Annotated in this window: 54 protein-coding genes (2 of these 54 cut by a window edge); 38 read left to right on the plus strand and 16 right to left on the minus strand. The window is 66.5% G+C overall.

From position 1 onward, the window contains the following. The 3 genes from AAHS21_RS22405 to AAHS21_RS22415 all read right to left on the minus strand — a co-directional run. Nucleotides 1-155: the 5' portion of a DUF1490 family protein gene (locus tag AAHS21_RS22405; protein WP_342929804.1), read on the minus strand. It extends 127 nt beyond the left edge of the window; 155 of the gene's 282 nt are visible here — the first part of the coding sequence; the start codon lies at nucleotides 153-155; its stop codon lies off the left edge, out of view. A gap of 149 nt (nucleotides 156-304) precedes the next feature. Beyond that, the gene (locus tag AAHS21_RS22410; RefSeq protein ID WP_342929744.1) at nucleotides 305-1,024 is read right to left on the minus strand and encodes a TIGR03089 family protein; all 720 of its coding nucleotides are present in this window, start codon (nucleotides 1,022-1,024) and stop codon (nucleotides 305-307) included. Beyond that, a complete protein-coding gene (locus AAHS21_RS22415; RefSeq protein WP_342929745.1) occupies nucleotides 1,012-2,475 on the minus strand; it encodes an LCP family protein in 1,464 nt (487 codons plus the stop codon). The genes AAHS21_RS22410 and AAHS21_RS22415 overlap by 13 nt, the downstream gene beginning before the upstream one ends. An 87-nt stretch (nucleotides 2,476-2,562) precedes the next feature. Between AAHS21_RS22415 and rfbD the strand changes: the two genes are divergently transcribed. From rfbD to AAHS21_RS22430, 3 genes are read left to right on the plus strand one after another with little or no spacing between them, the layout of a single operon-like run. Beyond that, on the plus strand, nucleotides 2,563-3,471 hold the full coding sequence (rfbD, locus tag AAHS21_RS22420; protein ID WP_342929746.1) for a dTDP-4-dehydrorhamnose reductase: 909 nt from the start codon (nucleotides 2,563-2,565) through the stop codon (nucleotides 3,469-3,471). Continuing rightward, nucleotides 3,464-4,360, plus strand: a complete 897-nt coding sequence (locus tag AAHS21_RS22425) for a glycosyltransferase family 2 protein (RefSeq protein WP_342929747.1) — start codon at nucleotides 3,464-3,466, stop codon at nucleotides 4,358-4,360. The genes rfbD and AAHS21_RS22425 overlap by 8 nt, the downstream gene beginning before the upstream one ends. Nucleotide 4,361: 1 nt before the next feature. Further along, nucleotides 4,362-5,441, plus strand: a complete 1,080-nt coding sequence (locus tag AAHS21_RS22430; RefSeq protein WP_342929748.1) for an NDP-sugar synthase — start codon at nucleotides 4,362-4,364, stop codon at nucleotides 5,439-5,441. On the opposite strand, the gene AAHS21_RS22435 is transcribed toward AAHS21_RS22430, so the two are convergent. Genes AAHS21_RS22435 through cofD form a run of 4 tightly spaced genes read right to left on the minus strand, consistent with a single transcriptional unit; the run spans nucleotide 5,423 to nucleotide 9,912 of the window. Beyond that, entirely contained in the window at nucleotides 5,423-5,977 is a 555-nt protein-coding gene (locus AAHS21_RS22435) for an NUDIX domain-containing protein (RefSeq protein ID WP_342929749.1), read from the minus strand. The two genes, AAHS21_RS22430 and AAHS21_RS22435, sit on opposite strands and share 19 nt — an antisense overlap. After that, complete coding sequence (locus AAHS21_RS22440) at nucleotides 5,974-7,563, minus strand: class I SAM-dependent methyltransferase (protein WP_342929750.1); 1,590 nt, start codon at nucleotides 7,561-7,563, stop codon at nucleotides 5,974-5,976. The genes AAHS21_RS22435 and AAHS21_RS22440 overlap by 4 nt, the downstream gene beginning before the upstream one ends. A 10-nt stretch (nucleotides 7,564-7,573) precedes the next feature. Further along, a complete protein-coding gene (locus AAHS21_RS22445) occupies nucleotides 7,574-8,926 on the minus strand; it encodes a coenzyme F420-0:L-glutamate ligase (RefSeq protein WP_342929751.1) in 1,353 nt (450 codons plus the stop codon). Beyond that, entirely contained in the window at nucleotides 8,923-9,912 is a 990-nt protein-coding gene (cofD, locus tag AAHS21_RS22450; RefSeq protein WP_342929752.1) for a 2-phospho-L-lactate transferase, read from the minus strand. The genes AAHS21_RS22445 and cofD overlap by 4 nt, the downstream gene beginning before the upstream one ends. 291 nt (nucleotides 9,913-10,203) lie before the next feature. Between cofD and AAHS21_RS22455 the strand changes: the two genes are divergently transcribed. Then, nucleotides 10,204-10,575, plus strand: coding sequence for a WhiB family transcriptional regulator (locus AAHS21_RS22455; protein ID WP_341477073.1), 372 nt, complete (start codon nucleotides 10,204-10,206; stop codon nucleotides 10,573-10,575). A gap of 17 nt (nucleotides 10,576-10,592) precedes the next feature. On the opposite strand, the gene AAHS21_RS22460 is transcribed toward AAHS21_RS22455, so the two are convergent. Next, nucleotides 10,593-11,015: a metallopeptidase family protein gene (locus AAHS21_RS22460; RefSeq protein WP_025737691.1), complete on the minus strand. Its 423-nt coding sequence runs from the start codon at nucleotides 11,013-11,015 to the stop codon at nucleotides 10,593-10,595. 173 nt (nucleotides 11,016-11,188) lie between these two features. On the opposite strand from AAHS21_RS22460, the gene AAHS21_RS22465 reads away from it, so the two are divergent. The 4 genes from AAHS21_RS22465 to manA all read left to right on the plus strand — a co-directional run bounded on the left by AAHS21_RS22465 (nucleotide 11,189) and on the right by manA (nucleotide 15,481). Further along, nucleotides 11,189-11,671, plus strand: coding sequence for a DUF3499 domain-containing protein (locus tag AAHS21_RS22465; protein ID WP_342929753.1), 483 nt, complete (start codon nucleotides 11,189-11,191; stop codon nucleotides 11,669-11,671). Nucleotides 11,672-11,739: 68 nt separating this feature from the next. Further along, nucleotides 11,740-13,137: a phosphomannomutase/phosphoglucomutase gene (locus AAHS21_RS22470; protein ID WP_342929754.1), complete on the plus strand. Its 1,398-nt coding sequence runs from the start codon at nucleotides 11,740-11,742 to the stop codon at nucleotides 13,135-13,137. After that, the gene (locus tag AAHS21_RS22475; RefSeq protein WP_342929755.1) at nucleotides 13,134-14,246 is read left to right on the plus strand and encodes a TobH protein; all 1,113 of its coding nucleotides are present in this window, start codon (nucleotides 13,134-13,136) and stop codon (nucleotides 14,244-14,246) included. Before AAHS21_RS22470 ends, AAHS21_RS22475 begins: the two co-directional genes overlap by 4 nt. Before the next feature lie 8 nt (nucleotides 14,247-14,254). Further along, nucleotides 14,255-15,481, plus strand: coding sequence for a mannose-6-phosphate isomerase, class I (manA, locus tag AAHS21_RS22480; RefSeq protein WP_342929756.1), 1,227 nt, complete (start codon nucleotides 14,255-14,257; stop codon nucleotides 15,479-15,481). Here the strand turns inward: manA and AAHS21_RS22485 are convergent. Then, on the minus strand, nucleotides 15,459-16,850 hold the full coding sequence (locus AAHS21_RS22485) for an oxidoreductase (protein ID WP_342929805.1): 1,392 nt from the start codon (nucleotides 16,848-16,850) through the stop codon (nucleotides 15,459-15,461). The two genes, manA and AAHS21_RS22485, sit on opposite strands and share 23 nt — an antisense overlap. A 95-nt stretch (nucleotides 16,851-16,945) precedes the next feature. Here AAHS21_RS22485 and AAHS21_RS22490 point away from each other — a divergent pair, with 95 nt between their 5' ends. The 21 genes from AAHS21_RS22490 to AAHS21_RS22590 all read left to right on the plus strand — a co-directional run bounded on the left by AAHS21_RS22490 (nucleotide 16,946) and on the right by AAHS21_RS22590 (nucleotide 40,424). Next, nucleotides 16,946-18,421 (plus strand): amino acid permease, encoded by a 1,476-nt coding sequence (locus AAHS21_RS22490; RefSeq protein WP_342929757.1) that lies wholly within the window; start codon nucleotides 16,946-16,948, stop codon nucleotides 18,419-18,421. Nucleotides 18,422-18,520: 99 nt separating this feature from the next. After that, nucleotides 18,521-19,756, plus strand: a complete 1,236-nt coding sequence (locus AAHS21_RS22495; RefSeq protein ID WP_342929758.1) for an alkane 1-monooxygenase — start codon at nucleotides 18,521-18,523, stop codon at nucleotides 19,754-19,756. Then, nucleotides 19,753-19,926: a rubredoxin gene (locus AAHS21_RS22500; protein WP_342929759.1), complete on the plus strand. Its 174-nt coding sequence runs from the start codon at nucleotides 19,753-19,755 to the stop codon at nucleotides 19,924-19,926. Before AAHS21_RS22495 ends, AAHS21_RS22500 begins: the two co-directional genes overlap by 4 nt. Then, a complete protein-coding gene (locus tag AAHS21_RS22505) occupies nucleotides 19,923-20,105 on the plus strand; it encodes a rubredoxin (RefSeq protein ID WP_342929760.1) in 183 nt (60 codons plus the stop codon). Before AAHS21_RS22500 ends, AAHS21_RS22505 begins: the two co-directional genes overlap by 4 nt. Next, on the plus strand, nucleotides 20,102-20,728 hold the full coding sequence (locus AAHS21_RS22510; RefSeq protein ID WP_342929761.1) for a TetR/AcrR family transcriptional regulator: 627 nt from the start codon (nucleotides 20,102-20,104) through the stop codon (nucleotides 20,726-20,728). The genes AAHS21_RS22505 and AAHS21_RS22510 overlap by 4 nt, the downstream gene beginning before the upstream one ends. 84 nt (nucleotides 20,729-20,812) lie before the next feature. After that, on the plus strand, nucleotides 20,813-22,270 hold the full coding sequence (gene ahcY / locus AAHS21_RS22515; RefSeq protein WP_096285272.1) for an adenosylhomocysteinase: 1,458 nt from the start codon (nucleotides 20,813-20,815) through the stop codon (nucleotides 22,268-22,270). Nucleotides 22,271-22,358: 88 nt separating this feature from the next. Then, entirely contained in the window at nucleotides 22,359-22,991 is a 633-nt protein-coding gene (locus tag AAHS21_RS22520; protein ID WP_342929762.1) for a dTMP kinase, read from the plus strand. 80 nt (nucleotides 22,992-23,071) lie between these two features. After that, nucleotides 23,072-23,758, plus strand: a complete 687-nt coding sequence (mtrA, locus tag AAHS21_RS22525; RefSeq protein WP_007168097.1) for a two-component system response regulator MtrA — start codon at nucleotides 23,072-23,074, stop codon at nucleotides 23,756-23,758. 49 nt (nucleotides 23,759-23,807) lie between these two features. Next, nucleotides 23,808-25,499: an MtrAB system histidine kinase MtrB gene (gene mtrB / locus AAHS21_RS22530; RefSeq protein WP_342929763.1), complete on the plus strand. Its 1,692-nt coding sequence runs from the start codon at nucleotides 23,808-23,810 to the stop codon at nucleotides 25,497-25,499. Next, a complete protein-coding gene (gene lpqB, locus AAHS21_RS22535) occupies nucleotides 25,499-27,253 on the plus strand; it encodes an MtrAB system accessory lipoprotein LpqB (RefSeq protein ID WP_342929764.1) in 1,755 nt (584 codons plus the stop codon). The genes mtrB and lpqB overlap by 1 nt, the downstream gene beginning before the upstream one ends. Before the next feature lie 553 nt (nucleotides 27,254-27,806). Continuing rightward, nucleotides 27,807-28,844 carry a helix-turn-helix transcriptional regulator gene (locus AAHS21_RS22540; protein WP_342929765.1) on the plus strand — a complete coding sequence of 346 codons (1,038 nt, stop codon included), beginning with the start codon at nucleotides 27,807-27,809 and terminating at the stop codon, nucleotides 28,842-28,844. 342 nt (nucleotides 28,845-29,186) lie between these two features. Continuing rightward, nucleotides 29,187-29,837 (plus strand): Crp/Fnr family transcriptional regulator, encoded by a 651-nt coding sequence (locus tag AAHS21_RS22545; RefSeq protein ID WP_342929766.1) that lies wholly within the window; start codon nucleotides 29,187-29,189, stop codon nucleotides 29,835-29,837. Then, a complete protein-coding gene (locus AAHS21_RS22550; protein ID WP_342929767.1) occupies nucleotides 29,830-30,855 on the plus strand; it encodes a nitronate monooxygenase in 1,026 nt (341 codons plus the stop codon). Before AAHS21_RS22545 ends, AAHS21_RS22550 begins: the two co-directional genes overlap by 8 nt. A gap of 28 nt (nucleotides 30,856-30,883) precedes the next feature. Further along, entirely contained in the window at nucleotides 30,884-31,516 is a 633-nt protein-coding gene (locus AAHS21_RS22555; protein WP_342929768.1) for a ComF family protein, read from the plus strand. 331 nt (nucleotides 31,517-31,847) lie between these two features. Further along, complete coding sequence (raiA, locus tag AAHS21_RS22560) at nucleotides 31,848-32,543, plus strand: ribosome-associated translation inhibitor RaiA (protein ID WP_342929769.1); 696 nt, start codon at nucleotides 31,848-31,850, stop codon at nucleotides 32,541-32,543. An 82-nt stretch (nucleotides 32,544-32,625) separates the two neighbouring features. Then, complete coding sequence (gene secA / locus AAHS21_RS22565) at nucleotides 32,626-35,475, plus strand: preprotein translocase subunit SecA (RefSeq protein WP_342929770.1); 2,850 nt, start codon at nucleotides 32,626-32,628, stop codon at nucleotides 35,473-35,475. A gap of 59 nt (nucleotides 35,476-35,534) precedes the next feature. Further along, entirely contained in the window at nucleotides 35,535-36,281 is a 747-nt protein-coding gene (locus tag AAHS21_RS22570; protein ID WP_342929771.1) for a hypothetical protein, read from the plus strand. 33 nt (nucleotides 36,282-36,314) lie between these two features. Further along, nucleotides 36,315-37,898, plus strand: a complete 1,584-nt coding sequence (locus AAHS21_RS22575; RefSeq protein ID WP_342929772.1) for an HD domain-containing phosphohydrolase — start codon at nucleotides 36,315-36,317, stop codon at nucleotides 37,896-37,898. 47 nt (nucleotides 37,899-37,945) lie between these two features. Next, the gene (mddA, locus tag AAHS21_RS22580; RefSeq protein WP_342929773.1) at nucleotides 37,946-38,701 is read left to right on the plus strand and encodes a methanethiol S-methyltransferase; all 756 of its coding nucleotides are present in this window, start codon (nucleotides 37,946-37,948) and stop codon (nucleotides 38,699-38,701) included. 78 nt (nucleotides 38,702-38,779) lie between these two features. Beyond that, nucleotides 38,780-39,262 carry a cation:proton antiporter regulatory subunit gene (locus tag AAHS21_RS22585; RefSeq protein ID WP_342929774.1) on the plus strand — a complete coding sequence of 161 codons (483 nt, stop codon included), beginning with the start codon at nucleotides 38,780-38,782 and terminating at the stop codon, nucleotides 39,260-39,262. 4 nt (nucleotides 39,263-39,266) lie between these two features. Beyond that, complete coding sequence (locus AAHS21_RS22590; protein WP_342929775.1) at nucleotides 39,267-40,424, plus strand: cation:proton antiporter; 1,158 nt, start codon at nucleotides 39,267-39,269, stop codon at nucleotides 40,422-40,424. 4 nt (nucleotides 40,425-40,428) lie between these two features. Here AAHS21_RS22590 and AAHS21_RS22595 read toward each other — a convergent pair whose 3' ends face one another. Further along, a complete protein-coding gene (locus AAHS21_RS22595; RefSeq protein ID WP_342929776.1) occupies nucleotides 40,429-40,977 on the minus strand; it encodes an Rv3235 family protein in 549 nt (182 codons plus the stop codon). A gap of 192 nt (nucleotides 40,978-41,169) precedes the next feature. Here AAHS21_RS22595 and AAHS21_RS22600 point away from each other — a divergent pair, with 192 nt between their 5' ends. From AAHS21_RS22600 to AAHS21_RS22620, 5 genes are all read left to right on the plus strand, one after another. Beyond that, entirely contained in the window at nucleotides 41,170-42,579 is a 1,410-nt protein-coding gene (locus AAHS21_RS22600; protein WP_342929806.1) for a wax ester/triacylglycerol synthase family O-acyltransferase, read from the plus strand. A 46-nt stretch (nucleotides 42,580-42,625) separates the two neighbouring features. Further along, nucleotides 42,626-43,492, plus strand: a complete 867-nt coding sequence (ppk2, locus tag AAHS21_RS22605; protein ID WP_342929777.1) for a polyphosphate kinase 2 — start codon at nucleotides 42,626-42,628, stop codon at nucleotides 43,490-43,492. Between the two features lie 2 nt (nucleotides 43,493-43,494). Beyond that, nucleotides 43,495-44,013, plus strand: coding sequence for a hypothetical protein (locus tag AAHS21_RS22610; RefSeq protein WP_342929778.1), 519 nt, complete (start codon nucleotides 43,495-43,497; stop codon nucleotides 44,011-44,013). Between the two features lie 87 nt (nucleotides 44,014-44,100). Continuing rightward, nucleotides 44,101-45,252 (plus strand): ferredoxin reductase, encoded by a 1,152-nt coding sequence (locus tag AAHS21_RS22615; RefSeq protein ID WP_342929779.1) that lies wholly within the window; start codon nucleotides 44,101-44,103, stop codon nucleotides 45,250-45,252. Between the two features lie 85 nt (nucleotides 45,253-45,337). After that, nucleotides 45,338-46,633, plus strand: a complete 1,296-nt coding sequence (locus AAHS21_RS22620; protein WP_342929780.1) for a fatty acid desaturase — start codon at nucleotides 45,338-45,340, stop codon at nucleotides 46,631-46,633. A 9-nt stretch (nucleotides 46,634-46,642) separates the two neighbouring features. Here AAHS21_RS22620 and AAHS21_RS22625 read toward each other — a convergent pair whose 3' ends face one another. Beyond that, nucleotides 46,643-47,248 carry a DUF5134 domain-containing protein gene (locus tag AAHS21_RS22625; RefSeq protein ID WP_342929781.1) on the minus strand — a complete coding sequence of 202 codons (606 nt, stop codon included), beginning with the start codon at nucleotides 47,246-47,248 and terminating at the stop codon, nucleotides 46,643-46,645. Nucleotides 47,249-47,559: 311 nt separating this feature from the next. Between AAHS21_RS22625 and AAHS21_RS22630 the strand changes: the two genes are divergently transcribed. Genes AAHS21_RS22630 through AAHS21_RS22640 form a run of 3 tightly spaced genes read left to right on the plus strand, consistent with a single transcriptional unit; the run spans nucleotide 47,560 to nucleotide 51,658 of the window. Then, nucleotides 47,560-49,077 (plus strand): hypothetical protein, encoded by a 1,518-nt coding sequence (locus AAHS21_RS22630; RefSeq protein ID WP_342929782.1) that lies wholly within the window; start codon nucleotides 47,560-47,562, stop codon nucleotides 49,075-49,077. 28 nt (nucleotides 49,078-49,105) lie between these two features. After that, complete coding sequence (locus AAHS21_RS22635; protein ID WP_342929783.1) at nucleotides 49,106-51,082, plus strand: hypothetical protein; 1,977 nt, start codon at nucleotides 49,106-49,108, stop codon at nucleotides 51,080-51,082. Nucleotides 51,083-51,121: 39 nt separating this feature from the next. Then, entirely contained in the window at nucleotides 51,122-51,658 is a 537-nt protein-coding gene (locus AAHS21_RS22640; RefSeq protein ID WP_342929784.1) for a hypothetical protein, read from the plus strand. A gap of 50 nt (nucleotides 51,659-51,708) precedes the next feature. Here the strand turns inward: AAHS21_RS22640 and AAHS21_RS22645 are convergent, their stop codons facing one another. Together AAHS21_RS22645 and AAHS21_RS22650 are read right to left on the minus strand one after the other, a co-directional pair. Further along, nucleotides 51,709-52,467 carry an ANTAR domain-containing protein gene (locus AAHS21_RS22645; RefSeq protein WP_342929785.1) on the minus strand — a complete coding sequence of 253 codons (759 nt, stop codon included), beginning with the start codon at nucleotides 52,465-52,467 and terminating at the stop codon, nucleotides 51,709-51,711. 68 nt (nucleotides 52,468-52,535) lie between these two features. After that, a complete protein-coding gene (locus tag AAHS21_RS22650) occupies nucleotides 52,536-53,273 on the minus strand; it encodes a VIT family protein (protein ID WP_342929786.1) in 738 nt (245 codons plus the stop codon). Nucleotides 53,274-53,484: 211 nt separating this feature from the next. Here AAHS21_RS22650 and AAHS21_RS22655 point away from each other — a divergent pair, with 211 nt between their 5' ends. Continuing rightward, the gene (locus tag AAHS21_RS22655; RefSeq protein WP_342929787.1) at nucleotides 53,485-53,976 is read left to right on the plus strand and encodes a DUF2231 domain-containing protein; all 492 of its coding nucleotides are present in this window, start codon (nucleotides 53,485-53,487) and stop codon (nucleotides 53,974-53,976) included. Nucleotides 53,977-53,983: 7 nt separating this feature from the next. Here AAHS21_RS22655 and AAHS21_RS22660 read toward each other — a convergent pair whose 3' ends face one another. The 3 genes from AAHS21_RS22660 to AAHS21_RS22670 all read right to left on the minus strand — a co-directional run. Continuing rightward, nucleotides 53,984-54,544, minus strand: coding sequence for a hypothetical protein (locus AAHS21_RS22660; RefSeq protein ID WP_342929788.1), 561 nt, complete (start codon nucleotides 54,542-54,544; stop codon nucleotides 53,984-53,986). Beyond that, a complete protein-coding gene (locus AAHS21_RS22665) occupies nucleotides 54,537-54,716 on the minus strand; it encodes a hypothetical protein (protein ID WP_342929789.1) in 180 nt (59 codons plus the stop codon). Before AAHS21_RS22665 ends, AAHS21_RS22660 begins: the two co-directional genes overlap by 8 nt. 121 nt (nucleotides 54,717-54,837) lie before the next feature. Next, nucleotides 54,838-57,671: the 3' portion of an RND family transporter gene (locus AAHS21_RS22670; RefSeq protein ID WP_342929790.1), read on the minus strand. The gene runs 148 nt beyond the window's last position; the window shows 2,834 of its 2,982 coding nt (coding positions 149-2,982); the start codon falls outside the window, past its right edge; it ends in the stop codon at nucleotides 54,838-54,840.

Here is a 57,671-nt window from a genome sequence, read left to right on the forward strand (position 1 = left end):
CGGGTGCCGCGCAATCCGAGCTCCGCGGTCGCCACGGCGGTCTGGTGCAGCGGCGCTTTAGCCACGGCTTTACGGACGACCTCGTAGGCGGTCACTCCGACCAGACCGGTGAACACCGTTCCGGCCGCCTTTGCCAGTAGCCCGTATACCGCCATCGCCTGATCCCTTCTCCCGCCACAGATGTTAATGACAACCATTATCAGATAGTAGTTCTGTCGGTGGCGCGAACAGCCCAGTTCTCGCGCCGTCCACTTCATGCTTCCACGAAATTTACATCAATGTATAGCGATATCAATATGTCCTGTCAGAGGACGCGGGTGACCTTTTCGGTCTCGACACGGCGCTGCATTGCCGACGGATCGGGGTTGGCCACCTGCACCAGCGAGGCGCCGACGGACATGATCGCCAGCAGGCCGTCGACCAACTCGGCGGGGCCCGGCCACGCGGCGGTGGAAAGCACCCGGTCCTTGGCCGTCAAACCCCTTGCCGCCGCCGAGCTTTCGCAGTCGGCCAGGACTTCTTCGACGGAGCGGCCGGCCAGCGCGGGGCCGGGATGGCGTTCGGCGACGATCTGGTCGCCATGCACCCGCACCGCGGTGGCGTAGTCGGTGACGCCGATCGGCAGATCGGGCGCGGGACGACCGAACGGATCCAGCGACAACACCGCGACCTCGCCACCGGGTTCGACCGCCTCGTCGGCCTCGTCGAGCCGTTCGATGGTGCACAGTGCCAGGTCGGCCGGCCCGTCGAGCACCGCCTCGGCGCCGATCCACCACACCCCGAACAGGACCGCCGCGGTCTGCCAATGCGCCGGCAATAGGATCGCCACCCGGCTGGCCGGGCCCGCCCCCAACTCATCGCGTAATAGGTTGCCGGTCTTGGCCGCCCAGTTGGCCAGGGTCACCGCGGACAACTCGATGCGCTCGCCGGAGGCGTCGTCGTAATAGGTGATGCGCGGGCCGACCGGCTCGGCGGCCAGCATCGGATCGAGGATCGCCCCGGATAGCGTGGTCAGTTGATGCACTCCGGCTTGTCACTGCCGGCCGTCAGGATCGGTGAGGGCGCGGGAACATTCGGATCGGTGGCCGATTGGTTCGTCACCCGTGCCGGGGCGGTCGTGCCGCCGGACAGGCCCGAGCCCGGTCCCGTGTAGTCGTTGGCCAGCACCACCCGGACCGATCCCGGCGCCAGCGACGCATCTGCGACGACGGGCAACCCGCCCAGCTCCTTGGAGACTTCCTGGGCTCCCATGTCGTCGGGCTTGTTGGCCCGCACCTGGCTGGATTTGACGTGGCCGCCGTCGTTGTTTCCCGCCGCACCGGTGGTGAATCCCTTGGAGCTCAACACATCTGACACCGCGGCCGCCAGTCCGTTGATGTCGGTGTCGTTGACGACGGTGGCGGTGGTCTTGGCGGGTGTGTAGGCGAGTTGTTCGGTTTTGCCCTGATCCTGGTCGTGCAACAGGCCGGCCACCCAGTCCTGAACCTGGTGTGGGTCCACCCGCACCACGCTCTGCATGCCGTCGTCGCTCCAGCCGGCCCCGTCGAGCACCGGGATCGTCGCGAAGGCGACGTTACCGCCGGCCAGCTTCTGCAGCTGCTGGACGAAATCCATGACATCCCAGCCCTGGGAGATCACCACCGAGCGCTGCACCGCGGCCTCCAGCTTTTTCAGCGTGCCGGGGCTGGACAACGTCTGGCCCGAGATCACCCGGTGGGCCAGCGACGCCATCACGACCTGCTGGCGTACCACCCGGTCGAGGTCACCGCGCGGCAGGTCGTGGCGCTGACGCACGAAGCTGAGCGCCTCTGCGCCGTCCAGCTTTTGCGGACCGGCCGGGAAGTCTGCACCCGAAAGTGGTTCGTATACAGCATCTTTGAGGCACACATTGACGCCGCCGAGCGCATCGGTGATCAAAGCGAAGCCCAGCAGCCCGATCTCGGCGTAGTGGTCGACGGTGACGCCGGTGAGGTCGGCGACGGTCTTGATCAAGGCCTCGCGGCCGGCCTCGGTTCCCTGAGTGGCGGCGTCCTCGGCCGAATCGCCGGCCTTGACCAGGTTGGTCCGCTTGGCTTCCCGGGTTTGGCCGTAGACGCCGTTGATCTTCGTCTTGCCCAGACCGGGCGCCACCACATAGGAGTCGCGCGGAATCGAGATCGCGGTGGCCGACTTACCGTTGTTCGGTATCCGGACCAGGATGATGGTGTCGGTGTTGGTGGCTTCCTCGTCACCGGCCTTCAGCGTCGCCAGCTCCTCGGCGGTCAACGGGTTGCCGTGCGCGTCGGTGCGGCTGTCCAGGCCGACCAGCAGGATGTCGATCGCGCCGTCGTCGCCGCCCTTGCCCAGCGAGGGGGCCGACATGTGAAAGATGCCGTCTTCGAATGCTCGGACGTTGTTCCACGCCACGCCAGTGCCGAGAACGACGACGACGGCTAGCACAGTGGCAACAACACGAACCACACGATGCACAGGCATCACACTAGGTTACTTGCGACACAGTCGCTTCCCGGGTAGCCAGCGGCGGCGTGGCCCGAGCTTTCCCGGACATGCCAGACTCGAACCATGTCGGGCAGGATCGTTGTCACCGGAGCCGGTGGCCAGCTGGGCGGGTGTTTGGCGGCCCGAGGCGTTGAGCAGGGGCGTAACGTCCTCGCGCTGACGTCCGCGCAGTGGGACATCACCGACCCGGCCGCCGCCGAGGCGATCGTGACAAGCGGAGATGTCGTGATCAATTGCGCTGCCTACACCGATGTCGATGGCGCCGAGAGCGACGAAGCGCGCGCGTACGCGGTCAATGAGGCCGCGCCGGCGCACATCGCGCGGGCCTGCGCGCGGGCCGGCGCCCGGCTGATCCACGTCTCGACCGACTTCGTTTTCGCCGGTGATTACGCCGATCCCCATCCGTTCGAACCCGGCGACGAGACCTCGCCGCGCGGCGTCTACGCATGCAGCAAGCGCGCCGGCGAGGTCGCCGTGCTGGCGGCGCTGCCGGAGGCCTCGCAGTGCGCTGTGGTCCGCACCGCCTGGGTGTACACCGGCGGCACCGGCAAGGACTTCGTCGCGATCATGCGCAAGCTCGCTGCCGGTGACGGGCCGATCAAGGTCGTCGACGACCAGGTCGGCTCGCCCACTTACGTCGCCGATTTGGCCGCCGCACTGCTCCAGATCGCCGACGACGGCGTGCCCGGGCCGATCCTGCACGCCGCCAACGAGGGCGCAGTCTCGCGATTCGGGCTGGCCCGCGCGGTGTTCGAGGAATGCGGCGCCGACCCCGAGCGGGTGAACCCGGTGAGCACCGCCGAATTTCCCCGTCCCGCACCCCGCCCGACCTACTCCGCGCTGTCGAGCCGGCAGTCGGCGGCGGCGGGCATGACGCCGCTGCGGCCCTGGCGCCCTGCGCTTGTCGCCGCGCTGGCCGCGTCGCGGGAGCCTGTCCCGGCCGAACGACCGATAACCTCTACGCGTGACTGACGTCCTGCCGGTCGTGACGGTGACCTACTCGCCGGGCCACCACCTCGAACGTTTTCTGGCTTCGCTGTCGCTGGCGACCGAGCGTCCGGTCAGCGTCCTGTTGGCCGACAACGGTTCCACCGACGGCGCCCCGCAGGCGGCGGTCGAGCGCTATCCCAACGTGCGGCTGTTCAGCACCGGAGGCAATCTCGGGTACGGCACCGCGGTCAACCGCGCGATCGAGCACCTGTCCGAACGCGGGGAGATCGACGAATGGGTGCTGGTGGCCAACCCCGACGTGCAGTGGGGCCCGAACAGCATCGACGCGCTGCTCGAGGCCGCTGCCCGCTGGCCTCAGGCCGGGGCGCTGGGCCCGCTGATCCACGACCCCGACGGCTCGGTGTATCCGTCGGCGCGCCATCTGCCCAGCCTGATCCGCGGCGGCATGCACGCGGTGATCGGGCCGTTCTGGAAGCGCAATCCGTGGACGGCGGCCTACCGCCAGGAGCGGCTCGAGCCCAGCGAACGGCCGGTGGGCTGGCTCTCGGGATCGTGTCTGCTGCTGCGCCGTTCGGCCTACGGCCAGATCGGCGGATTCGACGAGCGCTACTTCATGTATATGGAGGATGTCGACCTCGGCGATCGGCTCGGCAAGGCCGGCTGGCTCAACGTCTATGTGCCGTCCGCCGAAGTGCTGCACCACAAGGGCCATTCCACCGGGGACGATCCGGCCAGCCACCTCGCGGCGCATCACCGCAGCACCTATATCTTTCTGGCGGACCGGCACACCGGTTGGTGGCTGGCCCCGCTGCGCTGGGTGTTGCGGGCCTCGTTGGCGTTGCGCTCGGCTCTGATGGTGCGCAACTCGCGCCGGCAGCGTAGCGAGAAGTCCTCAGAAGGGCGGCGCTGAGTTGGCGATTTCTTCAGTGGATGCGGTGATTCTGGTCGGCGGCAAGGGCACTCGGCTTCGGCCGCTGACGCTCTCGGCGCCCAAGCCGATGCTGCCGACGGCCGGGGTGCCGTTTCTCACCCACATGTTGTCGCGCATCGCCGCGGCGGGCGTCGAGCACGTCATCCTGAGCACCTCCTATAAGGCCGGGGTGTTCGAAGCGGAGTTCGGCGACGGGTCCGCGCTCGGTCTGGAGATCGACTACGTCACCGAGGAGGAACCGCTGGGGACCGGCGGTGGCATCGCCAACATCGCGGACAAGTTGCGTTACGACACCGCGCTGATCTTCAACGGCGATGTGCTCTCCGGCGCCGACCTCGGCCAGCTGGTGGATTCGCACCGGGCCAACGAGGCCGACGTGACGCTGCACCTGGTGCGGGTAAGCGATCCGCGTGCCTTCGGTTGCGTGCCGACCGACGAGAACAACCGTGTCTTGGCCTTCCTGGAGAAGACCGAGGATCCGCCGACCGATCAGATCAACGCCGGCACCTATGTCTTCGAGCGCAACATCATCGACCGGATTCCGCGCGGGCGGCCGGTGTCGGTCGAGCGCGAGGTGTTCCCGGCGTTGTTGTCGGATCCCGACGTGAAGGTCTGCGGCTACGTCGACGCCACCTACTGGCGCGACATGGGCACCCCGGAGGACTTCGTGCGCGGATCGTCGGACCTGGTGCGCGGCATCGTCACGTCCCCCGCGCTGGGCGGCCATCACGGCGAGAAGCTGGTGCACGAAGGCGCGGCGGTGTCGCCCGGTGCGGTGCTGATCGGCGGCACGGTCGTCGGGCGCGGCGCCGAGATCGGTCCCGGCGTGCGGCTGGACGGCGCGGTGATCTTCGACGGCGTCAAGATCGAGGCGGGCAGCGTCGTCGAGCGCTCGATCGTCGGCTTCGGGGCTCGCATCGGTCCGCGCGCGCTGATCCGCGACGGGGTGATAGGCGACGGCGCCGACATCGGTGCGCGCTGCGAGCTGTTGCGCGGCGCCCGGGTCTGGCCCGGTGTCTCGATTCCCGACGGCGGGATCCGCTACTCCAGCGACGTCTGAGCCCGGCTCGTCGCGCGCGAAACCAGGTGTGCGAGCGCGTAATCCGTGCCGGGTGGCAGCGCGTCGGCCGGCCACCACCGCAAGTCGTCGGATTCGTCGCTGATCGCGATCCGCGCGTCCGACGGCGCGTGCGCGACGAATTGCAGGTCCAGATGCCGGGTCGGGATGCCCAACGAGCAGGTGACCGGGTGGACGTGAATCGCGGCCAGCTCCGGTGCGATGCGCAGATCGGGCACGCCGGACTCCTCGACGGCTTCGCGCAGGGCCGCGGTCACGATGTCGGCGTCGTCATCGTCGCAGTGGCCCCCGAGCTGAACCCAGCGGCCCAGCCGGGGATGCAGGGTCAGCAACACCTGGGTGCCGGTGTGGTCGAGCACGATCGCCGACGCCGTGACATGTCCGGCCTCGCACTCGCGGCGGCAGGCGTCGGGGCGACCGTGCACAAAGGCCAGCACTGCGTGCCGCAGCGACTCCTGCGTCGCGTCGGGTGCCCGCCAATCGGTCAGCACCGAGATGGCCGAATCGCGGATGTTCATCGGGCGCCGCGCCTGGTCCGGCGGTCGCGCAGCGTGTGCCATGCCGCTCGGCATTGCGCGACGACATCGGGTGACCAGCCGAGCCCGTCAATCAGCACATGACGGTCGACGGTGTCGAGTGCCTTCTCGATTTCGTCGGCCTTCAGCAGGAGGTCCACATCTGCGGCCAGGTCGGCGCCGGCCAGCGCCGGGGCGGGAATGGGCAGCTGCTCGGCTTCGGTCGGCTCGAGTTCCAAGATGCCTCCACCATAACTACGGCCCATGATCTCGGCGAAAGCGAACGTAGCGCTGTTGTGGAACACCGCCGCGAACGCCGCCGGGTCCGCCCGGTTTTCGGCGGGGCCCCGCAGCCGCACCCGATGTACGGTGTCGGTGCTCGTCGCCGCGGCGGCGTTGACGGCCAGCCGCGGGGCCAGGTGAATCTGGCGCAGCAGGAACAGATCGGGAACCCACAGCGACGGGGTTCGCCACCACGGCGCGCGAATCGAGCACTTATAGCCGAGGTGAACCCCGGCGGCCTCACCGGCGTCGATGTGCGTGATCAGCGCCGCATCGGCCGGCTGCTCCGGGGCGTCGAGCAGCCAGGTCCGCTGGCCGGACGCGATGTCGCTTGCCCGGCAATCGGTGTCGTAGACCAGGCCACACAGCTGGCTGCTGCGCGAGACGAGCGGGACGCAGTGTGCTTGCAGGCCCAGCTCGCGGGCCTGTGCATCGGTGAAGGTGAAGAAGCTGTTGCGGCCGGTCACGATGCCGACGTCGACGTCGGCGATGCGCCCGAGCCGCGTCATCGTGTCCGACCGGTTGAGCGTGCGCAGCAGCCGGATCGCGGCGGGGTCCAAGAAGTACTTGGTCCACTTCTCCTTCTCGTGCAGTAGCGCCGGTGCGGCTGGGCCCTCGAGGCTCGCGTGCGCGAGCGCGTCGGCGTCGGCGAGATCGATCGTCCGGATTCGCGCGGGCCCGGCACCGGCCACCCCGCAGAACAACACGACTTCCTGCAGGATGCCGTCGAAAACCAGCCGCTGAAATGTGACCAGAGTGATTTCGCGATATTGCGCGAGCAGAAATTCGCGCAATTGTGCGGCATAACCGACTTGCAGCAATTCGGCGGGCAATACCAAACCCACCCGCCCGCCGTCGCGCACCATGACCGTGCTCGCGACGACGAAAGGGACCCAGGCATTGGTCAGCCGGCTGGGGCGCAGCCCCGCACGCCGCATCAGCTCCAGTGCCGGCTCCCGTTGCCCGGACGCCCAATTGCCGAACCTGATGTAAGGCGGATTGCCCGCCACCCCGTCCCAGCCGGCCGCCTCGTTCCGGGCGATCCAGTGGAACAGATTCGCGGCGTCCACGGGAGCGAATTGTCGTGCCTTGAGCGCTTCTTCGGACACGAGTTCCACGCCCTGTACGTGCTCGCTGAGCGCGGCCAGCTCGCGCAGGATCCGGCCGTCGCCGCACGAGGGCTCGAGGATGCGGGGTCCGGCCTCGCGTACCCAGCGGGCCAGAAATCGTGCCACCGGCGCCGGCGTGTAATAGCCGCCGCGAACCTTGTCGGCCGATGCGGCCGCCTTGCCCGCGAACGTCTTCACCGGCTCAGTATCACTTGCGAATCAGCAGATCTCCGGGATTCACCGGGTCTCGCAACCCTTCGGGCTCCGCGGGGTAGCCGATCGCGATGCCGCCCATCGGCTCCCAATCGGCGGGCAGCTCCAGCTCGGCGCGGACCAAATCGGCGGCGAAGATCGTCGACCCGATCCAGCAGCTGCCCACCCCCCGAACGGCCAGCGCGACCAGCAATGCCTGCACGGCCGCGCCGACCGCGACGGTGAACATGGTGTGCTCGGCATCGGTGCGCTCATCGTCGGAATAGGTGTGGGCGCCCTCGGGCACCAGCATCGGGACGATGACCTCGGGTGCGTCGTAGAGGATTTGGCCGCGCGCCACCCGCCGATCGATCGCGTCGTCCGGCTTTCCGTCACCGGCCAGGTCGGTGCGCCACTTGTCCTTCATCCGATCGAGCAGCCGGGTCCGGGTTGCCGCGGTGCGCAGCCAGACGAACCGCACCGGACGAGTGTGGTGCGGGGCCGGCGCGGTCAGCGCCTCGGCGACGGCCGCCTCGATGAGCTCCGGTGGCACCGGCTCGGCGCTGAACCGGCGCACCGACCGGCGCGCCAACTGGGCTTCGCGCCGGCCCATCTCGACGGCTTCGGCGGTGCCGAGCCAGAACAGATCTTCGGGTCCGGGCCGCAGCAGCTGGCGCGCCGTGGTGCCGTCGTCGACGACGGTCAGCCCGCGCACGACGGCCACCGGCATCGCGGTCAGCTTGCCCTTGACCAGATCGGCCGCGGCGGCCACTTCGTCGGCCACCGCGATCTCGGTGACCACCAACTCGTTGCCGTGCTCGTCGATCGCACCCGAATAGCCGTGCAGCACAGCCAGTCCCGCTGCCCCGATCGCGGCGTCGATCTGACCGTTGCGCCAGGCGCGGCCCATCGTGTCGGTGATCACCACCGCGACGTCGACGCCGAGCCGCTCGCGCAGCGCGGCGCGCAGGGCCGCGGCACTGCCGTCGGGGTCGAGGGGCAACAGCGCGAGTTCGCTTCGGCCGACGTTGGATCCGTCGACGCCGGCGGCGGCCTGTACCAGCCCGAGTGAGTTCTCGGTGATCAGCGTTCGGCCCTTGCGGGCCAGCACCCGCACCGCCTCGTCGTCGACCAGTTTGCGCCGGAGCTCGTCACGCTCCTCGGGGTCCTCGGGCGCGCTCACCAGCCGGCCTTCGCACTTGGACACCACTTTGCTGGTGACCACGACGACGTCGCCGTCGCGCAGCCACGGGGCGGCGGCGGCGACCGCCGCACCGAGATCGTCGCCGGGGCGGAATTCGGGAAGCCCGGCCACCGGCAGGATCTCGATGGCCGCGGCGGTGCCGTGCTCTTTCGCTGCGGCCGTCACGCCGCCACGCCCGCAATATCCAGACCGGCCCGCACCATTTCAGCCGACGCCTTCGGATCACTCATTAATAGCGGCACCGCCCGCACCGCGACGCCGTCGATGTCCGCGTGATCACCCTCGTGCACCAGCCAGCAATCCAATATCCCGGTGGCGCCGCGCGCGCCGTAATATCTGCCGACCGCTTCGGCGGTGGACTCGACCCCGATCACCTCGAGGCAGGCATCAGCCATGCCGCGCAACGGTTTTCCACCGATGATCGGGGAGTAGCCGACGATCGGTGCGGGAGCCGCCCGCAATGCGCCGCGAATACCCGGCACGGCCAGGATCGCGCCGACGCTCACCACGGGATTGGACGGCGCCAGCATGATGATGTCGGCGTCGCCGATCGCGTCGAGGGCATCGGTTGTGGCACTGGCTGTTTCAGCCCCGACAAACGCGAAGCTGTGGGTGGTCACGTGGGCCCGGTAGCGCACCCACCACTCCTGGAAGTGGATCGCGCGCCGACTGTCGTCGGCCGGATCGGTGATCACCACATGGGTTTCACAACGATCGTCGCTGGCGGGCACCAACCGTGCGCCGGGTTGCCAGCGGTCGCACAACGCCGTGGTGATCTGCGAGAGCGGGTAGCCGGCGTTGAGCATCTGGGTGCGCACCAGATGCGTGCCCAAATCGCGGTCGCCGAGTTGAAACCAGTCCGGCTGCATGCCGTAACGGGCCAATTCCTCTTTGGCGTGCCAGGTTTCGTTGCGATGACCCCAGCCGCGCTCCGGGTCCACGCCTCCACCTAAGGTATACATGCAGGTGTCCAAATCCGGACAAACCCGAACCCCGTGGATCCAGGCATCGTCGCCAATGTTGACGACGGCGGTCAGCTCGTGGTCGGAAGTTTCTCCCCCGGTTGCGAACTGACCCAGCCCGAGTAATTGTTGAACACCCAGCAGGAACCGGGCGCCGCCGACCCCACCGACCAGAACGGTGACCTTCACACCGGACGACAGTACCGGCCGGGGACTTCGGCGAGCGTTTGTGATGGACACGCCGAAGGGCCGAAATAACAGAAACGCCGGAAACTGATCACGAGATGGTATGGAAATACGCCGAAACGCTTGACCCGGCAGATTAACCCGTGTCTAATCACATCAGTGTCATTTCCCGGTTGGCCGGCCGGTTCCGGTGTCGCAGACCGAGATTCGATCACTTGTTCGAATTGTCTGTTACATCAGAACAGCGGGACACAACCACTCTCTCAAAGACCAAGCTGAGGAGGCGTACGACGCATGTCTTACGAGCACCTATGGGGCGTCATGCCAAGCACTGAGCGCGCCACGATCAGCTCCGCGCCGGCGCCGATTACCCGACCCCACTTGACCGTGGTCCCTGATGCGCCAATCGCATTCGAGCCCGAGCCGTTGCCGGAGCCCGAACTGACTCCGGACCAATGGCAGGACCGCGCGCTGTGCGCGCAGACCGACCCGGAGGCCTTCTTCCCGGAGAAGGGCGGATCGACTCGCGAAGCCAAGAAGATCTGCCTGGGTTGCGAGGTACGTCATGAATGCCTGGAGTACGCGCTGGCACACGACGAGCGCTTCGGCATCTGGGGCGGCCTCTCCGAACGTGAGCGACGCCGCCTCAAACGCGGCATCATCTGACCGAGAACCCGCGTGGGTTATTCGTCGTCGATCGTCGGGTCGATGACAGTCGGTTCGACGTCGAGGTAGATGGCCACCTGCGCCACCAGAATCTCGTGCAGTAATTCGCCAAGTTCGACGGTGTCTTTAGCGCGTCGTTCGATGGGCTTGCGGAACAGGACAATTCGCGCTCGCGTCGAGTTTCCTCGAACGTCGACCCCGGCGGGGATCAAGCGGGCTAGTGCGATCGGTCCGTCGGCGACGACCTCGGGCGGCCACTGCACGCTGTCCGGATCCTTGGCGGCGATGCGCGGAATTTCGTCGACCGCCACGTCGAGTTCCGACACCCGTGATTGCCAGCGCCGCTCGATCGGTTCGTACGCCTCGAGCACCGCCATGTCGAATCGTTCGGCCCGGCTGCGCCACCCCGGCACCGTCGGCGGCAGCAAAGGGCCGCGCATATCGCGCCCGCGCCGAGTTGCCCGGTGCCCCGGCGTGCGGCCCGACGGCCGTCCGTTGCGCGGGAAACTGCGCGAATCACCCACGCGCCGATGGTAACGGTTGGACATCGTGGCCCGAACGGATGCGCGTGTCCGGCGCTTCGGCGGCGTTTGCGCACGATAGCCTTGCCGACGTGAACGTTCCCCGTCGCTGCTGCCGGCCAGGGTGCCCGCACTACGCCGTGGCGACCTTGACGTTCGTCTACTCGGACTCGACGGCCGTGGTGGGCCCGTTGGCGACTGCGCGCGAACCGCATTCGTGGGACCTGTGCGTCGGCCACGCCGGCCGCATCACGGCCCCCCGGGGGTGGGATCTCGTGCGCCACGCCGGGCCGCTGAATTCGGAGCCCACGAATCCCGATGAAGACGACCTGGTCGCGCTTGCCGACGCCGTGCGCGAACGCGGTGCGGGCCAGGCGTCCTTGCCGCACGCGGGCGGCACCGGCATGCCGTTGAACGGATTTCCCCCGCAGGCGGGAGGTACTCCCGCGTCTGCGCATCTGCACCACACCGGAGCCCAGGCCACCGCGCCCAGCAGCCATCTGCTCGCGACGCCGGAAAAACGGTCCGGTCGCCGCCGCGGGCATCTGCGGGTGTTGCCCGATCCGTCCGACTAGGGGACCGCTCGGGCCGATAGGCTGACGCTAAGAGGCAAATCAATCCACGGCGTCAAGGAGGCCCCTGCATGTCTCGGCCCGCCGCGACTGTCCACCGTGTCATCAAGGCTTATGACATCCGTGGGCTGGTCGGCGAAGAGATCGACGAGTCGCTGGTTGCCGATGTCGGGGCAGCCTTCGCCGCGCTGATGCGCGGCGAAGGCGCGCACCGCGTGGTGATCGGACACGACATGCGCGATAGCTCGCCGTCGCTCGCCGCTGCCTTCGCGGCCGGAGTGACCAACCAGGGCCTGGACGTGGTGCGGATCGGCTTGGCCTCGACCGACCAGCTGTATTACGCCTCGGGGTCACTCGATTGTCCGGGCGCGATGTTCACCGCCAGTCATAACCCCGCGGCCTACAACGGCATCAAGCTGTGCCGGGCCGGCGCTAAGCCCGTCGGTGCGGACACCGGGCTCAAAGTGATCACCGAAGACCTGATCGCCGGAGTCGCAGGCTATGACGGGGAGCCGGGGTCTATCACCGATCGCGATGTGCTCTCGGACTACGGCGAGTTCCTGCGGTCGCTGGTGGCGACCTCCGGATTGCGACCGCTGCGGGTGGCGGTCGACGCCGGTAACGGCATGGCCGGTCACACCGCACCGGCGGTGCTCGGCCCGATCGACTCGATCACGTTGTTGCCGTTGTACTTCGAGCTCGACGGGTCGTTTCCCAACCACGAGGCCAACCCGCTCGACCCGGCCAACCTGCTGGATCTGCAGTTCCACGTCCGCGAGACGGGTGCCGACATCGGGTTGGCCTTCGACGGCGACGCCGATCGGTGCTTCGTGGTCGACGAGCGCGGGATGCCGGTCTCTCCATCGACGGTGACGAGCCTGGTGGCCGCGCGGGAGCTCGGCCGCGAAATCGGCGCCACCGTCATCCACAACCTGATCACGTCGCGGGCGGTGCCCGAGCTGGTCGTCGAGCGCGGCGGTACACCGTTGCGCTCGCGCGTCGGACACTCCTATATCAAGGCGCTGATGGCCGAAACCGGTGCGATCTTCGGTGGCGAGCATTCCGCGCACTATTACTTCCGTGACTTCTGGGGCGCCGACTCGGGGATGCTGGCCGCGCTGTATGTACTGGCCGCTCTCGGTGAGCAGGACCGGCCGCTGTCCGAGCTGACCGCGGACTACCAGCGCTACGAGTCGTCCGGTGAGATCAATTTCAAGGTGGCCGACGCCGCACAGTGCGTGGACGCCGTGTTGAAGTCGTTCGGCAGCCGGATCCACTCCATCGACCACCTGGACGGGGTGACGGTGGATTTGGGCGACGGCAGCTGGTTCAACCTGCGCACCTCCAACACCGAGCCGCTGCTGCGGCTGAATGCGGAGGGCCGCACCACCGAGGCCGTCGAAGCGATGGTCGCCGAGATCAGCGCAGAAATCGCCGGACAGGTGCAGCGCCATGAGGGTGTGCCGTGAACGCCACCCGGGCGATCGATCTCGAAGACACCGACGGCCTGATCGCCGCCGACCGGCAGGGCCTGTTGCGGTCCGCCTCGTCGGCCGGTGCGCAGGTGCGGGCCATCGCCGCCGCGGTCGAGGAGGGCGAGCTGGACTCGCTGCGCAGCGGCGACCGGCCACGCAGCGTGATCTGGGTGGCCGGGCGGGGCACCGCCGAGACGGCCGGGGCGATGCTGGCCGCGACGCAGGGCGGCGCGGCGTCCGCGCCGATCGCGATCGTCGGCGAGGCCCCGCCGTGGATAGGCCCGCTCGACGTGCTGATCGTCGCCGGCGACGACCCCGGCGACCCGGCCCTGGTCGGAGCCGCCGCGACCGGGGTGCGCCGCGGTGCACGGGTTGCCATCGTCGCGCCGTACGAAGGTCCGCTGCGCGACTCCACCGCCGGGCGCGCCGCGGCGCTGGCGCCGCGGCTGTGGTTTCCCGACGAGTTCGGCCTGTGCCGGTACCTGGCCGCCGGCTTGGCGACGCTGCAAACCGTGGACCCCCGACTGGACATCGACCTGCCGGCGCTCGCCGACGAGCTGGACGCCGAAGCGCTGCGCAACAGCGCGAGCCGTGACCTGTTCACCAACCCGGCCAAGACCATTGCCGCGCGCTTGTCGCACCACCCGGTGGCACTGGCAGGTGACTGTCTCGCGACGCTGGCGCTGGCGCGACATGGCAGTTCGCAGCTGCTGCGGATCGCGCACCAGGTGGTCGCCGCCACCGGGCTGGCCGATGCGGTGGTGGCGCTGCGTGAGCCCGTCCATGTCGGTGATGGCGCGGCGCCGCTGGATGCGCTCTTTCACGACGAACAAATCGACGGGCCGCTGCCCGAGCGAATGCGGGTGCTGGCGTTCACGCTGGCCGGCGACCGGACGGTGGTGGCCGCTCGGGTGGCCGGGCTGGACGAGGTCTACCTGATCGCGGCCCACGACGTGCCCGAAGCTCCCGGCGGCGTGGGCGGGTCCGGCGGCCTGGTCGGGGCGGTGGCGCCGGGAGGCGCGACCCGCCCCGAACAGCAACTGGCAGTATTGGCCGTTCGGCTGGAGATGGCCGCTGTTTACTTGCGACTGGTGCGGGGATAGATAGAAAAGTGGAACTGCTTCGCGGTGCTGTACGGACGTACGCGTGGGGATCGCGTACGGCACTGGCCGAATTCACCGGGCGTCAGGTGCCCGCGGCTCACCCCGAGGCGGAACTCTGGTTCGGCGCGCACCCGGGGGATCCGGCCTTCCTGGAAACCGAGCAGGGTGAGCTGTCCTTGCTGGAGGCGGTGACCGCCGATCCGGAGGGCCAGCTGGGCTCCGCGTCGCGCGAACGGTTCGGGGACGTGCTGCCGTTCCTGGTCAAGGTGCTCGCCGCCGACGAACCGCTGTCGCTGCAGGCGCATCCGAGTGCCGAACAGGCAATCGAGGGTTACCTGCGTGAGGAAAAGTTGGGCATCCCGGTGGCCTCGCCGGTCCGCAACTACCGCGACACCTCGCACAAGCCCGAATTGTTGGTGGCCCTGCATTCATTCGAGGCGCTCGCCGGATTCCGTCAGGCTTCGGCCACCATCGAGTTGCTGCGGGCGCTGGCCGTCACCGACCTCGACCCCTATATCGAACTGCTGAACGACCAGTCCGACGCCGACGGGCTGCGCGCGCTGTTCACCACCTGGATCACCGCGCCTCAGCCCGACATCGATGTGCTGGTGTCCGCGGTGATCGACGGCGCCATTCAGTACGTCAGTTCCGGCGCAACGGAATTCGCGGCTGAGGCCAAAACGGTGCTCGAACTCGGCGAACGCTACCCCGGGGACGCCGGGGTGCTGGCGTCGTTGTTGCTCAACCGGATCAGCCTGGCCGCGGGCGATGCGCTCTATATCCCGGCCGGTAACCTGCACACCTACCTGCGCGGGTTCGCGATCGAGGTAATGGCCAACTCCGACAACGTGTTACGCGGCGGGCTGACCCCCAAGCACGTCGACGTGCCCGAGTTGCTGCGGGTGCTGGACTTCGCACCCACCGCCGAGGCGCAGCTGCGGCCGCATGTGCACCGAGAGGGCCTCGGGCTTATCTACGACACCCCGGCCGACGAGTTCGCGGTGGCGCTGCTGACCCTGGAGGGCGAACACCTCGGCCACGAAGTCGACGCGTCACCACACCATGACGGTCCGCAGATCCTGTTGTGCGCCGAGGGTTCCGCGGTGGTGCACGGAAAGTCCGGCTCGTTGTCGCTGGAGCGCGGGATGGCGGCGTGGGTCGCCGCCGACGACGGGCCGGTCGGGCTGGTCGCGCACCAGCCCGCCAAGTTGTTCAGGGCGACCGTAGGTTTGTGACGGGCCGCTCCCTGGCGGCCTGACGCGACTCGCGGCGCTCGCGCAGCCACAGCCGCAGGTTGTGCGCGATGGTCCGGCCGACGATCCGCGGCGGCGGAACCATATAGAGACTGTCGAGCAGTGAGAATCGGCGTAAAAACCATTCGGCGAGAACGGGTTCGGTCTCGGCGGCTCCGAGGAATTGGTCGAACAGCGCTCCCGACGGCCGCCACCACCAGGGGACCGGGGCACTGGTGCCGGCGTGGTGAAAAGCGAAGTCGCCGATCGCGTTCATCGTCCACACCGGATAGGTCGTCTTGGCGGTCGCCCGGTTGAGCTCGCCGGCCAGGTCGTCATCCGCGGTTTGCAAGGCCCGCCGCAGATGACCCGCCTGCAGCGACGTCATCGTCATGCCCTGCCCGAAGGTGGGATTGAAGCTCGCCACGGCGTCGCCGAACGCGATGATGCCGGCCGGAAATCGGTCCAGCTTGTCGTAGCGGCGCCATTTGCTGGCCGGGAAGGCGTGAAATGCCGGTGTGCCAACGGGTTTGGCCGCGGTGAGCGCGTCGGTGAAGTGCGCCGGGAGCAGCTTGATGGCCAGCGCGACCATCTCCGGGAACGTCGTCGGCGGTTTCGCGCCGGCCACGCCGAAGGTGGTCAGCACCCAGGTGCCGTCCTCGTAGCACAGCATGCCCATCCCCAACGACTGATCGTGGGAGGCGCCGGCCACCACCACCTTCTCCGGGATCAATCCCTCCGGGATGCGGAACTGGTGGCTGGCGTAGTTGATGCCGATGTCCAGGCTCTGCTCGATGGGCCGCTGATACCCCCACTGTGTCAACCACACCGGCAGCCGAGTGCCCCGACCTGCTGCATCGACCACCAGGTCGGCACGCACGAATTCCGGCTCGCCGCCGACCTCGTCCTTAGGGGGGTCCAGCACCACTCCGGTCACCCGCTGCCGCGCCGGGTCGAACCGCGGCTCGGCGACGGATCGGCGCACGATCGTGACGTTATCGATGTCGCGCACGCGGCTGCGCAACTGCCACTCGAGATGCGGCCGGCTGGGCACGTAGGCGGTGAATTCGTCGCGCAGCGTGTGGCCCGTCCCGAGGACATGGCCCGCCGCACCCAGGTGGATGCAGTCCGGTCGGTTTTCCAGCATCGGCACACCTGCGGCCACCATGTCCTTGAGCAGGCCCGGAAACAGGGAGTCGAGTTCGCTGGCCCCGCGCGCCATCAGCAGATGCAGATGCCGGTCCTGAGGAATCGTGGCGCGATGTGCCGGGGTGCTCGGCAGTTCGTCGCGCTCATAGACGCTGACCTGCGAATACCGGTCAGCAAGCACTCGGGCGGCGCACAAACCCGCGATGCTTGCGCCTATGACTATTGCGTGGTCTCGCGTGGTTGCGCAGTCCGGCATCCGGGGGGAGTACCCAGTACTGTGCGGTCCAATGGCTTCTGACGTTAACGAGAGGCAGGCAAATGTCCAACCGATGGCGTACTAAGTCAGTCGAACAGTCCATCGAGGACACCGACGAGCCAGATACTCGACTCCGCAAAGTCCTCACCTGGTGGGACCTGATGGTCTTCGGCGTCGCCGTGGTGATCGGCGCCGGCATCTTCACGGTCACCGCATCGACCGCCGGTGATATCACCGGCCCCGCGATTTGGATCTCGTTCCTGATCGCCGCGGCCACCTGCGCGCTGGCGGCGCTGTGCTACGCCGAATTCGCCTCGACGCTGCCCGTCGCGGGCAGCGCGTACACCTTCTCCTATGCCACCTTCGGCGAGTTCCTCGCGTGGATCATCGGCTGGAATCTGTTGCTGGAGTTGGCAATTGGTGCCGCCGTGGTGTCCAAGGGCTGGTCCAGTTATCTCGGCACCGTGTTCGGATTCGGCGGTGGCACAGTCGACGTGGGGTCGGTCAACATCGACTGGGGTGCGCTGCTGATCGTCGCGGTGGTGGCGACCCTGGTCGCGTCGGGCACCAAAGTGTCGTCCCGGGTTTCGGCGGTGATCACCGCCATCAAGGTGTCGGTGGTCATCTTCGTCGTGTTGGTCGGCCTCTTCTACATCAAGGGCTCCAACTACTCGCCGTTCATCCCCAAGCCGGAAAGCGGGCACGAGGCGAGCGGCATCAACCAGTCGGTGCTGTCGCTGCTCACCGGGGCGCACAGCAGCCACTACGGGTGGTACGGCGTGCTCGCCGGGGCTTCGATCGTGTTCTTCGCATTCATCGGCTTCGACATCGTCGCGACGATGGCCGAGGAGACCAAACAGCCGCAGCGCGACGTGCCGCGCGGGATCCTGGCGTCGCTGGCTGTCGTCACCGTCCTGTATGTCGCCGTCTCGGTCGTGTTGTCCGGCATGGTTTCCTACACCCAGCTCAAGACCGTCCCCGGCGGCAAGCCGGCAAACCTGGCCACCGCATTCACTGCGAACGGAATCGGGTGGGCGAGCAAGATCATCGCCATCGGGGCACTGGCCGGGTTGACGACCGTCGTGATGGTGCTGGTGCTCGGGCAGTGCCGGGTCCTGTTCGCGATGGCGCGCGACGGCTTGGTGCCGCGGTCGCTGGCCAAGACCGGCTCGCGCGGGACGCCGGTCCGGATCACCGTGCTGGTCGCACTGGTGGTCGCGGCGACGGCGTCGGTTTTCCCAATCAGCAAGCTCGAGGAGATGGTCAACGTCGGGACGCTGTTCGCGTTCGTCCTGGTTTCGGCCGGGGTCATCGTTCTGCGCCGCACCCGCCCCGATCTGGAGCGGGGGTTCCGCGCGCCGTGGGTGCCACTGTTGCCGATCGCCTCGATCTGCGCGTGTATCTGGCTGATGCTCAACCTCACCGCCCTGACCTGGGTCCGGTTCGGCGTGTGGTTAGTGGTGGGAACCGCGATCTATCTCGGCTACGGATACCGCCACTCCATGCAGGGCCGTAGGCAGGCCGTCCAGAAGACGTAGCGGATGCTTTACAAAGCGACGTCCTTTGTCTAGACAGAGGACGTAAGACGCGGTATTGTCCAATCTCAACGTGGTGTGACTCACAAGGAGGTTTGGCATATGACCACCCAGATCCAGGCGGCCGACGAACTCGGCGCGACCGAGTGGCGCGACAAGAAGCGCTACCTGTGGCTGATGGGCCTGATCCCGCCGACGGCGTTGTTCGTGATGCTGCCGATCGTCTGGGGACTGAACCAATTCGGTTGGCACGGCGCCGCCCAGGTGCCGATGTGGATCGGGCCGATCCTGCTCTACATCCTGCTGCCGATCCTGGACCTGCGGTTCGGGCCCGACGGGCAGAACCCGCCCGACGAGGTGATGGAGCGGCTGGAGAACGACAAGTACTACCGCTACTGCACCTACATCTACATCCCGTTCCAGTACCTCAGCGTCGTGCTGGGCGCCTACCTGTTCACCGCGTCGGACCTGCACTGGCTGGGCTTCGACGGCGGTCTGGGCTGGGTCGGCAAGATCGGCCTCGCACTGTCGGTCGGCGTGCTCGGCGGCGTCGGCATCAACACCGCGCACGAGATGGGGCATAAGAAGGACTCGCTGGAGCGCTGGCTGTCCAAGGTCACCCTGGCGCAGACCGCTTACGGCCACTTTTACATCGAGCACAACCGCGGTCACCACGTGCGCGTCTCCACGCCGGAGGACCCGGCCTCGGCCCGCTTCGGTGAGACCTTCTGGGAGTTCCTGCCCCGCAGCGTGTTCGGCAGCCTGCGCTCGTCGGTTCATCTCGAGGCCCAGCGCATCCGCCGGCTCGGCCGCAGCCCCTGGGACCCCAGGACGTATGCGTCCAACGACGTGCTCAACGCCTGGGCGATGTCGGTGGTGCTGTTCGGCGCGCTGATCGCGGTCTTCGGCGCCGGCGTGATCCCGTTCATCGTCATCCAGGCGGTCTTCGGCTTCTCGCTGCTGGAAACCGTCAACTACCTGGAGCACTACGGCCTGCTGCGGCAGCAGAACGCCAACGGCCGCTACGAGCGCTGCGCGCCGGTGCACAGCTGGAACTCCGACCACATCGTCACCAACTTGTTCCTCTACCACCTGCAGCGGCACAGCGATCACCACGCCAACCCGACGCGGCGGTATCAGACATTGCGCAGCATGGCGGACGCGCCCAACCTGCCGAGCGGATACGCGTCGATGATCGCGCTGACCTACTTCCCGCCGGTGTGGCGCAAGGTGATGGACCACCGGGTGCTGGCGCATTACGACGGTGACATCACCAAGGTCAACGTCCACCCGCGGATGCGCGAGCGGGTGCTGGCGAAATATGGCGTGCCGGCATGACCGCCTACCGCTGCCCGGGCTGCGACTACATCTACGACGAAACGAAAGGCGCTCCACGGGAAGGCTTTCGGCCGGGCACGCCGTTCAGCGAGATCCCCGACGACTGGTGCTGCCCCGATTGTGCGGTGCTCGAGAAGGTCGACTTCGAAGCAATAGGAGTGAACCAATGAATGACTACAAGCTTTTCGTCTGCGTGCAGTGCGGATTCGAGTACGACGAGGCCAAGGGCTGGCCGGAAGACGGCATCGCTCCGGGCACCCGGTGGGACGAGATTCCGGACGACTGGAGCTGCCCGGATTGCGGCGCGGCCAAATCCGACTTCGAGATGGTGGAGGTCGCGCGTCCGTGAGCACTATTGTCGCGCCTGTGAAGCGGATTCCTTATGCCGAGGCGTCGCGCGATCTGCTGCGCAACTCGGTGTTGGACGCGATGCGCGACTTACTGCTGACGCGAGACTGGTCCGCGATCACGCTCTCCGACGTGGCCCGCGGCGCCGGGATCAGCCGGCAGACCATCTACAACGAGTTCGGTTCGCGGCAAGGCCTGGCGCAGGGATACGCCCTGCGCCTAGCCGACCGCCTGGTCGACGCCGTCCATGCGGCGATCGACGCCAACGTCGGTCGCATCTACGAAGCCTTCCTGGAGGGCTTCCGAGCCTTCTTCGCCGAATCGGCGGCCGACCCGCTGGTGATCTCCCTGCTGACCGGTGTCGCGAAACCCGACCTGCTGCAGATCATCACCACCGACAGCGGTCCGATCATCACGCGGGCATCGGACAGGTTGACCCTGGCCTTCACCCACAGCTGGGTGGCCACCAGCGACGAGGACGCCGGTGTGCTGGGGCGCGCCATCGTGCGGCTGGCGCTGAGTTACGTGTCGATGCCTCCGGAGGCAGATCATGATGTCGCCGCGGACTTGGCCCGGCTGATGACGCCTTTTGCCGAGCGTCACGGCGTCATCAACGTCCCCTGACCTGGCCACCTTTCGGCGGCCTACTACAGTGGCTGGCGAGCGTATACCCAAGCTAACTAATCCACTTTGAGGAACAGACACGCCATGACTCTGACGCCCGACGTTGTAAACGGCATCGACTTCAAGATCGCCGATCTGTCGCTCGCGGAATTCGGCCGCAAAGAGCTTGACCTGGCCGAATACGAGATGCCCGGCCTGATGTCGCTGCGTCGCGAGTACGCCGAGGTGCAGCCGCTGAAGGGTGCGCGCATCTCCGGCTCGCTGCACATGACCGTGCAGACCGCGGTGCTGATCGAGACGCTGACCTCGCTGGGCGCCGAGGTCCGCTGGGCCTCCTGCAACATCTTCTCCACCCAGGACCACGCGGCCGCGGCCGTCGTCGTCGGCCCGCACGGCACCCCGGAGGAGCCCAAGGGTGTGCCGGTGTTCGCCTGGAAGGGCGAGTCGCTGGAGGAGTACTGGTGGTGTGCCGAGCAGATGCTCACCTGGCCCGGCGAGCCGGCGAACATGATCCTGGACGACGGCGGCGACGCCACCATGCTGGTGCTGCGCGGCGCTCAGTACGAGAAGGCCGGCGTGGTGCCGCCTGCCGAAGAGGACGACTCAGCGGAGTGGAAGGTCTTCCTGAACCTGCTGCGTACCCGATTCGAGACCGACAAGGGCAAGTGGACCAAGATCGCCGAGTCGGTCAAGGGTGTCACGGAGGAGACCACCACCGGCGTGCTGCGCCTCTACCAGTTCGCCGCGGCCGGCGATCTGGCCTTCCCGGCGATCAACGTCAACGACTCGGTCACCAAGTCCAAGTTCGACAACAAGTACGGCACCCGGCACTCGCTGCTCGACGGCATCAACCGTGGCACCGACGCGCTGATCGGCGGCAAGAACGTGCTGATCTGCGGCTTCGGCGACGTGGGTAAGGGCTGCGCCGAGGCCGCCAAGGGCCAGGGCGCGCGGGTGTCGGTCACCGAGATCGACCCGATCAACGCCCTGCAGGCGCTGATGGAGGGCTACGACGTGGTGACCGTCGAGGACGCCATCGCCGACGCCGACATCGTCGTCACCGCGACCGGCAACAAGGACATCATCTCGCTGGACCACATGAAGGCGATGAAGGACCACGCCATCCTGGGCAACATCGGCCACTTCGACAACGAGATCGACATGGCCGCGCTGGAGCGCTCCGGGGCGCACAAGCTGAACATCAAGCCGCAGGTCGACCTGTGGACGTTCAAGGACTCCGGCAAGGCGATCATCGTGCTGTCCGAGGGCCGGCTGCTGAACCTCGGTAACGCCACCGGGCACCCGTCGTTCGTGATGAGCAACAGCTTCGCCAACCAGACGATCGCGCAGATCGAGCTGTGGACCAAGAACGACGAGTACGACAACGAGGTCTACCGGCTGCCCAAGCACCTCGACGAGAAGGTGGCCCGCATCCACGTCGAAGCGCTCGGCGGTCAACTGACCAAGCTGACCAAGGACCAGGCCGAGTACTTGGGTGTCGACGTCGAGGGCCCGTTCAAGCCGGACCACTACCGCTACTGAGCCGTTTCCCCCTCGCCGAGTGTCACGCCAGCGTGACGTTGGACGCCGAGCTTCACGCGAGCGTGACGCCCGCGGCGCTGGATAGCGCATGCTGATCGCGATCGAGGGCGTCGACGGCTCCGGCAAGCGGACGCTCACCGAAGGGCTGCGCAAGGCCTTCGAAGCCGCCGGCAAGTCGGTGGCCACGATGGCCTTCCCGCGGTACGGCCGGTCGGTGACCGCCGACATCGCGGCCGAAGCGCTGCACGGCGAGCACGGTGACCTCGCGGCGTCGGTCTATGCGATGGCGATGCTGTTCGCGCTGGACCGTGCCGGCGCGGTCGACGACCTCGAGGAGCTGCATCGCGGCCACGACGTGCTGATTCTCGACCGCTACGTCGCCTCCAACGCGGCTTACAGCGCCGCGCGCCTGCACCAGGACGCCTCCGGAGACGCGGCGTCCTGGGTCTACGCGCTGGAATTCCAGCGGCTCGGGCTGCCCGCGCCGGACTGGCAGGTGCTGCTCAACGTGTCGACCGAGCTGGCCGGACAGCGGGCTCGCAGCCGGGCCGAGTCCGATCCCGGCCGCGCGCGCGACAGCTACGAGCGCGACGACGGGCTGCAGCAGCGCACCCGTGCGGTGTACGCCGGGCTGGCCGACGCGGGCTGGGGCGGGCGATGGCTGGTGGTCGACGCGGACGTCGATCCGGCGCGCCTGGCGGCCGATTTGGGCGTCAATTAGCACAAATTTGTCACGATTTGCCCGTATCGAACGCGAAACGCCCGTGTGGCGCCCGAGTTTTGTCCCGATCTGGTGACACCATGGACTCCATGAGGCAAAGGATTTTGGTCGTCGACGACGACGCTTCGCTCGCGGAGATGCTGACCATCGTTCTTCGTGGGGAGGGCTTCGACACTGCGGTCATCGGTGATGGCACGCAGGCTCTGACCGCGGTGCGCGAGCTGCGGCCCGACCTGGTGCTGCTTGACCTGATGTTGCCCGGTATGAACGGCATCGACGTGTGCCGGGTGTTGCGCGCCGATTCCGGCGTTCCGATTGTGATGCTGACCGCCAAGACCGACACCGTGGATGTGGTGCTCGGCCTCGAGTCGGGCGCCGACGACTACATCATGAAGCCGTTCAAGCCCAAGGAGCTGGTGGCCCGGGTGCGGGCGCGGCTGCGGCGCAACGACGACGAGCCGGCCGAGATGCTCTCGATCGCCGACGTCGAGATCGACGTGCCGGCGCACAAGGTCACCCGCAACGGCGAGCAGATCTCGCTGACCCCGCTGGAGTTCGACCTGCTGGTCGCGCTGGCACGCAAACCGCGCCAGGTGTTTACTCGTGATGTACTGCTCGAACAGGTGTGGGGCTATCGGCACCCGGCGGATACCCGCTTGGTGAACGTGCACGTCCAGCGCCTGCGGGCCAAGGTCGAGAAAGACCCCGAGAACCCGACTGTGGTGTTGACCGTTCGAGGAGTGGGTTACAAGGCCGGACCTCCGTGATCCGCGGCGGCGCCGGTGTAAGACGTCACGATGCTGAGGAGCGCCGTCATTGATCTGGGGCTCGCGGCGACGTATCCACGGTCACCGCTGGGGACGCACCGGTCCCATGACTCGGGGCATGAGTGCGTTGAGTCGAGCCGTCGGTATTGCCTGGCGCCGTTCGCTGCAGCTGCGAGTCGTGGCGTTGACGCTCGGGCTGTCGCTGGCGGTGATCCTGGCACTCGGCTTCGTGCTCACCAGCCAGGTCACCAATCGCGTTCTTGACGTCAAGGTCAAGGCGGGCATCGAGCAGATCGAGCGGGCCCGCGGCACGGTCGGCGGGATCGTCAACGGCGAGGAGACGCGCTCGCTGGACAGCAGCCTGCAGCTGGCCCGCAACACGTTGACGTCGAAAACCGATCCGGCGTCCGGTCCCGGCCTGGCCGGGGCGTTCGATGCGGTGCTGATCGTGCCGGGCGACGGCCCGCGTGCGGCTACCTCCGCCGGACCCGTCGACCAGGTGCCGGCCTCGTTGCGTGGCTTCGTCAAGGCGGGGCAGGCGGCCTATCAGTACGCCACGGTGCACACCGAAGGCTTCTCGGGACCGGCGCTGATCGTCGGTACGCCGGCATCCTCGCAGGTGGCCAACCTGGAGCTGTACCTGATCTTCCCGCTGGCCAGCGAGCAGGCCACGATCAGGCTGGTGCGCGGCACGATGATCACCGGTGGCGCGGTGCTGTTGGTGCTGCTGGCCGGAATCGCGCTGCTGGTATCGCGCCAGGTGGTGGTGCCGGTGCGCTCGGCGTCGCGGATCGCCGAACGTTTCTCCGAGGGGCATCTCTCCGAACGCATGCCGGTGCGCGGTGAGGACGACATGGCGCGACTGGCGGTGTCATTCAACGACATGGCCGAAAGCCTGTCGCGGCAGATCACCCAGCTCGAGGAGTTCGGCAACCTGCAGCGCCGGTTCACCTCCGATGTCAGCCACGAACTTCGTACGCCGCTGACCACGGTGCGAATGGCCGCCGACTTGATCTATGACCACAGCTCCGAGCTGGACCCCACCCTGCAACGCTCCACCGAGCTGATGGTCAACGAGCTCGATCGCTTCGAGACCCTGCTCAACGACCTGCTGGAAATCTCCCGGCACGACGCCGGTGTGGCCGAATTGTCGGTGGAGGCAGTCGATTTGCGCACCACGGTGCAAAGCGCACTGGGCAACGTCGGACACCTTTCCGAGGACGCCGGCATCGAGCTGCTGGTGGACATGCCGTCCGAAGAGGTGATCGCCGAAGTCGATCCGCGGCGGGTGGAGCGGATCCTGCGCAACCTGATCGCCAACGCCATCGACCATGCCGAGCACAAACCGGTGCGCATCCGGATGGGCGTCGACGAAGACACCGTCGCGGTCACCGTCCGCGACTATGGGGTGGGGCTGCGGCCCGGCGAGGAGAAGCTGGTGTTCAGCAGGTTCTGGCGCTCGGACCCGTCGCGGGTGCGGCGCTCCGGCGGAACCGGGCTGGGTCTAGCGATCAGCGTCGAGGACGCACGCCTGCACCAGGGCCGGCTGGAGGCGTGGGGCGAGCCCGGTCAGGGCGCCTGCTTCCGGCTGACGCTTCCGCTGGTCCGCGGCCACAAGGTCACCACCAGCCCGTTGCCGATGAAGCCGATCCCGCAGCCGGCGCCGCCGGCCGGGGACCCGGTGCCACCGGCGGGCAAAGAACGTCCGCGCCAACATGAGCACGCCGAAAGGGGCGTGTGATGCGGCGCCTGCTCGTCGCACTGCTGGTGCTGTTGCTGGCAGGCTGTGCGGGGGTGCCCAGTACGTCGGCGCCGCAGGCCATCGGCACCGTCGAGCGACCGGCCCCGTCGAATCTGCCCAAGCCGACCCCCGGCATGGATCCCGACGTGTTGCTGCGCGAATTCCTCAAGGCCACGGCCGATCCGGCGAACCGGCATCTGGCGGCGCGGCAGTTTCTCACCCAGTCGGCATCCAATGCCTGGGACGACGCCGGTAGCGCATTGTTGATCGACCATGTCGTGTTCGTCGAAACCCGTGGTGCAGAACGTGTTTCGGCGACAATGCGGGCCGATATCCTGGGCTCGCTGTCCGACGTCGGGGTGTTCGAGACGGCCGAGGGCGTGCTGCCCGACCCCGGGCCGATCGAGCTGGTCAAGACATCCGGTGGCTGGCGAATCGACAAGCTGCCCAACGGTGTTTTCCTGGACTGGCAACAGTTTCAAGCTACCTACAAACGCAACACGCTCTATTTCGCCGACCCGACCGGTAAGACGGTGGTGCCCGATCCGCGCTATGTCGCGGTCGCCGATCACGATCAGCTGCCGACCGAACTCATCTCCAAGCTGCTGGCCGGGCCTCGGCCCGAGATGGCGCACACGGTTCGCAACCTGCTCGCACCGCCGCTGCGCCTGCGCGGGCCGGTGACCCGCGCCGACGGCGGCAAGAACGGGGTCGGGCGAGGCTACGGCGGTGCGCGCATCGATCTGCAGAAGCTGTCCACCACCGATCCGCACAGTAGGCAATTGCTTGCCGCACAGATCATTTGGACTCTGGCCAGAGCCGACATCAGAGGTCCGTATGTGATCAATGCCGACGGCGCGCCGCTGGATGACAGGTTCGCCGACGGATGGACGACCTCCGACGTCGCCGCGACCGACCCGGGTGTGGCCGACGGTGCCGGCGCGGGGCTGCACGCCCTGATCAACGGATCGCTGGTCGGCCTGGACGGGCAGCGGACCACCACAGTGAACGGCGCGTTCGGGCGGATGGGCGATCAGACGCTCGCGGCGCTGTCCCGCAGCGGCCGGCAGGTGGCGTCCGTCGTGACGCTGCACCGCGGTGCCCCGGACATGGCGGAGTCACTGTGGATCGGCGATCTCGGTGGCGAGGCGGTGCAATCCGCCGACGGACACAGCCTGACCCGCCCCAGCTGGGCGCTGGACGACGCGGTCTGGGTGGTGGTGGACGGCAACAACGTGCTGCGGGCCATCCAGGAGCCGGCCTCCGGGCAACCCGCGCGCCTGCCGGTGGATTCCGGGGCGGTGGCCAGCAAGTTCCCCGGCCCGATCAGCGACTTGCAACTGTCTCGCGACGGCACGCGGGCCGCGATGGTGATCGGCGGCATGGTTATTCTCGCCGGTGTGGAGCAGACCCAGGCCGGGCAATATGCGCTGACCTATCCCCGGCGATTGGGTTTCGGGTTGGGCAATTCGGTGGTGTCCCTGTACTGGCGCACCGGTGATGACATGGTGGTGACCCGCAACGATCTTGCCCATCCGGTCTCGTATGTGAACCTCGACGGCGTGAACTCCGACGCCCCCGCCCACGGTTTGCAGATTCCGCTGACCGCGATCGCGGCCAACCCGTCGACCGTCTACGTCGCGGCACCCCAAGGCGTGCTGCAGTATTCGGCGTCCGCGGCCGAAAGTCAGCAGAGTTGGTCGGAGGTGCCGGGGTTGATGACCGGTGGTGCTGCTCCGGTGCTGCCGGGGTAACGCTGGATCTTCGTCGCGATCTGTAGGGCGACGTCGCCGCGGCTGCGCGTGCACGGCCGAACGCAAAGTGCGTTTCGAACAGTGGCAACGGTAGTTGTCGTGACGCCAGAGCCTTCCATTCGGCCGGGTCGTCGGGGATCATGCCCAAGTGCACGTCAGTTAGGCCGTTCAATGTTGTTGCCGCAAAAAATGTTTGGGTTCGCGATCACGATGCGTTGCGCTTGCAGATCGTCTCGGTGGCGACAGTGCACGATGTCACCATCCGGCCGAGCTCCTATCGTTGCAGGCTGATCATCTGAAAAGCACTGAACAGGAACAGATTCAGCGTGGATCATGAGCTCGCTTCCGATTTTGCCGACACGCTCGCTTGCCACGTTACCCATGCTTGACCGTGGGCATGCGTCCACAACGGGGCTAGCCTAAATGCGCACTGGTTTATCCGGATCGCGCACGGCCACCGGCACGGCATGGTGCGACGTCGGTCGACGACGATAGCTTGTTGGCACGCGGATGTGGAAGGGACATCAGTGGATTGGTGCGGGGAGGCGACCGAATGACGGAATCACCGACAGGGGAAGCTTCGGATGCGCATATCTGGAAGCCGGTAAAGAATTTCGACGACTTCACCGGCGTGTGCTGCGGCCGGCTCCACATGCAGCTGTTGACCGATCCCGACGGCTTCTCCATGTGTCATCGAGTGGGTCGCATCGGTGCGGCGACTATTTCCGAAATCGCGGTCGGATCCGAGATGTCGCTGGACGCCGGCGACCTGTGTGGGGCCTATCGAATCGTCGTGCTGCGCGCCGGGCGCGCCAGGGGCGAATACCGGGGTCTGGCGCCCTCGGGTGGGCCCAGTGCGCCGACTATCTACCCCCCGCAGGGTCACGCTGCGTGGAAGTGGAGGGCCGGAACCAGATTCATCTGCGTCAAACTCGATCGTTCGGCCGTCGACGATGCGCTCAGCGACGCACTCGGCTGGCAGGTGATGTCCCAGCCCGAATTCGCACCCGTCATGCCTATCGAGTCGGCCGCGACGCGAAGCTGGATCAACATGGTGGCGCTTTTCAAGGACCAGATTTTCCGGGCCGACAGCGTGCTCAATCAGCCGCTGGTCGGATTGCCGTTCGTCGACAGCCTGGTCCGCGGCTTCCTGCTTGCCGCCGACCATCCGCACCGCGAGACGCTTGCCAAAGAGGTGCGGCTGTTCGCGCCGCGGGCGATTCGTTCGGCGATCGAAATCATCGAAGAAGAAGCGCATTTGCCATTGACGCTGACCTCGATCGCCACCCGCACCCACATCAGCGTCCGCACGCTGCAGCAGGGATTCCAGCGCCACCTGGACACCTCGCCGATGGCCTATCTGCGCGAGGTCCGGCTGCGGCGCGCACACCATGCGCTGCTGAGGTCGGACCCGTCGCAGGTGACCGTTGCTTCGGTCGCCTACCGTTGGGGCTTCACCAATCTCGGCAGGTTCGCCGCCGCCCACTCCGCCCGCTACCGCGAGACGCCGACGGAGACCCTGCGCCGCAGGGCCTTTCAGCGCTTCGCCGCCGAGGAACGGGCCCACCTCCGAACGGCCCGGCGCTGTTAGGGCTCGCCTCGTTTCACCGACGGGACAGCGGAAGCTACGCAATCTGTCCAGCGGTCCGCGTCCAGTGGCTACTCCGGCTGCGTTGTCCTGCTTAGTGTTAACAGTATGAACGGCCCTCCTGCAATCGCCCTGACGCCCATCCTGCTGATGGTGGCGGTGTTGTGGTGGGAGACAACGAGCCCCGTCGTGCTGACGTTCACAAAGCACCGGCACGACGGAAAGGCGCCGGGCACAGCGACCTCAACTACCAGTGAGCACGCCATCGCACCGCGACGACCGGAGCATCAGGATGCACACCGGGCGCTGGTCACGTCCGGGATATTCAGCAGGACCAGTCCCGAAGTGGCCACGGCCTTGTGCGCGCAGCTGCATCTGCGGCGCTTCTCGCCCGGGCAGGTGATGGGTGCTCAAAGCGACTTCGGGGGATACGTTTATGTGATCGTCTCCGGAAAGGTCAAGGTCTCCTATCGGAGATCCGGCGGCGAAGAGTTCGTGCTCAAGATTTTAGGCCCATCGGAAATGTTCGGTGCCATAACACTTTTCGATCCAGATCCACAAGACATGAGTGTGACAACGCTCACCGAGGTTCTGGCGGTGCCGATTGCCCGCGATCGGCTCCTGACGTGGATGGTCGAGCGCCCGGAAGTGTGCGATCAGGTGCTGCGACTGTTCGCGCGGTGGGTGAAGGCGATGACTAACTCGCTGGTCGATTTCGGATTGGCGGATGCGCAGGGTCGCGTCGCGAACCGATTGTTATTGCTACGGCACCGATTTGGCCAACAGGACGGTGATGTCGTGCGCGTGGTGCACAACCTCACCGCCGACGACTTCTCGCGGCTTGCCGGCGTCGATCCGGAGACGATCGACGCGACGTTGCGTGGATTCGAGGCCAACGGCTGGATCCGTCTGGAAGGTGGCAGCATCGTCATTGTCGACGGATATGCCCTCAGTCAGGTGCGGCAGGTAAGTATGGGGGAGGTACGTGATGTTTGATCGATTTTCATTGGGGGATCTGACTGTTCGAGTGCTCGGCGCGCCGATGGCCGGCGGCCCGTCGACGCCGGCGCTGGCGGCGGCCGTATCCAACGGCGGCGGCCTGGGCTTTCTTGCCGGGGGCCTGTGCTCCGCCGACGAATTGGCCGACTCGATCCTTGCCGCACGCCGACTTAGCTCGGGTCCTCTGGGAGTGAATCTTTTTGTGCCACAGGCCAGGGTCGCCACCGTCGAGGAACTGGGCGCGTTCGCGGCGGCGCTGGCGGAGGAAGCCGAACACTACGGCGTGGCGCTGGGTGAACCGCGCGATGCCGATGACGAGTACGCGGCAAAGCTCGACGTGGTGTGCGATCTGCGACCGGAAGTGGTGTCCTTCACTTTCGGTCCGCCGAGCGACGCGGCGTGCATCCGACTCTGCGATGCCGGCATTCTCACCCTCGCCACCGTGACCACGGTACGAGAAGCATTGATCGCCAACAGCTTTGGCGTGAGTGCTCTGGTAGCCCAAGGGCCCGATGCCGGTGGGCATCGGGCCACGTTCGACCCGATCGCCGCGCCGGCCGCCGATCCTCTCGACGATCTGATCTCGGCCCTGGTCGCCTGTTTCGACTGCCCCGTCGTCGCGGCCGGCGGACTGGCGACTCCGGCCGCCGTGCGCCGGGCACAGGATGCCGGCGCCGCCGCGGTGCAGATCGGCACCGCTTTCTTGCTGGCCGACGAGGCCGGAACCAATCCCGTGCACCGTGCTGCCTTGCGCGATCCGCAGTTCACCCAAACCGTGGTGACGCGGGCGTTCACCGGGCGATATGCCCGCGCGTTGCGCAACGGATTCATCGACAGACACGACGCCCACTCCGTATTCGGGTTTCCCCAGGCCGCCATGATCACCGGCCCCATCCAGGCGGCCGCGGTGAAGCTGGGCGACCCGCACGGCGTCGGCATGTGGACGGGTGCGGGGTTCCGCGACGCGCGAACCGGTTCAGCCACCGACATCGTGCAAGAGCTGGCGGGCTGTTGATGTCACCCCTGCCGATGAGACTGGGGCCGTGCTTGATTTGATCCTGCCGCTGGAGTGCGGCGGCTGCCGGACCGCGTCGACCCGCTGGTGTGACGCGTGCGCCAGGGAGCTCGTCGTCAAGCCCGACGAACCGCACCTGATCAGCCCCCGCGTCGACCCGCAGGTACCGGTGTTTGCACTCGGGCGCTACGCCGGTGCCCGTCGCCAGGCGATTCTGGCGATGAAGGAGCAGGGCCGCCGCGATCTCGTCCCGCCGTTGGCCCAGGCGCTGGCGGTGGGTGTTCACCGGTTGCTGACCTGGGGCATCGTCGAGACCCCGTTGGCCGTCGTGCCCGCACCGACTCGGCGTGCGGCCGCTCGACGGCGCGGCGGCGACCCCGTCGCACGTCTGGCGCACGCCGCCGTGGCCCGGCATCCGGACGCCACCGTCGTCGCGGCGTTGCGGATGAATGCGCTGACCCGCGACTCGGTCGGTCTCGGCACGGCCGAGCGCGAGCGCAACGTCGCCGGCCGGGTCCTGCTACGAGGCCGGCCGCCGCGCACCGAGGTGCTACTGGTCGACGACATCGTCACCACCGGCGCGACCGCGGGTGAGTCGGTCCGGGTCTTGTCGGCGGCCGGGGTGCGGGTGGCGGCGGTGCTGGCGATCGCAGTCGCCTGAAGCGGCGAATCTCGGCGTAAACCAGTGAAATTGCCAAGAAGACGTGAAGAACTCGCTACGGGTTCATCAAATCGGTGGCACGGCGAGGCGAACACGAGCTAACGTCGAGAACAACCTTCAACAACTCTTCGGGACTTACCGGGCCCGACTCACCGGTTGCGAATTCCCAGCTTGAGACGGCACGTGCGGAGGGGGTGAGTATTCGACACCTTGCGACGGCGGGCTGCCTGCGGCGGTGACTTTCGCACACCGTTTCCACCCCGTCGAAGCTTCTTCTAGAAAGCCGGCACGCAGGGCGCGTGGACGTGAAGAGAGAAATGAGTTGTCACGTATGTCAAGGCTCACCGTGGATTCCACTCAGCTTCTGGACGAACCACCGGTACGGATCGACGCGCAGGAACCGACGACCACTGCCGAGGTGGTGTTCAAGGGGCGCAATGTCGAGATTCCCGATCACTTCCGTGTCTACGTCTCGCAGAAACTCGCCCGCCTCGAACGATTCGACAAGACCATCTACCTCTTCGACGTCGAGCTCAAGCACGAACGCAACCGTCGCCAACGTAAGTCCTGTCAGCGCGTGGAGATCACCGCGCGGGGCCGTGGGCCGGTAGTCCGCGGTGAGGCTTGTGCCGACAGCTTCTATTCCGCGCTCGAGTCCGCGGTGGTCCGGCTGGAAAGCCGGCTGCGCCGCGGCAAGGACCGCCGCAAGGTGCACTACGGCGAAAAGACCCCGGTTTCGCTGGCCGAGGCCACCGCGGTGGCCCCGCCGGAGAGCACCTTCCGCAACAACAATGCGCCCGCCCAGCCGCATCAACACGACACCGGCGACGAGGATCGCGACCATCAGCCGGGTCGCGTGGTGCGTACCAAGGAACACGAGGCCACGCCAATGTCGGTCGACGACGCGCTCTACGAGATGGAGCTCGTCGGACACGACTTCTTCTTGTTCTACGACAAGCAGACCGAGCGGCCGTCGGTCGTCTATCGCCGTCACGCCTATGACTACGGACTGATCAGGCTCTCCTGAGGATCGGCGGCCATCAGCAGGTCGTCACCTACGATGGGAGTCGCCTTACTAACGAAGACTCCTACCCACAGGGGACCTAGCTGTGCTGTCGAAGCTGCTGCGCCTTGGTGAAGGTCGCATGGTCAAGCGTCTCAAGCGCGTGGCCGACTATGTCAACACGTTGTCTGACGACGTCGAGAAACTCACCGATGCGGAGCTGAGGGCCAAGACCGACGAGTTCCGTAAGCGGCTCGATGACGGCGAGACCCTCGATGAGCTGCTGCCCGAGGCCTTCGCGGTGGCCCGCGAGGCCGCCTGGCGGGTGCTGGATCAGCGTCCGTTCGACGTGCAGGTGATGGGCGCCGCCGCGCTGCACCTGGGCAATGTCGCGGAGATGAAAACCGGTGAAGGCAAGACGCTGACCTGTGTGTTGCCGGCCTACCTCAACGCGCTGGCCGGCAACGGCGTGCACATCGTCACCGTCAACGACTACCTGGCCAAACGCGACAGTGAGTGGATGGGCCGGGTGCACCGCTTCCTCGGCCTTCAGGTCGGGGTGATCCTGGCCAACATGACCCCCGACGAGCGCCGGGTGGCGTATGCCGCCGACATCACCTACGGCACCAACAACGAGTTCGGCTTCGACTACCTGCGCGACAATATGGCGCACTCGGTGGACGACATGGTGCAGCGCGGACACACCTTCGCGATCGTCGACGAGGTGGACTCCATCCTGATCGACGAGGCCCGCACGCCGTTGATCATTTCCGGGCCCGCCGACGGTGCCTCCAACTGGTACCTCGAGTTCGCCCGGTTGGCCCCGCTGATGGAAAAGGACACCCATTACGAGGTGGACCTGCGCAAGCGGACCGTCGGTGTGCACGAACTCGGGGTGGAGTTCGTCGAGGACCAGCTGGGCATCGACAACCTCTACGAGGCCGCGAACTCGCCGCTGGTCAGCTACCTGAACAACGCACTGAAGGCCAAGGAGCTGTTCAACCGCGACAAGGACTACATCGTCCGCGACGGCGAGGTCCTGATCGTCGACGAATTCACCGGGCGTGTGCTGATCGGTCGTCGCTACAACGAAGGCATGCACCAAGCCATCGAGGCCAAGGAGCACGTCGAGATCAAGGCCGAGAATCAGACGCTCGCCACGATCACGCTGCAGAACTACTTCCGGCTCTACGACAAGCTGGCCGGCATGACCGGTACCGCCCAGACCGAGGCGGCCGAGCTGCACGAGATCTACAAGCTCGGCGTCGTCCCGATTCCGACCAACAAGCCGATGGTCCGAACCGACCAGTCCGACCTGATCTACAAAACCGAAGAGGCCAAGTACATCGCGGTCGTCGACGACGTCTCCGAGCGCTACGAGAAGGGCCAGCCGGTTCTGATCGGTACCACCAGCGTCGAGCGCTCGGAGTACCTGTCGCGGCAGTTCGCCAAGCGCCGCATCCCGCACAACGTGCTCAACGCGAAGTTTCACGAGCAGGAAGCCGGCATCATCGCGGTGGCCGGTCGCCGCGGCGGCATCACCGTGGCCACCAACATGGCCGGTCGCGGTACCGACATCGTGCTGGGCGGCAACGTCGACTTCCTTACCGACCAGCGGCTGCGCGCCCGGGGTCTGGACCCGGTGGAGACGCCCGACGAGTACGAGGCGGCCTGGCACGAGGAACTGCCCAAGGTCAAAGAAGAAGCCAGTGCCGAGGCCGAGGAAGTGATCGAGGCCGGCGGACTGTACGTGCTGGGCACCGAACGCCACGAGTCGCGCCGCATCGACAACCAGCTGCGCGGTCGCTCCGGACGGCAGGGCGACCCGGGTGAGTCGCGCTTCTACCTGTCACTGGGTGACGAGTTGATGCGCCGGTTCAATGGCGCCGCGCTCGAGGCGATGCTCAACCGGCTGAACCTGCCCGACGATGTGCCGATCGAGGCCAAGATGGTCACCCGCGCTATCAAGAGCGCCCAGACTCAGGTCGAGCAGCAGAACTTTGAGGTCCGCAAGAACGTCCTGAAGTACGACGAGGTGATGAACCAGCAGCGCAAGGTGATCTACGCCGAGCGCAAGCGCATTCTCGAGGGCGAGAACCTGCAGGAGCAGGCGTTCGAGATGGTCCGCGATGTCATTACCGCCTACGTGGACGGCGCGACAACCGAAGGCTATGCCGAGGATTGGGACCTTGACGCGTTGTGGTCGGCGCTCAAGACGCTGTATCCGGTCGGGATCGAGCACGAATCGCTCACCCGTCGCGACGCGGACTCCGAGCACGACGATCTCACCCGCGAGGAGCTGCTCGAGGCGCTCGTCAAAGACGCCGAACGGGCTTATGCCGCAAGAGAAGCCGAGCTGGAAGAGATCGCCGGCGACGCAGCGATGCGACAGCTGGAGCGCAACGTGTTGCTCAACGTGATCGACCGCAAGTGGCGTGAGCACCTCTACGAGATGGACTATCTCAAGGAGGGCATCGGGCTGCGGGCGATGGCGCAGCGCGATCCGCTGGTCGAGTACCAGCGCGAGGGCTACGACATGTTCATGGCGATGCTGGACGGCATGAAAGAGGAGTCGGTCGGCTTCTTGTTCAACGTCAGCGTCGAAGCGGTTCCCGCTCCGCAGGTCGCGCCGGTGGAAACGCCGGAAGGCCTGGCGGAGTTCGCGACTGCCGCCGCGGCCACCGAACAGCAGCAGGGCGAACCCGCCGCCGCGCCCGCCGCGGTGCGCGAGCCGGCGCCAAGCACCTTGCGCGCCAAGGGTATTGATACCGAGGCGCCCGCTCTGACCTATTCCGGCCCGGCAGAAGACGGTTCGGCCGAAGTGCAGCGCAACGGCGGTGGCGCGCAGAAGACTCCGGCCGGCGTGCCCGCCGGGGCCAGCAGGCGCGAGCGCCGCGCGGCTGCCCGTCAGCAGGGCCGGGGCGCCAAGCCGCCGAAGTCGGTCAAGAAGCGCTAGACGCGATTTGAGGCATAAGCCTCATGCGCGGGCCTCGCGGTGCCGCGCAGCATCGGTGCATGAGTACGTTGCACACTCCCGCCGACGCTGCTTCGGCCGTCCTGCACAACGCCACGCTGCCCCCCGGCGACGACGAAAGATTCGCCGGTTTCGGGGTTTTGGGGCTTCCCTTCGCCAGCGGACATTACCTCGCGCTGCGTTGCATACCCACGTCGTCGTTCGCGCCGGCCTACCGGTCGGTGTGGCATCGCGACGCCGCGGGAGTATGGACGTTTTACGCGACAAGCTCCGGCGAACTCAGCTGCTCCCGCTTCTTCAGCTCGGCCACACCGAATGATGCGGTGCAGTGCGAAATCGACGTCGCCTGGGTGACGCCGTGGTCGCTCTACATCCGGATTGCCGGCTTGCTCGAGTGGCAGCTCGATTTCGGGACCAGCGCGTCGACCCGGCTGATGAGCGCGATCGCCCCGCGTTTGCCCGCATGGGCGTGGACCAGCCAACGGGCCCTCGGCGCTCTCGGGCGAGTCGCCGGACCGCTGATGGGCACCGGACGGGTGCGGCTATCCGGCAACGCGCCGAACGGCCAGCGATTCATGATCGCTCCCAAGCGATTCTGGGCCGTCCGCGAGTCGCGCGCGGTATGGCGCGGCGAGGACCTCGGCGTGGTGACCCCGTTGCCGCGGCAGGCCCGCTTGGCCGACTTCTGGGGTCCGCAGCGTGGGCTGTTCGTAACCGGGGGCGGCCGCCTGGAGGCGTTCGACCCGACTCGTCACCGCGCCGTGCAGCGCACTATTTCGATTTGCTGAAACTTGCACGTGACCGAAGGGGACAATGGGCCGATGGCGTCGCACCCAGCCGAGCCGGCGCCGGCGGGCGAGGCGCCCAGCCGGGCCGAATTGCTCGCGGCGCTATCCGTGGCGATCGACCTCGGGTTGGGACAGCCCGCCGAGCACATGCTGCGTGCGGCAATGATCGCGACCCGGCTCGCGGATCGACTGGGATTGACCGACGCGCAACGGGATTGCGTTTACTACACGACACTTGTGATGTGGATCGGATGTCACGCCGATTCCCATGAATACGCGCGCTGGTTCGGCGATGACATTGCGGTACGGCATGACTCGTATCTGGTCGACTGGTCAGGCCTACCGTATTGGCGTTTCCTGCTGGGCAACATCGGTCGCGGTCAGCCGTTGACGCAGCGCCTGACCATCATGGCAACCCTGTTCGCCAATGCGCGCGGTCAGTTATCCCGGCTCATTCACTCGCACTGCACCTCCGCGGCGCTGCTGGCGGATCGCATCGGCCTGGGCCCCGGTGTTCAGGCATCGCTCGCATTCGCTTTCGAGCGCTACGACGGCGGCGGCCTGCCCGCCGGCGCACACGGCGACGAGATTCCGGTCCAGATGCGCGTCGCCCAGCTCGCCGAGATGGTCGAGGTGCACCACCGCACCTACGGTGTCGAGGGCGCCGTGGCGATGGCTCGCGGTCGCCGCGGTGGCCAGTTCGACCCGAAGGTCGTCGACACGTTCATCCACAATGCCGACGCGATCCTGGCCGGCCCGGCCCCCGGCGATGCATGGGCCGCGGCGGTGCGTGAGGCCCCCGATCGTCACCAACGGCTCGACGACAACGGGCTGGACGCACTACTTGTCGCGTTCGGCGACTTCGTCGACCTCAAATGTCCATTCACGCTTGGACATTCGCGTGCGGTGGCCGGACTCGCCGGCGATGCGGCAACAGCGGCCGGCGTCGACGCCGGCTCGGCGGCCCTGACGCGACGTGCGGGCCATGTTCACGACCTGGGCCGCATCGGTGTGTCGAATCAAATCTGGTCCAAGCCAGGGTCTTTGACCGCGGGCGAATTCGAGCGGGTGCGACTGCATCCCTATCTCACCGCACGGATCCTCAACCAGGTTCGCGGCCTGGGGCGGCTGGCCGAGGTCGCCGGAAACCACCATGAATGTCTGAACGGATCGGGATATCCACGCGGACTTGCCGGTACCGCGCTAAGCCTGCCCGACCGTATTCTGGCAGCGGCGGTCAGTTACCAATCCGCTTGTGAGCCAAGACCATACCGCGACGAGCTGTCGCCGGGCGCGGCGAGTCGGCGGATGCACGAGCGGGTGAGCGCCGGTGAGCTCGACCCCGTCGCGGTCGAAGCGGTGCTGCATGCTGCGGGCCGCCCCACCCAACGGCCCAAGCCGCGTCCGGACGGTCTCACCCCGCGCGAGATCGAGGTGCTTCGCCTGGTCGCTCTCGGCGCGTCGAACAAGGAGATCGCGGCGGCGTTGGTGATCACCGAGAAGACCGCCCGCAATCATGTGGAGCGAACGTACGCGAAGATCGGCGTCTCAAATCGCATCGGCGCCAGCATGTATGCCCTGCAACAGGGATTGTCCGCACCGGCCGCCCAAAATTGAGGCAATCGCCCCATTCCCTCGCCCGGATTTCGGCGGACAATCTATACATGAGTCGATATTTGACAATCTGTTACGGCGCAGTGGCTTATCTGCTGTTCCTGGTGTCGTTCACGTACGCGATCGGATTCGTCGGCAACATCCTGGTGCCCCGCAGCGTCGACCATGCGCTCTCGGCCCCGGTCGGCCTGGCGGTGCTGATTGACGTAGTCCTGCTCGGTGTTTTCGCAATTCAGCACAGCGTGATGGCCAGACCCGCGTTCAAGAGATGGTGGATCCGATTTGTGCCCAGGTCGATCGAACGCAGCACCTACGTGATCCTGGCGAGTGCCGCGCTGTTACTGCTCTACTGGCAGTGGCGCACGCTGCCCGACGTCGTGTGGGACGTGAGTCTGCCGGCGGCACGGGTGGTTTTGTGGGCGTTGTTCTGGTTCGGCTGGGCGACGGTGTTCTTCTCGTCCTTCATGGTCAGCCACTTCGACCTGTTCGGCCTGCGGCAGGTGTATCTGGCCTGGCGCGGAAAACCGTACCGCGAATTGGACTTTCGTGTTCGGTACCTGTACCGGCTGGTGCGTCACCCGCTGATGCTGGGTTTCCTGATCGCATTCTGGGCGACTCCCACGATGACGTTCGGGCACCTGCTGTTCAGCGGCGCCACCACGGGTTACATCCTGATCGCCCTGCGGCTGGAGGAACACGACCTGGTCGAGTCGCTGGGCGAACCGTACCGTGCCTACCGCCGCGAGGTGCCGGCGCTGGTGCCGGGGGCCCGGCGGCACCCGCACGCGGCGGCCGGCCAGCACTAGCCCTGCTGAATATGAACTCCGCCTGTATCGCGGCAAACCGTGCGGGATCAAGCCGCGGATTCCCGGTATGTTGCCGATATGGATGTCAAGGAGGTGTTGCTGCCCGGCGTCGGTCTGCGATACGAGTTCGTCAGCCATAAGGGCGACCGGATCGGCATCATCGCGCGGCGCGGCGGCGACTTCGACGTCGTCCTGTACGGCTCCGACGATCCGGACCAGGCCCGGCCGGTGTTTCACCTCACCGACGAAGAGGCCGACACCGTGGCCCTGATTCTGGGCGCGCCCCGCATTGCCGAGCGGTTCACCGAGCTCACCCGCGAAGTGCCCGGGCTGGAGGCGGGTCAGGTCCATATCGAGCCGGGCAGCCCGTTCGTCGACAAACCGCTGGGCGACACCCATGCTCGCACCCGCACCGGTGCGTCGATTGTCGCCATCGTGCGCGACGAGGATGTACTCGCCTCGCCGGGTCCGGCCGAAATGCTGCGGGAGCGAGACGTTTTGATCGTCATCGGCACCGAAGAGGGTATCGCCGCCGTCGAGCACATCGTCGACAAGGGCTGAGCCAGTGCAGGTTTCGGGGGCGCTGCTGTTTCAGCTAGGCGCCCTCCTCGCCGCGCTCGCGGTGTTGGGGGCCATCTCGCGGCGGTTCGCGCTGTCGCCGATCCCGGTCTATTTGATGGCGGGTCTGTCGCTGGGCAAAGGTGGCATCTGGCCGGTGGCCGCCGCCGGTGAGTTCATCATGACGGGTGCGCCCATCGGCGTCGTCCTGTTGCTGCTCACCCTCGGACTGGAGTTTTCCGCGACGGAATTCGCCGCCAGCCTGCGTCACCACCTGCCCTCGGCCGGGGTCGACGCGGTCCTCAACGCCACCCCGGGAGCGGTGGCGGGGTGGCTGTTGGGGCTTGACGGCATCGCGATCCTGGCGCTGGCCGGCGTCACCTATATCTCGTCCTCCGGTGTGATCGCGCGCCTGCTGGAGGACCTGCACCGGCTTGGTAACCGCGAAACGCCGGCCGTGCTGTCGGTGCTGGTGCTCGAGGACTTCGCGATGGCCGCCTACCTGCCGCTGTTCGCGGTGCTGGCGTCCGGCGGTACCGGACTGGAGGCGGTCGCGGGGATGGCCGTCGCGATCGGTGCGCTCTTCGTGGCGTTCTTCGCGTCCTATTACTGGGGCCATCACGTGGGCCGGCTGGTGGCCAATGCCGACTCCGAGCAGCTGTTGCTGCGGGTGCTGGGTGCGACGCTGATGGTGGCGGCGCTGGCCGAATCGCTGCACGCCTCGGCGGCCGTCGGCGCTTTCCTGGTCGGGCTCACCCTGACCGGTGACACCGCGAAACGGGCGCGCAAGGTGCTGGGACCGTTGCGCGACCTTTTCGCCGCGATCTTCTTCGTGGCGATCGGTCTGCAGGTGGACCCGCACGAGCTGGTTCCGGTGCTGCCGGTCGCGCTGGCGCTGGCCGCCGTCACCGCGGCCACCAAGGTGGCCACCGGGATCTTCGCCGCCCGGCGCGACGGCGTGGCGCGGCGCGGGCAGTTGCGCGCCGGCACCGCACTGGTCGCGCGGGGCGAGTTCTCGCTGATCATCATCGGCTTGGTCGGCGCGGCGATCCCGACGGTGGCCGCGCTGGCGACGGCGTATGTATTCGTGATGGCGATCCTGGGTCCGGTGCTGGCCCGGTTCTCGGGCGGCCCGTCGCGCCAGGGGGCCGGATCGCCGGCCTAGCCGATCAACCGAGGTGTAGGGCCACCACCTGCCACCGGATTCCGGTGCTGGTGGGCAGCATCTGGACCCGAGCGGCGATGGCGTGGATGCGGTCGCCGCGGCTGTAGGAGCCGAACACCTCGGCGGCGGTCTCCGCATCCCGGTGCCTGACCGGCTGCAGCCGCATCCGGCGCAGCACCGCGGCGCCCTGGCGCGCGCCGCGCGACTGGCTCACCGACAGCACGGAGTCGACGAGGCCGGGCACCAGCAGCGGCTGAAGCTGGGTGACCGGCCGCCGGTGATCGATGACCTCCAGCACCCGGCGCAGCGCCGCATCGGCGAAGGCCGCCGCCTGACGCATGGTCGCCGACCAGACCGGAGCCGTCGGCTCGGGTTGCCTGACCGGCCGCCCGCTGTACGGCCGGTGCGGCCCGCCGCCGCTTCGGCGTGCTACGGCCGGCTGTCGGCAGCCGGTGACGTTGCGCGGCACCTCCCGCGGCGGCGGTTCGTACTCGACGACCGGCACGACGGCGAAATCGTCACGGTGAGCGGGGTTTACGGAGCTGATGGTCAACGCGCACTCTCCAAGTCAACGGTGAACGAGCGGCCTGCAGGAGAGTGACAGACAATTGGTCTTTCAATTGCCGGCCATCATCGCACAATTCGACATCGCGCGTACCCGCGCCGTGTTGCGCCCTGGCGGACGATTACGGTGAGCGGGAACATCGGGGAACCCGAAGGATTGACCAAGGAGGCCAGGGCCGCAATGGTGACCCGGTTGTCCACAGCGGACACATCCTTCTATCGGCTCGAAAACACCGCCACCCCGATGTACGTCGGATCGCTGTCGATCCTGCAACGCCCGCGCAACGGACTGAGCTACGAGACGCTGCTCGCCGCCGTCGAACAGCGGTTGCCGCAAATACCCCGCTATCGGCAGAAGGTGCGCGAAGTGGGGGTCGGTATGGCCCGGCCGGTGTGGATCGACGACGCCGATTTCGACATCACCTACCACGTGCGGCGATCGGCGTTACCGTCGCCGGGCAGCGATGAGCAGCTGCACGAGCTGATCGCCCGGCTGGCGGCACGTCCGCTCGACAAGACGCGGCCGTTATGGGAGATGTACCTGGTTGAAGGCCTGGCCAAGAATCGGGTCGCGCTTTACACCAAGTCGCACCAGGCGCTGATCAATGGGATGTCCGCGCTGGAGATCGGTCACGTGATCGCCGATCGGACCCGGCATCCGGCGCCGTTCCCCGAGGACATCTGGGTCCCGGAACGCGAGCCCGGCTCGACGCGGCTGCTGCTGGGCGCGCTCACCGACTGGCTGGTGGGCCCGGGCACGCAGCTGCAGGCCGTCGGCTCCGCGATGGCCGGGGCGGCGACGAACTACGGCGAGCTGCTCAACGTGGGTCGCCGGGTCTTCGACATCGCGCGCACCGTCGCGCGCGGCACCGCGCCCAGTAGCCCGCTCAACGCCCCCGTTTCGCGTCATCGGCGGTTCACTGTCGCCCGCGGAAGCCTCGAGGACTACCGGACGGTGCGCGCCCGCTATGACTGCGACATCAACGATGTGGTGCTGGCCGTGGTGACCGGCGCGCTGGGCAACTGGCTGATGTCACGCGGGATGGCCGTGTCGTCGGGCGCCACCATCCGCGCGATGGCACCGCTTTCGGTGTATGCCGAGGACCAGCACGACTCGACGGGCCCCGGCCAGATGATCAGTCAGGTCTCCCCGTTCCTGGTCGACCTGCCGGTGGGCGAGGGCAATGCGGTGGTGCGGCTGTCGCAGATCGCGCACGCCACCGAATCCAATCCGTCGGCCGCCCGGCTGGTCGACGCCCGGACCATCGTCACGTTGTCCGGATTCGCGCCACCGACCCTGCACGCGATGGGCATCCGGGTGGCTACCAGCTTCTCGGCGCGGCTGTTCAACTTGCTGATCACCAATGCCCCCGGCGCCCAGTCGCAGATGTATATCGCCGGCACCAAACTGCTGGAGACCTACGCGGTGCCGCCGCTGCTGCACAATCAGGCGCTGGCCATCGGTGTGACGTCGTACAACGGGACGCTGTATTTCGGAATCAACGCCGACCGCGAGGCGATGAGCGATGTCGACCTGCTGCCGGCGCTGTTGAAGCAATCACTCGAGGAACTACTCGACGCTTCCCGCTAGGTGTTAGCGGTGAAAATCGGTATGCGTGCATCTACCATTCGTTGATGTGAGCACTTCGAACGACGGCGCACCGGTAGCGAAGGCGAAGAAAAAGAAATCGCCGGCGCGCGCCGTTGCCAGAATCTCCGAGGCCGTGTATGAAGCCGAATTGTTCAGGCTACAAGCAGAATTCGTGAAGCTGCAGGAGTGGGTACGGTATTCCGGCGCGCGAATCGTGGTGCTCTTCGAAGGCCGTGACGCCGCGGGCAAGGGGGGTGCCATCAAACGGATCACCGAGTACCTCAGTCCCCGTACCGCCAATATCGCCGCCTTGCCGGTGCCCACGGATCGAGAGCGCGGCCAGTGGTACTACCAGCGGTATATCGCACATCTGCCTTCCAAGGGCGAAATCGTGCTGTTCGACCGATCGTGGTACAACCGCGCCGGCATCGAGAAAGTCATGGGATTCTGCACGCCGCAAGAACATGCGCTGTTCTTGCGGCAGACTCCGATATTCGAGCAGATGCTGATCGACGACGGGATTCTGCTGCGCAAGTACTGGTTTTCGGTTTCCGAGTCCGAACAGTTGCGCCGTTTCAAGGCACGCCGCAACGATCCCGTCCGGCGCTGGAAACTGTCCACCACGGACTTGGAATCGGTGTACCGCTGGGAGGACTATTCGCGCGCCAAAGACGAGATGATGGTGCACACCGACACGCCGGTAAGTCCTTGGTACATCGTGGAATCCGATATCAAGAAGCACGCACGGCTAAACATGATGCACCACCTGTTGTCCAGCATCTCCTACCACGAGGTCGACCAGCCGAAGGTCGACTTGCCCGACCGTCCGGTCGTCAGCGGCAACTACCATCGTCCGCCGCGCGAGCTGTCGACGTATGTCGACGACTACGCGGCGACGTTGATCGAGGCCTAGGGATGGGCGCGACCCAGGTCTACATTCCGGTCACATTGACGATGCTGCAGCAGCTCGTCGCCGACGACTCGCTGCGGCCGGTCAACGGCACCGCGTTCGCGGTGACCCCGACATTGCGCGAGGCCTATGCGGAAGGAGACGAGGACGAGCTCGCCGACGTGGCGTTGCGCGAGGCGGCGCTGGCGTCGCTGCGTCTGCTGGCGGCCCACGACGGCGGGGGCGGCGATCAGTCGGCGCGGCCACGACGCGCGGTGCTGACCGCCGAGGTCGACGACGTCACCTTCCGTCCCGACCTCGACGATGCGGTGGTCAGAATCGCCGGGCCGGTCTCGATGGACCAGGTGGTCGCGGCCTATGTCGACAACGCCGGTGCGGAGGAGGCCGTGGCGAAGGCGATCGAGGCCATCGATGCCGCTGACCTGGGGGATGAGGATGCCGATCTGATCGTCGGCGACGCCCAGGACCACGATCTGGCTTGGTATGCGAACCAGGAGCTGCCGTTCCTGCTCGATCTGTTGTGACCGCCATGACCGGCCGGCGAATGTGACGCAATCCGGGCGCGTCAGCCTGGAAAAGATACCGTAACTTACGGTACCGTAGCTTTTATTATGGGTAGGAAATACCAATCGGTCACCGCGAATGTGGTCGACACCAAGCGCCCCACGGTCGCGGGTGCCCAAAGGCATCCCGGCTGGCATGCGTTACGCCAGATCGCTGCGCGCATCACCACGCCGCTGCTGCCCGACGACTATCTCCATCTGGCCAACCCGCTATGGTCGGCGCGCGAATTGCGGGGCCGCATCATGCAGGTGCGCCGCGAGACGGAGGATTCCGCGACTCTGGTCATCAAGCCGGGCTGGGGCTTCAGCTTCGACTTCGAGCCCGGCCAGTACATCGGGATCGGACTGCGGATGGACGGCCGCTGGCGCTGGCGGTCGTATTCGCTGACGTCGAGCCCGGTGGCGCGGTCGGGGTCCGGCCCCGAGCGCACCGTGACGATCAGCGTCAAGGCGATGCCGGAAGGCTTCCTATCCAGCCACCTGGTGGGCGGCGTCGAGCCGGGAACCATCGTGCGGCTGGCCGCACCCCAGGGCAACTTCGTGCTTCCCGATCCGGCTCCGCCGTCGATTCTGTTCCTCACTGCGGGATCGGGAATCACGCCGGTGATGTCGATGCTGCGTACGCTGGTGCGCCGCAAGCAGATTGGTGACATTCAGCACGTCCATTCGGCGCCCACCGAATCGGAGGTGATGTTCGGTGCCGAGTTGACCGCGCTCGCGTCGGTGCATCCCGGGTACCGGTTACAGGTGCGCGAGACCCGGACGCAGGGGCGACTCGACCTCGCCCGGCTCGACGACGAGATACCGGACTGGCGCGAACGTCAAACCTGGGCCTGCGGACCGGAGGGCATGCTGGCTCAGGCCGAGAAGGTCTGGGCGGCCGCGGGCATCAGCGACCGGTTGCACTTGGAGCGGTTCGCGGTGGCCAAGTCGGCACCAGCCGGCCAGGGCGGAACGGTGACCTTCGGCCGAACCGGTCGCACGGTGGCCGCCGACGCCGCGACCTCACTGATGGATGCGGGGGAGCGAGCCGGAATCCAGATGCCGTTCGGCTGCCGGATGGGTATCTGCCAGTCCTGCGTGGTACCCCTGCTGGAAGGTCATGTCCGTGACCTGCGAACCGGACAGGAACACGAGCCCGGGAGCCGGGTGCAGACCTGCGTGTCGGCAGCTTCCGGCGATTGTGTGCTCGACATTTAGGTATTACTCATAGGTAACCTACGGAGTCGTAGGTTACGATAGCGTAGGTACTGACCACAAAACCGAACGCCGGGAGGTGAGAACGATGGCGATCACAGACATCGACGTATTTGCGCATCTGTCGGACGCTGATATCGAAGCCCTGGCCGTTGAGCTCGATGCTATCCGCCAGGACGTGGAGGACTCACGCGGCGAGCGGGACGCCCGCTACATTCGTCGCACCATCGCCGCACAGCGTGCGCTAGAGGTGTCCGCCCGACTGATGCTGGCCGCGAGTTCGCGGCGCTCGGCATGGTGGGCCGGCACTGTGACCCTGGGCGTGGCCAAGATCATCGAGAACATGGAGATCGGCCACAACGTCATGCACGGCCAGTGGGACTGGATGAACGACCCGGAGATTCACTCGTCCTCGTGGGAGTGGGACATGGCCGGCTCGTCCAAGCACTGGCGCTACACCCACAATTTCGTGCACCACAAGTACACCAACATCCTCGGGATGGACGACGATGTCGGCTACGGCATGCTGCGTGTCACTCGCGATCAGCGCTGGAAGAAGTTCAACCTCTTCAACCTGGTGTGGAACACGTTGCTCGGCATCGGTTTTGAGTGGGGCGTCGGCCTGCAACACGTCGAGATCGGCAAGATCGTCAAGAAGCGGATGGATCAGGACGAAGCGCGGCAGCGCACCGATGAGTTCTTCGCGAAGGCCGGCCGTCAGGTGGTCAAGGACTACGTCGCATTCCCGGCACTGACCTCGCTGTCACCCGGCGCGACCTACAAGTCCACCCTGAAGGCCAATGCCGTCGCCAACGTGATCCGCAATGTGTGGGCCAACGCGGTGATCTTCTGCGGCCACTTCCCTGATGGCGCAGAGAAATTCACCAAGACCGACATGATCGGAGAGTCGAAGGGACACTGGTACCTACGCCAGATGCTGGGCAGTGCCAACTTCGAGGCGGGACCGGCGCTGCGGTTCATGAGCGGCAACCTGTGCCACCAGATCGAGCACCACCTGTACCCCGATCTGCCGAGCAACCGGTTGCACGAGATCTCGGTGCGAGTGCGTGAGGTCTGCGACAAGTACGACTTGCCCTACACCACAGGATCTTTCCTGGTGCAGTACGGCAAGACGTGGCGCACGATGGCCAAGCTGTCGTTGCCCAACAAGTACTTGCTGGACAGCGCCGACGACGCTCCGGAAACCCGTAGCGAGCGGATGTTCGCCGAACTAGAGGCCGACTTCGCGGGTACCGACCCGCAGACCGGCCGGCGGCGCGGCCTCAAGACCGCAATCGCCACCGTTCGGGGCTGGCGCCGCAACAAGCGCGCCATGAAGAAGATGGAGCAGATGCTCAAGGACGCCGACGATCTGGCGGCCTAGGCGCTGCACCTAGAGCTGGGCGAAGAACATCGCCGCGGTGCCGGCGGCAGCGCATGCTTGATACAGCGGTTCCAAGCGCGCGGACTGCCGCCGGGCGGCGCAACGGCTTGACCAATACAGCGCCGCAACCGCGAAACCGAGCACCACGATCCAGTTCACCGCGGTGACCCACCCGAATCCTGCTGGTGCCCTAGACATCTCGTGTGCCGGCATCTCCATGCCGGGCATGTTCATGGCCAGCGAATCCGGCTTCGGGTGGCTGGCCTGGCCCGGCAGGCTGCCGCTCATCACCGCGTACATCCACACCATCGCCACCGCCATCACCGCGTAGTAGGAGTTGGTGAGTCGCTCACCGGTGGCCGACGAGCGTCTGCAGGCCGCACGCACAAACCAGGCGCCCGCCAACGCGAAGATGATCATCGGCCCGGATGTCGAGACGTCCCATCCGATGTGCCATGCCATCAGGATCATTGCGGCCGCCATCGTCAGGTGCAACAGATGGTCGATCGTGCTGGTTGATCGGTCACGTTGGGCGACAAGGAGATAGACGTAGGTCGCAATGCTGATACCGAAGAGTGCGGTGACGATCCACCGCAGCGCGAAGTCGTCGATCAAGAGGTGGCCGCGCCTTCTGACATGCGCCGAACGGTACCCCCCTAGGGTACCAGGGTCAAGCAGCGCGGCAGCGTGTCGAGTCCGCCGCAGGCGACGCGCAATTCGCTTGAATATTGGTGCGGGTAGCTGCACCAGGCTCAGATTAGGCTAACCGCGGGTGACGTCGAGGTGTCGTCCAAGGTGTGCTGAGATGGCCGGTAATCGGCGTTGCTGATTCGCCAGTTGTCGCAGCGCGGGCGTGATGGAATTTCACCGGACTTTTGTCGCGCGCTCATTCGTCGTGCCCTGTGGCAGCTAGGAGGTGATTCGCCGTGACCGGACCGGTGATGACGAAGGTCGTCTACGAGGAACTGATAGCTCGGGCGAACGAGTTGGAAGCGCCGCTGGTGGATCAGCAAGGGCGAGGCATACCCACCGAAGTCCCCCAACCTCCATGCGGCCTGGCGATCGTCAAACAATGCGCCAAAGACCTTGGTTATTCGGCTGACAACATGCGCTATTACCTAGGGCTGTTCGACAAGTCGCGCAAAGACCTGGCCCAGTCGCTGCGGAATGCGGCCAAGGCATATCGCCACGTCGACGAGGATGCGGCAGCAGCGCTGCACAACGAGACGTCGCTGTCGGGTGTGGCCATGTCCGGGCCCGCGCCCGGCGATGCCGGCCCCGCGATGTTTGGCGCCGGCGTTGCTCCGAACCAGGACGTACCCCAAGAGGCGATGGACGGGCTACACAACCTCGAACAGGCGGCCTTGGAACTCGAACAAATGGATCAAGGCGCATCGTTTGATCGCTTTGCCGAACAATGGGCTAAATACCACGACGCGCTGCGGCGAGCCCGCGATCGTTTCCGGCCCTTCCGAGAATGGGAAGGTGAGGCTGCCACCGCCGTCGGGGAGAATTTCGAATTGCAGCGGACGTGGTTGGACACCATGGCGAGATTCAGCGATCAGATGTCTCGTCAGGCTCAAACGGTCGCCGACGAGTTCCGCGCCTTGCGCAAGCAGCACGTCTGGGGCAAGGACGCGCGCTACGGGAAGCGGGTGAAGTGGGACTACAAAAGCTTGCTCGAGCTCGAGGCGTGGGCCAAAGCCAATATGCACTCCGGCTACGAAACATTCATGACAACCTACAACGAGGCGTCGAAAAACTCCGTGGCTCTGCTTACTGACTTCCGTGGCAAGTCGGGTTTGCCAGTGTCGCAAGTGAATCCGACGGCGCCGCCCAGCGCCAAGAAAATCGATCCGCCCAAGCCGTGGAAGCCATCGGTGCGGCCGAGCGATGAAGACATCAAGAAGTCACATGTTCTCAAGCCGCCGCCGCGGCCGGACTGGATACCCGACGACAAGCCGACGCCTGGGCCGCCCACCCCTTCCGGTGATCAGGGGGGTCTGCCGTTCATTCCGTCGACACCGATGATGCCGATGATGCCGTCTGCGGCGCAGGCGCCCGATCCGCAGCTGGCCGAGGCGCTCAGAGACCTGAAAGGCCAAGGCGCGCCTAAGCTTGCGCACGGTGGTGGGGTCAAGCCCGCGTCCTTCGGCGGGGCCGGTGTGCCGGGCACACCGTTGCAATCCTGGGGAGAAGACGGCGCGACGGCACGCGCCGCTGCCGGGGGAGCGGCAGCTGGGCCCGGAATCACCGGCCGAGGCGTCCCGGGCTCGGGCGCGATGGGCGGCGGTATGGGCGGGGCTCCCGCCGCGGGTGGCGATAAGGGCACCGGCAAAGCCAAACGCGTGCAAGGCGATGAAGAGGCCCTTTACACCGAGCAGCGGTCCTGGACTGAGGGCGTCATCGGTCTGCGGGGCGCCAAGGAAGTGCCCAAGCAATAGCCGGCAGCCGTGGAACGAGGAGTGATCGATGGGCTTGGCGCCACCGACGGGTGAGCATGCCGAGAAGATGCTTGCCCCAAACGGCTGGCCAGAGTCCGACGAGGACATCAACTTTGACCGCGCCGCACAGTACATGCAGGTGTTGCGAACGGTCAGCGACGTTGCGGATAACTGCCATCGGCAACAGCTGGCCATCTTTGATGGTGATGTGTGGTCGGGAAGCGCCTCCGGTGCCGCCAATCGTCAAGTGGGAACGCTCATCGAAGCGCTGACGTCGCTGCAAGACGGTCTTGCCACCGTGATCACCTGGCACCGAAACATTGGCAGGTCAATCATTCAGGCCAAGTCCGATATCTATGACAACGTGGAAGTCGCCGAGACCAAGATCAAGGCATTGGCGAATGAGTTCAGGCTGACCGAAGCTGAACGGACCGAAGCGATCAACGCGGTGGTCACTGCGACCCACGAGGCAAATGTCGCCGTGGTGACGATGACCGCCGAGCAGATTCTGGCGAGCAAGGCGTGGAAACCGCCATCCAGCGGGCTTCAAGACTTGCTTGACCAGAAGGCGCCACCTGTAGCGCCGGGGGATGAAGACCCGTCAGATTCCAGCCCCGCGCTGCCGGGACCGGTCGCACCGCCGGGCGCTGGACCGGTTGCGTCCCCGCCCGCCGGGCCGTCGTTGCCCGCAATTCCGGTAGGCGGCCAGTTGCCAACTCCGCCAATCATTCCCGCTGTGCCGGCGACGCCCGCCGCCAGCGTGCCCGGTCAGCCGTCACAGGTCGGCGGCCCGACAACTGTGGGCACCGTCCGCCAGCCGGCGACAGTATCGCGGGATGGCGGTGCCGACGATCCGGATGGGTCGGCACGGCCTGATGCGCAACCGTACGAGGTTGGGCCGCATGATGATTCACCGCGCGTTGCACCCGCCAGCGCGGGTGTCATGCCGGCGATGCCTACCGTGCCGGGAGCCGCAGGCGGCGCCGGCGCGGGCGGGTCCACTGCGTCGGGTGGCGGGCCGGGTGGCGGCGCGGTGCCGGCGGTGGGCGGCGGGGCCGGGCGAGTTTCCCCGGGTCAGTCTTCGGGTGTCCGGCCGGCTGCGGCAACGCATCGCCGGACGCCGCATGGCGACCGCGTCGCGCCGTCGAGGGATGCGGCTCAGGTGGCGGAAGTCGCTGGGGTTGCCGCGATTCCGGTCTCACCGGCTCGGCTCGAGCGCGACGCGGTGGCCGAGGCGGCAACAGCCGACGCCGCACGCCGACGCGGCGCGGATCCGCTGCAGTTGGCGCGGCGCATCGCGGCGGCATTGAACGCACCCGTCGGGGACAAGCCGCCGGACTTCGGATTCTTCTGGGTGACCGGCGTGACCACCGACGGCGCGATCGTGGTGGCCAACAGCTATGGGCTGGCCTATATCCCGGACGGTGTGCAGTTGCCCGAGAGGGTGTTGATGGCCACCGCCGACCACGCGATTGCGCCCGCCGAGCGGGCTCGCTGGGCCACGTATCCCGTTGTGGCCGTGCAAAGCTGGGCGGCTCAGCGCGACATGACGTTGCGCGCGGTGATCGCTACCGAAGAGCAGTTGGCCGATTCCGATCCGGGTGTGGCGAAGGTAGTACTCAACGCCGATGACATCCCGGACAGCGGGGAGATGATCGGCCGGTCGCGGTTAGAGGTGGTGAATCCCGAGGCGGCCGAGCGGCTGGCGCAGACGCCCGACACGCGTCTGCGTGAACTTCTACCACCAGCCGAAGCGAACCCGCCCGCCGACGAGCGCTTCATGAAGTGGTTACAGGTGATGAAGCCGATGGTCAGCAACGACCCCCGCCGTCAGGCACCGCACCTGCAGGCGTTCCACGCCTACGTCGCTCACGCCCAGCACGTCGTGGGCGGCGATGCGCACGCCGCGGCCGACCCGGCAGCGCTGCGCAGTGCCATCGCCGACTGGCTGTACTGGAAAAACGTCGCCGGGCTGCTCGACGCCGCGTTGTCGCCGGTGTCTTGAGGCTCCGCGCACCCGCCGCCTAGGTCTACTCTCGGAAACATGCTTGCAGCGTTTGGATTCGAAACCCTGGGCGTAGTCGTCGGGGATATGTTCTTCGTCGACCCGACCCCGAACGAAGGTCAGGAAACCCCGGAGCGGGGAGTCAGACTGGAACTCCGAGTCGTCGATCGGGCCGAGCCGCAGGGATCGATATACGCGGGCATCCCGATCGCCTTCAACCGTCCGGTCTGGCGGGTGGATCTGTTCGGGTCCACCGAGAGCCCGCCGGGGACGCTGGACCGGGCCCATCACCACCCCCAATTCAAGGGCTGGGAACCCGGGCGCCGGCACTTCGTCCCCGAGCTGTCAGCCGACCCGGTGTCGTGGTTGGCCGAGCAGCTGGCTGATCCGGCCGCCGTGCTGGCGCGGGCGGGCGTAGAACCCGACGAGGTCCCCGAGGCCGATAAGGCCGGGCTCGCTGCGGCCGCCCCGGAAATTGTCGCGGCGGTGAAGCGGATGCTCGACGGCGTGCGTGACGGGAAATTGGCCCCAGCGCCCGCCGAACCGGTCGCCGCCGCACGCACCGGCTGGCTCTGATCTCGCCCGGCGCGGGCGTGCGCCAAAGAGGTTGCCGGGCAACGACATTGCTATGGCGTGCTGGGATGGTCCATTTCGACGAGCTTGCGAGCGATGTCCACCAGTCGGATGTTCGCCTGCTGCGACAGTTTCGCCAACAGGTCGAACGCCGCTGCCGCGTCGACATTGAACCGCTCCATCAGCATGCCCTTCGCTTGGCCGATGATGTCGCGGGTTTCGACCGCCCGGTGCAACTGCTCGATCTCGCCTGTCATTGCCCGCGCCCGGCTCTCGTCCTGGCGGGCCTTGGCGGCCAGTGCCGCCAGCACGTGCATGTGCTCGGACGCAACGGGTGACTCACCGGCGGCGACGTTCTGCGATAGCGCCGACAACGCGTCGTCGAGTGAGGTGACCTCGGCTACCTGATGCAGCACCCCGAACTGCTCGTCGCCGTCGTCGACCGCGACGTTCTGGCATGTCCACAGCTTCGGCAGGAAGACGTCCGGATCCTGTGGATCGGTGATGTCGTAGCGCACGATTGGCATGCTGTCGGTGCCGCGCCGTCGCATCGCCGATTCCACGGACGCGGCAAGCTGCGCCGTGCCGCTGGCTTCCTCGTCGTCGGGGTTGTCCGGAAATACGTCGGACACGAACTCGCCAAGCAGCTCCCCGCGCGGTCGCAACGAGAGGATTTCGTAGGTCGCATTGACACCGCGGATACGCAGGTCGCGGTCCAACAACATCAGCGCCGAATTGGACTCTTCCAGTGCCAGCGACGCGGACACGGCATCGAAACGATGCTGGTCCAGCACTCGCCGCTGCACATACATTGGGCCAGATTACCCGCTTTGGGCCCTTTCGAATCTGTGCCGATTCGTGCACTGACCGAAGAGCGGTACTACTGGACCGCGGTGCCGAAGAGATGGCCGATGCCGTAGGTGAACGCCAGGCCAGCCGCCCCTCCGAGTACGACCCGCAACACCGCCCGCCGTACGCTGCCACCGCCGATCCGGGCGCTGAGCGCACCGGTGAGCGCCAAGGCCGCGAGCACGGCGACGAATGTCACCGGAACCCGAAAGGCGGTGGGTGGCAATAGGATCGATATCAACGGTAGCAGCGCTCCGATGATGAACGACGCTGCCGACGCCGCGGCGGCCTGCCAGGGGTTCGCCAGCTCCTCGGGATTGATGTTGAGTTCGGCGTGCGCGTGCGCGGTCAGCGCATCGTGCTCCGTCAGCTCCTTGGCTACTTGCGCCGCGGTCTCAGCTGATAGGCCCCGGTCCTGATAGATGGCGGTGAGCTCGGCCAATTCGGCCTCCGGTATGTGTCGTAGCTCATGTCGCTCGGTAGCAAGCTGCGCCTTCTCACTGTCCCGCTGGCTCGAGACCGACACGAATTCACCCAGCGCCATCGACGCCGCCCCGCCCACCAGGGCAGCCAGCCCGGCGGTGAAGATCGGGCCGCGCTCTGAGGTTGCCCCGGCCACGCCGACCACCAGGCTGGCCACCGAAACGATGCCGTCGTTGGCGCCTAACACCGCCGCCCGAAGGCTGTTCAGCCGGCCTGAGCTGTGGCCGGCATGCGGTTCGGCCGTGTGCGTTGATTCGTCTTGCTGAAGTGGCTGCTCGTCACCCATGTCGCCTAGCCAAGCGCATTTCCACCCCGTCGCGCCAGCAAGTGCAGCCTCATCAAACTTTCTCGGAGTAGCCATATTTAGCTTTGCCTTTGCAGCGGTGAACGACGTTATGATCACGCTCGCCCGACCTCACTGGGCGTCCGCTCCAGCCAGCCGCCGGACAAGCCACGACGTTGGCGCCTGAGGTAATTCGACTTCGCAAAGGACCTTCATGACGGTCATCAATGGCTTGCCCGCCCATGTGCTGCTGGTGCATTTCCTCGTGGTGCTTGCGCCGCTGACGGCTCTGCTGGAGATCGTGTGCGCCCTATGGCCTGCCGGCCGGCGGGGACATCTGGTCTGGTTGACCGGCATACTCGCCGTCGTGACGGCGGTGCTGACACCGATCACGGCAAACGCCGGTGGATGGCTGTATGACTTGCGGCGCAATCCCAGCCCGATTCTGCGCGAGCACGCCGAGCTGGGCGACACCATGATCTATTTTGCTGTTGCCTTATTGATCGTTGCCGCCGGGCTTTTGGCGCTCGGGTTGGCCGAACGCCGATCCGGTCCGCGTCACCTGGGCGTTCGCGTTACGGTCGCAATTGTCACGCTTATCGTCGCTGTCGCGACAATGGTTCAGATCTACCGGATTGGCGATGCGGGCGCGGATTCGGTGTGGGGCAACGAGATAGCGCACCTGAAACAGGCCAACGGCAAGTAGCGGCGATTCATGGCGGTCTCATCATGCCGCCGGGGCCCATCATTGCCGGCCCCATCATTGCCGGCATGCCCTCGTTCACAAAACCGGTGACCTCTCGGGCGTGTGCCCGGATGGTTTCCGTGAGCGCGGGATCGTCTGCGGTCTCTTCGGCGATCACGCCCGTAGCGGTCAGCGTGAGCTGGCGGCGATAACCACCGGCGTGACGGAAAAGAACCGGCAGGCTTTGGCTCATGCACATCACCTCTGTTCCCTGATCGAGGTGGGCATACATGCTTGAGACGTGTGCCTGCAGCTGGGCGGTCAGGTCTGCGGACTTCGATTCGGTGGTGGTGCGCACGCCGCCGGGTATGTCTTCGACCACACGGCTGATCTCGTTGTGCCGCTTGAACATTTCCATGTAGCGGCTCATGTCCACGTGACCGGCGCCCATGAAGCCGTCTCCGTCGGTGAGGCGGATAGCCGAGGACGGTTCAAACAGGTTGCGAAGAACATAGCCCAGACCTACGACGCTGCTCGCCGCGATCGAACCGAGCGCGACGAGGGCCGCCCGTCGTGTCAGCCTAGCCATCGCGGTCAGACCCGGCAGCGCCGTTGTGCTGGCTGTCGCCCCGGATCACATCGCGCATCGCGAAGGCCACTACGACGACCACCGTCACCAGAAGCGCCGCCAACGCGATATACATCACGACGCTGCCCCAGCCCCAGCCACCGTCGTTCCACATCCAGCCCCAGCCGCACATAGCCGGCGCTCCCTTCGTCAGGTGATGATCCTTGAGACAGACGATGCGCGGTCTGCTCGGGGAGCTTCTAGGGTCGATGGTCCTTTCTCGCGCGTCGAGGCGTCTAGCCGAGATCGTTGCGCTAGCTCCGTGTGGGTACAGGCCACCAACTCTTTTCGCGTAGGAGGGTGGCGATGGCCGGGACGGTCAGTGTTCTGACCACGAAAGTGTCCAGTAGCAGCCCTGAGCCGATGATGAATCCGGCTTGGACCAGGATGTCGACGGATCCAACCATCAGTCCGAGCATGCTGACGGCAAAGATGATGCCAGCCGAGGTGATCACGGAACCGGTGCTGACGACAGTGCGGAGCACGCCGACGCGAATACTGTCGCCGGCTTCTTCGCGTAGCCGGGACATGAGCAGCAAGTTGTAGTCAGCACCCACCGCTACCAGCAACACAAACGCCAAAAGCGGTACCGGCCAAGCAATCTGATGTCCCAGCCCGCACTGGAACACCAAGACTCCCAAGCCGAGAGCGGCCAGATAGTTCACCACGACAGTGCCCAACAGGTAGAGCGGGGCGACGACGGAACGGAGCAGCAGGATCAAGATGACACCGACGATGATCAGCGTCGCCGTTCCCAGACGCTCGAAGTCGGCGGTCAGCATGTGTTGCAGATCGGAGTTGACGGCGGGGAAACCGGCCGTCGACATCGCGGCGTTGGCCAGCGAAGTATTGGGTCGCGCGGCGTTGGCCGTCTCGAGGATGCGTTGGTTCAGGGCCATCGCATCGGCCGAGTAGGGATCGTAGGAGGAGGCCACGGCGAATCGGACAGTGTGTCCATCTGCAGAGATGAAATGGCTTGCCAGGTCGCTGAATTGGCGGTCGTCGAAGGCTTCTGGGGGAAGGTAGAAACCGGAGGCGGCGTCTGATTCGGAGGTGGCACGCGCCGAGCCTTGCAGTTGGGCGGCGATCTTGCTCATGCCGCTGAGCATCTGGATGTTGCTGTCGGCCAGGGCGTGTACGCCGGTGGCCAACGCTCGAGCGCCCCACGCGAGTTGACCGATGCCGTCCTGGAGTCGCTGGATATTGCCGACGATGTCGGCCGGGTCGCCGGTAGTGCCGAGGCTCTGTTGCATGGTGTTGGCGGCGGTTTGAATACTGCTGAGACTGGTTGACAGCGTGGTGTTTTGGCCGAGCTCGGCAACCTGGTCGAAGAATCCGCCGTTGCGCAACGTAACCAGTACTTGCGTTTCGTCGCGCAGTTGCGCGCACTGTGGTGTGGTCACGCACCAGGGCGAAGTGTTGAGGCCTTCGACGAGCGGATCGATGGCCGCGATGGCGGCGGCGGCCTGTTGGGCCAGGGGGCGCAACCCCGACTCGAGCAGGGGGCGGTGGTTCTGTAGCTTTTGCCCCACGTTTTGGGCTTGGCTCAGCAGGCCGGCGACCGGGGTGAGTGCGCGGCGCAGGGTGGTGTCGAGTTGGCCCAGGCCGGCGGCCAGTTGGTCGGCTCCGTGGGTGAGCTTGGCAAGGTCGTCCTCGTGGGCCGCACCGTCGGCGACCGCACCGGCCATTTTGTCGCCGATTTGTTTGTTCTGCCAAGACAATTGGGCTTGATCGAGCCGCTTCCCGGTGGGGCGCGTGACACCGGAGACGCGGGTCACCCCAGGCAGTTGGGCCAGGCGGGAGGCCATCACATCGAGGTCGGCGAGGCCTTTTGCCGTTCGCATGTCACTGTTCGACTCAACCAGCAGAAATTCGTTCATCACGGTGTCTTTGGGAAAGTGTCGGTCGAGCAACTGGTAGCCCTGGTTGCTGGCGGTGCCGGCGGGCTGGCCCTTGCGGTCGTCGTAGCTGATCTTCATCGTTGCCGCGACACCGGCCAGGGCAAGCAACACGACCAGACTGGCGGCCAGCACCGGCCACGGGCGCCGCACCACGACGACGGCCACGCGAGTCCAGTATTGCCGGGATTGATCGGCGCGGGGCTCGGCGATACCGCGTTTAGCGGCAATCACTAGTAGCGGCGGCAGCAGCGTGACGGTGGCCAAAAACCCGATCAGCACGGCGATGGCACACGCCGGGCCCACTCCCTGGAAGATGCTGAGGCGGGCAACCACCATTGCGGCCAGTGCAAACGCGACGGTGGCTGCCGAGGCCAAGATGACGCGCCCGATGCTGCCGCAGGCGTGGCTGATGGCTTGTTCCGGGGCGACGCCGTGTCGTCGTTGCTCGTGATAGCGGCTGATCAGAAAGACGCTGTAGTCGGTGCCCGCGCCCAAGAGCACGGCGGTCATGAACCCGACAGTGACCTGAGAGACGGGCAGGCCGCATTCGCCCAGGGCCGACAAGACACCTCTGCCGACGGCAACGCTGGCACCGATGACCAGCAGCGGCAGCAGTGCGGTGAACACCGATCGGTAGACGAGCAGCAGGATGAGCGCGATGAGGCCGGCGGTGGCAACGGAGATGATCAGCAGATCGTGCTCGGCAGAGGCGATCTCGTCATGAAACGTCGCAGCCGGGCCGGTTACATAGGCGGTGGTCGAAGACCCGGCGAGCACCGCGGATGCGCTGGCCCGCACTGCATCGACCGACTCGGCTGCCTTGGGGTCGCCCAGTGTGCCGGCTATCCCGACCGGTAGGAACCAGGCCTTACCGTCTTTGCTGATCGCTTGAGGTCTGGTGATCGGGTCGGCCAGCAGATCCTGGGCCAGCAGCACGTGCGATCTGTCGGCGCGCAGCGCGGCTACCAGGGCGTCGTAGCGTTGCCGCGCCGACGGGGTCAGCCCGGCCGGGTCCTCCATCGCGACGACAATCGATGTCTTAGCGCCACCCTCGTTGAACGCTGTCGCCATCGCGTCGAGCGCGTGAAACGACGGAACCTCGTTGGGCAGGAGCTGTACTGACTGCTCCTGCACGACGGTCTCCAGTTGTGGAAAGACCACGGCGAGGATTACCGCCGTGCCGACCC

The organism is Mycobacterium sp. 050272, from assembly GCF_039023525.1.
Taxonomy (GTDB): domain Bacteria; phylum Actinomycetota; class Actinomycetes; order Mycobacteriales; family Mycobacteriaceae; genus Mycobacterium.

Bases quoted from the DNA above. Each gene is read 5' to 3' on its own strand.
- AAHS21_RS22610 (WP_342929778.1), top strand. From the start codon at position 43,495: ATGGGCGCGACCCAGGTCTACATTCCGGTCACATTGACGATGCTGCAG.
- AAHS21_RS22540 (WP_342929765.1), top strand. From the start codon at position 27,807: ATGACGGAATCACCGACAGGGGAAGCTTCGGATGCGCATATCTGGAAG.
- AAHS21_RS22635 (WP_342929783.1), top strand. From the start codon at position 49,106: ATGGGCTTGGCGCCACCGACGGGTGAGCATGCCGAGAAGATGCTTGCC.
- AAHS21_RS22620 (WP_342929780.1), top strand. From the start codon at position 45,338: ATGGCGATCACAGACATCGACGTATTTGCGCATCTGTCGGACGCTGAT.
- mtrA (WP_007168097.1), top strand. From the start codon at position 23,072: ATGGACTCCATGAGGCAAAGGATTTTGGTCGTCGACGACGACGCTTCG.
- AAHS21_RS22495 (WP_342929758.1), top strand. From the start codon at position 18,521: ATGACCACCCAGATCCAGGCGGCCGACGAACTCGGCGCGACCGAGTGG.
- lpqB (WP_342929764.1), top strand. From the start codon at position 25,499: ATGCGGCGCCTGCTCGTCGCACTGCTGGTGCTGTTGCTGGCAGGCTGT.
- mddA (WP_342929773.1), top strand. From the start codon at position 37,946: ATGAGTCGATATTTGACAATCTGTTACGGCGCAGTGGCTTATCTGCTG.
- AAHS21_RS22645 (WP_342929785.1), bottom strand. From the start codon at position 52,467: ATGTATGTGCAGCGGCGAGTGCTGGACCAGCATCGTTTCGATGCCGTG.
- AAHS21_RS22455 (WP_341477073.1), top strand. From the start codon at position 10,204: ATGTCTTACGAGCACCTATGGGGCGTCATGCCAAGCACTGAGCGCGCC.
- ahcY (WP_096285272.1), top strand. From the start codon at position 20,813: ATGACTCTGACGCCCGACGTTGTAAACGGCATCGACTTCAAGATCGCC.
- AAHS21_RS22520 (WP_342929762.1), top strand. From the start codon at position 22,359: ATGCTGATCGCGATCGAGGGCGTCGACGGCTCCGGCAAGCGGACGCTC.
- AAHS21_RS22640 (WP_342929784.1), top strand. From the start codon at position 51,122: ATGCTTGCAGCGTTTGGATTCGAAACCCTGGGCGTAGTCGTCGGGGAT.
- AAHS21_RS22415 (WP_342929745.1), bottom strand. From the start codon at position 2,475: ATGCCTGTGCATCGTGTGGTTCGTGTTGTTGCCACTGTGCTAGCCGTC.
- AAHS21_RS22460 (WP_025737691.1), bottom strand. From the start codon at position 11,015: ATGCGCGGCCCTTTGCTGCCGCCGACGGTGCCGGGGTGGCGCAGCCGG.
- AAHS21_RS22490 (WP_342929757.1), top strand. From the start codon at position 16,946: ATGTCCAACCGATGGCGTACTAAGTCAGTCGAACAGTCCATCGAGGAC.
- AAHS21_RS22660 (WP_342929788.1), bottom strand. From the start codon at position 54,544: ATGGCTAGGCTGACACGACGGGCGGCCCTCGTCGCGCTCGGTTCGATC.
- raiA (WP_342929769.1), top strand. From the start codon at position 31,848: ATGTCAAGGCTCACCGTGGATTCCACTCAGCTTCTGGACGAACCACCG.
- AAHS21_RS22585 (WP_342929774.1), top strand. From the start codon at position 38,780: ATGGATGTCAAGGAGGTGTTGCTGCCCGGCGTCGGTCTGCGATACGAG.
- AAHS21_RS22435 (WP_342929749.1), bottom strand. From the start codon at position 5,977: ATGAACATCCGCGATTCGGCCATCTCGGTGCTGACCGATTGGCGGGCA.
- AAHS21_RS22655 (WP_342929787.1), top strand. From the start codon at position 53,485: ATGACGGTCATCAATGGCTTGCCCGCCCATGTGCTGCTGGTGCATTTC.
- rfbD (WP_342929746.1), top strand. From the start codon at position 2,563: ATGTCGGGCAGGATCGTTGTCACCGGAGCCGGTGGCCAGCTGGGCGGG.
- AAHS21_RS22615 (WP_342929779.1), top strand. From the start codon at position 44,101: ATGGGTAGGAAATACCAATCGGTCACCGCGAATGTGGTCGACACCAAG.
- AAHS21_RS22650 (WP_342929786.1), bottom strand. From the start codon at position 53,273: ATGGGTGACGAGCAGCCACTTCAGCAAGACGAATCAACGCACACGGCC.
- AAHS21_RS22550 (WP_342929767.1), top strand. From the start codon at position 29,830: ATGTTTGATCGATTTTCATTGGGGGATCTGACTGTTCGAGTGCTCGGC.
- AAHS21_RS22600 (WP_342929806.1), top strand. From the start codon at position 41,170: ATGGTGACCCGGTTGTCCACAGCGGACACATCCTTCTATCGGCTCGAA.
- AAHS21_RS22505 (WP_342929760.1), top strand. From the start codon at position 19,923: ATGAATGACTACAAGCTTTTCGTCTGCGTGCAGTGCGGATTCGAGTAC.
- AAHS21_RS22665 (WP_342929789.1), bottom strand. From the start codon at position 54,716: ATGTGCGGCTGGGGCTGGATGTGGAACGACGGTGGCTGGGGCTGGGGC.
- AAHS21_RS22470 (WP_342929754.1), top strand. From the start codon at position 11,740: ATGTCTCGGCCCGCCGCGACTGTCCACCGTGTCATCAAGGCTTATGAC.
- AAHS21_RS22570 (WP_342929771.1), top strand. From the start codon at position 35,535: ATGAGTACGTTGCACACTCCCGCCGACGCTGCTTCGGCCGTCCTGCAC.
- AAHS21_RS22500 (WP_342929759.1), top strand. From the start codon at position 19,753: ATGACCGCCTACCGCTGCCCGGGCTGCGACTACATCTACGACGAAACG.
- AAHS21_RS22575 (WP_342929772.1), top strand. From the start codon at position 36,315: ATGGCGTCGCACCCAGCCGAGCCGGCGCCGGCGGGCGAGGCGCCCAGC.